The organism is Rhodococcus sp. NPDC060176 (assembly GCF_042728675.1).
Lineage (GTDB): Bacteria > Actinomycetota > Actinomycetes > Mycobacteriales > Mycobacteriaceae > Rhodococcus_F.
The window spans coordinates 1-56,041 of sequence record NZ_JBHWYS010000005.1; the positions used below are offsets into that span (position 1 = coordinate 1).

Below are 56,041 nucleotides of genomic sequence, written 5' to 3' on the forward strand. Positions count from 1 at the left end.
GCGTTTCCGGGGTGCGGGACACCGCCGGGGTGGTGCGATGCTCATCATATTGTTCACTGGAACGATGGTGGCCCAACGGATCTCGACAACCTGATCTTGTTGTGCGGTCACCATCATCGGACACTGCACCACACCGAATGGCGGGTGGAGATCGGTCCCGATCGGAAGACTGTGTTCTATCCGCCGATGTCGATCGATCCGTATCAGCATCCGATCGGTGGGAACAGTCCACCGACAGCGGCGTGAACCTCCACAACTGAAGACGCGAGCACCGGGGCACAATCATGCCCCGGTGCTCGGGCCTGCGTTCTGGAGTCTTGGTGGCTGGGCGTCAGCTCAGTGACTTCTTGAACCCGACATGGGAGGCGACAAATCCGAGTCGCTCGTAGAAGTCGTGAGCTTCCTTGCGAGTTTGATCCGAGGTGAGCTGCGCCAGGAAGGCGCCGCGCCGGGCACCTTCTTCGCAGGCCCAGCGGATCATCGAACTGCCGATACCCTTGCTGCGGAAGTCCTCGTGCACGCGAACGGCTTCGATCTGCAGTCGCGTCGCGCCCATCCGGCTCATACCCGGAATGAAGGTCAATTGCATTGTGCCGATGACAGCGTCGCCGACAAGAACGGTCACGAGGAGCTGCGCCGGATCCTCGTCGATTCGTTTGAACGCGTCCTCGTAGATCATTCGGGCCTCGGGGTTGGTCGTCTCCCGAGTGCTCCCGATCGGGTCGTCGGCGAGCAAGTCGATCAGTGCTTCAACGTGTCGAATCTCGGCCCGCGTGAGGGTGTACTCCACTCCGCCGGACTGAAATGACGTCGCAATCATCGATGCTCCCCTGAAGAAGAATGAATGTCTGAAATGTCAGACTCTCACGAGTCTCCTCCAGCGCACTCGATCACGTCCAGAAACGCATGAGGGCGTTACCGAGCATGGCGTAGTAGTCGGACACCCCGCTCAATTCGAAGATCCAGTAGATCGCGTCGAAGAAGACGACATTGATCTGCGGGACAAACAGGAGCGCAACCAACAGGAGCAGCCCGTACGGCTTGAACTGTTCGAGTTGGTGCCGTGTGTTGGGTGCGAGGTACGGCTCCAGCGCGTTGTAACCGTCCAGACCGGGGACGGGGAGCAGGTTCAAGACTGTTGCCATGACCTGCAAGAAGGCAAGAAAACTGAGGCCGGCCCAGAACGTCAGATGCTCGGCCCCTGAGCCGTACGTACGTATGACGACGAGGAGGATCACCGCGGCGACGGCGTTCGTGAACGGACCGGCGAGCGATATTCGGGCCTGCACCTTGGGCGGGAACATCCCGGTGCGCAGGTACACGGCGCCGCCGGGAAGCCCGATGCCGCCCAACGCGATGAACAGCACCGGCAGTCCGATCGAGAGCATCGGATGGCTGTACTTAAGCGGGTTGAGAGTCAGGTAGCCACGAGCCTCGACGTCGGTGTCTCCGTGACGCCACGCCAGATACGCATGGGCGAACTCGTGCAAGCACAGCGTGACCACCCAGCCGGCAACCACGAGGACAAAGACACCCGCGCGGCCCGCGATGGAACCCCACGTCGAGTTCCAAGCGACGACTCCGGCGATGACGGTGACGGCAACTACGCCGAGGAAGACGGGGCTTGGTCGAACCGCCGACCGTGCTGCTCCGGTTCTCACCTGACCAACAACCAAGTCTTGTCGTGCCGGTAGAAGGTCGAACGCTTGAGATCGCGCGGGTTGGGGACACCGTCGCGAACCAGGCGAGCTGCGGGCGATCCCAGCTGAATCGCTCGGCCTTCCAGCCAGCGTCGTCCGCTCCATCGACTCTTACGATCGACAGATGCCTTGATGCCGGGGAGCTTGGGGCTCGGCACTATCCGGATGCCAGGGACTGTGCCGGAGAACAGTTTGTTGTCGTCGATGTAGGCCTCGCCGATCAGTTCGTCGGCATCGGCTGGACCCGTGACGGTTGCTGCACCGACCAGCGCGATTGCGGCGTCGTCACGAATGAGCGGCACGGTGTGGACTGTGCCTTTCAACGCCGTGCGCGCAGCCCGTGCACCGGTCGCAAGTTTGTACGCGTCGGTTGCATCGGACCTGTTCTCGGTGACGTAGGCGAGTTCGACGTTGAGTCGCTCCAATCGCATCAACCGCGTCAATGCCGCGGCAAACGCGCCGTCGTTGCCCACGACGATCAAGCGCGGCTCCGTCACTACCTGCAGTTGGGACAGTGCCTCGTCGAAGTCTTGCTTCTCCGGAAGCTCGGGGACAGTGAACGACGTGAGTTCACCCAGGGGGAGTGGAACCGGCGAATCGCCACATTTGAGCACCACAGGGGTCAAAGCCACTCCTAGCTCGATCAGACTTCTTTTCGGGTAGTGGGACCTCGCCACCCTTCCCCGAAATGGCCGTCCGAATCACTGCCGACGATCTTAGTGCGAGTCTCTGTGTCGGCTCGCAATCGTGATGGTCACCGGCCAAATTCTGGACCGTCAGGTCTGCTCTGGTGCTCTGGGCTAGACTGCTCCTTCGGTCACTGCAACAGTTCGGCGCTGCATCATGTGCGCGGAAGCCAGGCAGTACCAATGCGGCGGGACAACTGCTGCACGTCGACCGTAGGAGACAACGTCATGCCGGCAATCGTCCTGATCGGCGCCCAGTGGGGCGACGAAGGTAAGGGCAAAGCTACAGATCTACTGGGCGAGCAGCTTCAGTGGGTCGTGCGATACCAGGGCGGTAACAACGCCGGACACACCGTGGTTCTGCCGAACGGTGACAAGTTCGCACTGCACCTCATCCCGTCCGGAATCCTCACCCCCGCCGTCAACAACGTCATCGGTAACGGTGTCGTCGTCGACCCGGGTGTGTTGTTGACCGAATTGGCAGGCCTGGAAGAGCGCGGCGTGGACACGTCCCGCCTGCTGCTTTCTGCTGATGCGCACCTGATCATGCCGTACCACGTGGCCATCGACAAGGTCACCGAACGCTTCCTGGGAGCGAAGAAGATCGGCACGACCGGCCGCGGTATCGGCCCGTGCTACCAGGACAAGATCGCCCGTGTCGGTGTCCGCGCCGCGGACGTCCTGGACGAGAAGATCCTGACCCAGAAGGTCGAGGCAGCACTCGAATTCAAGAACCAGGTGCTGGTCAAGATCTACAACCGCAAGGCACTCGACCCGCAGCAGGTCGTCGAAGAGGTACTGACGCAGGCCGAGGGCTTCAAGCACCGCATCTCGGACACGCGCCTGGAACTCAACCTCGCCCTCGAGCGCGGTGAGACCGTTCTGCTCGAAGGTTCGCAGGGCACTCTGCTGGACGTCGACCACGGCACGTACCCGTACGTGACCTCGTCCAACCCCACTTCGGGTGGCGCGGCAGTCGGTTCGGGAATCGGTCCCACCAAGATCACCACGGTCCTCGGAATTCTGAAGGCGTACACGACGCGTGTCGGTTCCGGTCCGTTCCCGACGGAGCTGTTCGACGATCACGGCGCATACCTGGCCAAGCAGGGCGGCGAGGTCGGCGTCACGACCGGACGCGCTCGTCGCACGGGATGGTTCGACGCTGTCATCGCGCGTTACGCGACGCGCGTCAACGGCATCACCGACTACTTCCTCACCAAGCTGGATGTGCTGAGTAGCCTCGACACCGTGCCGATTTGTGTCGCGTACGAGGTGGACGGTGTCCGTCACGACGAAATGCCGATGTCGCAGAGCGACATTCACCACGCCAAGCCCATCTACGAAGAGATGCCTGGCTGGTGGGAAGACATCTCGGAGGCCCGCACCTTCGAGGAACTGCCGCAGAATGCGCAGAACTACGTGCTTCGACTCGAAGAGCTTTCGGGTGCGTTCATCTCCTGCATCGGTGTCGGCCCCGGCCGCGACGAGACGATCGTCCGGCGCGAGATCGTCCGCTAGTTCGCTTCGTCGAAATCCCCGTTCCTGCAAGCAGGAGCGGGGATTTCGTGTTTCAAGCCAACTTCGACAGGTGTGCGGTAACGGTCTTCCACGGCGCTGTCGAGAGGATGTAGGTGTCGAACCGCTGCGCCAATTGGTGGTAGGCGTCGATGGCACCGTCGAGTGGGTCCATCCGAGAAAAGATATGCGGCGCCTCGCCGGAGACACTCTGGGTACGCAAAGAGTCCAGTTTTATGGAACTGGACTGAGATCAGTGAATTCTTCCCCTTGATCACAATCGCATAGAGGTCTGACAGGGATGTTCTCGCAGTCTGCAGTCGCGTCGTGGAAGATACCGCCGAGGGGTGCTGCCAGGCGAAACTGCTCGACGCGAATGTAGGTACCTTCACCTTCAGCGGGCGCGAAGAAGTAGACGAGTGCCACGAAGAGTCCGATGCCGATGAGGGTTGCGAAGGTAGTCATGGACATATGATCAACTCGACTGGTATTGAAATACATAGCCAAGTTGTCGATACTGGACTGCATGATGACCCGAGTTCTTGGTGCCCGTTCGCTCGTGCGTGATCTCGGGTCCTGGCAGGAGGAGTCCGGACGCAGGCCGGCGTACCGTGCGCTTGCCGACGGTATCCGCCTGCTCGTGCACGACGGTCGCGTTCCGCTCGGAGTCGCGCTGCCCAGTGAGCGCGAACTTGCGACGGTGCTCGAACTCAGCCGAACCACGATCACGTCGTCCTACTCGGTGTTGCGCGACGAGGGGTACCTGATCAGCCGGCAGGGTTCGCGGAGCACGGTGGCCTTACCGGCCGGTGCTCAGCCCAACGGGTTGATGTTCCGCTCCCATCAACCGGGGCCCAGTGGACCCGTCGTCGACCTCAGCTATGCCGCAATGGCAGCTCCCGCGGCTCAAGTCGAACTTGCGTATGCGTCTGCGCTGCGGGAACTTCCGAATTTCCTACCCACGCACGGGATGGAACCGGTCGGAATCGGCGACTTGCGTGACGTGATCGCGCAGCGTTACACAGCGCGAGGTCTGCCCACCACCGCCGAACAGATCATGGTGACCTCGGGCGCGCAGCACGCGCTTCGGTTGTTGCTCTCGGTGCTCACCTCGCCCGGCGAGCGAGTGCTGGTCGATCATCCGACGTATCCCAATGCGCTGGAAGCAATTCGGCGAAACGGTGCTCGACCGGTCCCGGTGCCGGTGCGGCCGGAATTCGCGGCAGCCGGAGCCTGGGACCTCGACGGGATTCGAAGTGCAGCAAGGCAAACCGCTGCCAGAATGGCGTACCTGATTCCCGATTTCCACAACCCGACCGGACTCTGCATGGATTCTGCCGGGCGCGCCGAACTTGCGAAGATCGCGCACGAAACGCGGATGACTCTGGTCGTCGACGAGACGATGGTGGACCTGTGGCTCGACGCACCACCGCCGGCGCCGGTCGCCTCGCACGGGCGAGGCTCCGCGAAAACCGAAGTGGTGACGCTCGGTTCGACGGCGAAGTCGCTGTGGGGTGGACTGCGTGTCGGCTGGATTCGCGCCGACGCCGCCCTCATCACACAGTTGGTCGGAGCGCGTGCCGCGATCGATCTCGGTACTCCCGTCATGGATCAGCTTGCGGCCGCCTACCTGCTCGCCGACGATCGCTCGCTCCTCGAACAGCGTCGCGAAGTTCTGCGTGAACAGCGCGCAGTACTCCTCGGTGCAGTGGCGGAGCGTCTGCCGGACTGGCTCCCCACCATCGGCTCCGGCGGAATGTCGGTCTGGATGCGTATGTCTGCGCCCGTCTCGACGGCGTTGGCGGCGGTGGCACCCAACTTCGGAGTGCTCCTCGCTGCCGGCCCCCGCTTCGGCGTCGAAGGCGCGTTCGAACGATTCATCCGCGTGCCGTACGCGCGTTCTCCTGAGGACCTCGTTCGCGGCGTTGCGTCCATCGTCGCTGCATACGACACTCTCGCGACGGATCGCGACGCGGCCGACCAACGAATGGTCGTCGTCTGAGAACTGGGTACACACACTGAAAGAGGTGTGTAACCAGGAGGTCAGGCATGACGGTCGTAGACGGCACAGGCGCAGCGGGAACCAGTGCGGCGGAGGCGCTGGCAGAGCGATTGTTCGCGGCCACACTCGGCGCGTCGGAACTGCAGGCTGTGTATCTGGGCGACCGGCTGGGCTGGTACCGCGCGCTGAGTGATTACGGTCCGCTCACGTCGACGGAGCTGGCGGACCGGACGGGGACCGTCGAAAGGTATGCGCGGGAGTGGCTCGAGCAGCAGGCCGTGGCCGGTTATGTGGACGTCAATTCGGATGCCAATCGCCGGTACAGCCTGTCGCCGGCCCACGCCGAAGTGTTGGTCGATGATGAAAACCTGCTGTTCCTGACACCGTTGGCGAGGCTGTTCGTCGCGACGACGGGGTCGATGCCACGTCTACTGGATGCCTATCGCCACGGCGGCGGAGTGACGTGGGAATCGATGGGACCCGACGCTCGCGAGGGTCAGGCACTGCTGAACCGGCCGATGTATCTGCAGCAGCTCTGTCAGCAATTCCTGCCGGTAGTCACCGACTTGCATGCCGTTCTTTCGGACGGCGGGCAGGTCGCCGATCTCGGAATGGGGGAGGGCTGGTCGTCGATCGCGCTCGCCCTCGGCTACCCGAAGATCGAGGTGCACGGCTTCGACGTCGACGCAGCCTCGGTGAACGCCGCCCGTCGTAACGCCCACGATCGCGGGGTGGAGGACCGCGTGCATTTCTCGTTGGTCGACGTTGCCGGCCAAGCTCCGGAGACCGGCCGAGTCGATGCCGGGACCTACGATGCCGTCTTTGCTTTCGAGTGCCTGCACGACGTACCGGATCCGGTGGGATTTCTGTCCACGGCTCGGGCGATCGCCCAGCCGGGCGCTCCGGTGATCGTGATGGACGAACGAACGGCGGATGCGTTCGATCCCGAGGCGGGTCCGATCGAGCAATTGCTGTATGGCTTTTCCCTGACCTGTTGCTTGCCGGACAGTCTTTCGCATCCGGGGAGCATTGGCACCGGGACGGTGATGAGGCACTCGACACTCGAAAGCTATGCCAAGGCAGCAGGTTTCGAGCGGGTGGACGTGCTGCCGATCGAGCACGAGATGTTCAGGTTCTACAGGTTGGGCTGACGCCCTGTGCGCGGTTAGGGAGCCTGGGGACTCCTCAACCACGCACGGGGCCGAAGGCCCTAGGTCCAGACCGTGTCGATATCAGTTGCTTCACGCGCCGGGGCGGCGGGCGTCGTGGTGGGCGTGCGCGAGAATCGCGGCGCCGGTGCATGCTGGGTGACGCCGTCGAGTTCGATGAGCGAACCGCGGGCCGCGATGTGTTCGTTCGACGGTGCCTCGGCGAACGTCAGGACCGGCGAGACGCAGGCGTCCGTGCCGAGGAAGATCTTGGCCCACTCGTCGCGAGTCTTGGACAGGAACTTTTCGGTGAAGAGCTTCTTCATGTCGTCCCACTTGGACGTGTCCATCTGGTGGGGGAGCGTCGCGGGATCGAGTTCGAGGCCCTCGAGCAGCAGTGCGTAGAACTGCGGTTCGATGGATCCGACGGCCATGTACTTGCCGTCGGAGGTCTCGTAGGTGTCGTAGAACGGGGCACCGGTGTCGAGGAGGTTGACACCGCGCTCGTCGGACCAGACGCCGCGACCGCGGAATGCCCACATCATGTGTGAGAGCGCCAGGGTGCCGTCGACCATCGCCGCGTCGACGACCTGGCCCTTACCGGACGTCGAGCGCTCGACGAGAGCCGACAGAATGCCGAAGATCAGGAACATGGAGCCGCCGCCGAAATCGCCGACCATGTTGAGCGGCGGAACGGGGCGTTCACCCTTGCGTCCGATGGCGTTGAGGACACCCGTCAGTGAGATGTAATTGATGTCGTGACCTGCTGCGTTGGCGAGCGGGCCTTCCTGGCCCCAGCCCGTCATGCGGCCGTAGACGAGACGCGGATTGCGCTCCGACACCACGTCGGGTCCGAGTCCCATACGTTCCATGACGCCGGGGCGGAAGCCTTCGATCAACACGTCGGCGCGGCCCAGGAGATCGAGCACCTTGGCGACGTCTGCCGGGTCCTTCAGGTTGGCCTCGACGATGCGGCGGCCGCGCTTGATCTGGTCGGTTGCGTTCGAGTCCTGCGGGATCTGCCCTGCGCGCTGCACGATGACGATGTCGGCGCCCATGTCCGCCAACAGCGTCGCGGCGTGCGGGCCCGGTCCCAGTCCAGCGAATTCAACGATCCGAATGCCCGCGAGCGGGCCCTTCTTCTCCACAGCTTCTGCAGACACACGCACTCCCAATTCAGACGGTGACAACACTTCTGACCCGACGGTAACCTGTCGGATCGATCAGGTGTGCTCCGGGGCACTGTGTCCGCCGAGGGAGGCGCCGATCACTAGACGGCGGCACCCTCGAACTGGGCGTTGTAGAGACGGAAGTACGCTCCCGCTGCTGCGATGAGTTCGTCGTGTGTGCCCTGCTCGACGATCTTGCCCGCCTCCATCACGACGATCAGATCGGCGTTGCGGATAGTGGACAGTCGGTGCGCGATGATGAAGCTGGTACGCCCGACGCGCAATGCAGACATTGCTTGCTGCACAAGTTGTTCCGTACGTGTGTCGACCGAGCTGGTCGCCTCGTCGAGGATCAGCAGCGACGGCTCCGACAGGAAGGCTCGGGCAATCGTGATGAGCTGCTTCTCACCGGAACTGATGTTCGACGCTTCCTCGTCCAGCACGGTGTCGTACCCGTCCGGGAGCGTGTGGATGAAGCGGTCGACGAAGGCAGCACGTGCAGCTTCGTGGATCTCGTACTCGCTGGCGTCGAGTCGGCCGTACGCGATGTTGTCTCGGATCGTGCCGCCGAAAAGCCACGTGTCCTGCAGAACCATGCCGACGTGCTTGCGTAGGTCTGCCCGACGCATGTGCGAGATGTCGACGTCGTCGAGAGTGATTCGGCCCGAGTCGACTTCGTAGAAGCGCATGAGCAGGTTGACCAGGGTGGTCTTGCCGGCGCCGGTAGGTCCGACGATGGCGACCATCTGCCCTGGCCGAGCCGTCAGGTACACGTTCTCGATCAGGGGCTTGTCCGGCTCGTAACGGAACGAGACGTTCTCGAACTCGATGTGACCGACGTTGCGATGGCGTCCGGCAGGCTCGGGAAGTAGCGGCACGTCGATGTCGGGTGACTGCTCGGGCTCGTCGAGCAGCTCGAAGACTCGCTCGGCCGAGGCTGCTCCGGACTGCAGACTCGTCGACATGGACGCGATCTGCGTGAGCGGCTGACTGAACTGACGTGAGTAGACGATGAACGCCTGAACGTCACCGAGCGACATGTTGCCGCTGGCGACCTTGAGCGCGCCGACCACCGCGAGCAGCACGTAAGTGATGTTTCCGACGAAGTTCATGACCGGCATGATCAGGCTGGAGAGGAACTGTGCGCCGAACGACGCGTCGAGCAGTTTCTTGTTCTGCTCGGCGAATTCACGCTCGGCTTCGGCCTGGTGTCCGTACACGCGAACCAGATCGCGACCGCTGTAGTTCTCCTCGATCTGTGCGTTGATCTTGCCCGTCTCGGTCCACTGAGCCTTGTACAAGACCTGTGCACGCTTGGCGACCCTGGCGACGAGAAGTACCGATATCGGCACGGCGATCAGCGCGATCAGGGCGAGCATCGGAGAAATGACGAACATCATCGTCAGGACACCGAGGACGGTGAGCACCGACGTCAGGAGCGAGGTCAACGTCGACGACAACGTCGACGAGATGTTGTCGATGTCATTGGTGACGCGGCTGAGGATCTCGCCGCGGGGCGTCTTGTCGAAGTACGGGAGGGGGAGACGGTGAAGCTTCGCCTCGACCGAGGCGCGCAGGTTGTAGATGGTCTTCTGGACGATGATGTTGAGGAGGAATGCTTCCAACCAGGCCAGCAGCGACGAGAGCAGGTACACGCCGATCGCGAGCATGACGACGTTGCCGATGGCGTCGAAGTTAAGACCTACACCGGGAACGACGTCGGTCGAGTTGGCGACGAGGTCGGCGAACGTCGAATTTCCCGATGCCCGGATCGCCTCTGCTGCCTGATCGCGGGTCAGTCCGGCGGGCAGGCTCTTGCCGATGAACCCGGCGAAGATGAGGTCCGTAGCGTGACCGAGGATCTTCGGCACTGCGACGGAAAGTGCGATGCTGGCGATCGTCGCAACGACGACACAGAAGACCGCAAACTTGTGCGGCTGCAGAAGTGAGAGAAGCCGCTTCATCGTCGCCTTGAAGTGGCGTGGCTTGGTGTCCGTCGCGGTCAGCGCGGGCTTCGGCTCTTTGTCGGGATTCTCAGGGTTGCTCGACTTCGCCTCGCCGTCTGCGGATTCCGGTTCGCTCGGGATCTTGGCGAACACCACCGTCGGCGCATCGTCGAAGTACTGGCTGTTGGGACTAGCCCATGTCGGGTCCTGCGGGCTGGTCATGCGCTCATCTCCGCGGGAATCTGGGAAGCCACGATCTCCTGGTACGTCGGACAGTTGGCCAAGAGGAACTGATGGTCGCCGAGCCCGACCGGAGCGCCGTCCTCTAGAACCATGATCTGGTCGGCATCGATGATGGACGCGACGCGTTGCGCGACGATGATGACCGTCGAATGAGTCGACACCGTGCGAAGTTCGCGCCGGACTGCAGCGTCGGTGTGCATGTCGAGTGCGGAGAACGAATCGTCGAACACGAAGATCCGGGGTCTGCGGACCACAGCTCTGGCGATGGCGAGACGTTGTCTTTGTCCGCCCGAGAGATTGCCGCCGCCCTGGGCGATGGGTGACTCGAGACCGTCGGACAGTTCCCGGACGAAGTCGTCCGCTTGAGCGATGGTGAGGGCTGCCCAGATGTCTTCGTCGGTGGCCGTCGGGTTTCCGTAGCGGATATTGCTCGCGATCGTCCCGGCGAACAGGTAGGCCTTCTGCGGCACGTATCCGAAGTTGGCGAAGAGTTCGTCCTGGTCCCAGCCGCGGACGTCCAAGCCGTCGACCAGGACAGCGCCGGCCGTGACGTCGAAGAGTCGGGGGATGAGTGAGACCAAGGTCGATTTGCCACTGCCGGTACTGCCCACGATCGCGGTGACCGTGCCTGGCATGCATCGCATCGAAACATTCGACAGGACCGGCGTTTCTGCTCCCGGATACGTGAATCCGGCTCCACCGAACTCGACGACACCATAGGGACTGGTGGGGCGCAGAGGCTGGGCGGGCGCAGGCACGGTCGGCTCGGTGTCGAGCACCTCCGTGATGCGGTCGGCGCACACGGCCGCGCGCGGAATCACGACGGCCAACATGGTTGCCATGATCACGGACATCAGGATCTGCATGACGTAGGCGAGGAAGGCGCTGATCTGCCCGATCTGCATGTCTCCGGTGTCGACCAGGTGCGCGCCGAACCACAGCACCGCGACGCTCGACAGGTTGGCGATCAACATGACGGTGGGCAGCAGAACCGCCTGGTATCGACCGATGAGGAGCGAGGTGTCGGTCAGTTCTTTGTTGGCTTTGTCGAAGCGGATCGTCTCGTCAGGTTCGCGTACGAAAGCGCGAATGACACGCATACCGGTGAGCTGTTCACGCAGTGATCGATTGATGTTGTCGATCCGCGTCTGCATCGTCCGGAAGTGCGGGATCAGCTTGGCGACCACGACCGAGACGGTGATGCCGAGCAGTGGGACCGAAATCGTCAGGAGCCAGGACATCTGCAGGTTCTCGCGCAGCGCCATGATGATGCCGCCGATACACATCAGTGGGGCACTGACGAGCATCGACGACGTCAGCATGACCAGGGCCTGGATCTGCAGGACGTCGTTGGTGTTTCGTGTGATCAGCGTCGGCGCACCGAAGCTGTTGAATTCGCGATCCGAGAAACTGCCGACGGCCTTGTAGAAGGCGCCTCGAACGTCGTGGCCGAAGCCCATCGACGATTTTGCGGCCAGATAGGTCGACGCGACCGACGCGATGATCGACGCAAGCGAGACCAGAAGCATGATCCCGCCGGTGGACATGATGAATCCGGTGTCGCCGCGGGCGACGCCGTCGTCGATGATCCGCGCGTTGAGCGTGGGGAGGACCAACGACGCGATGGCCCCGAAGAGTTGAAGTGCGAGGACTCCGGCAAGCAACCAGCGGTACGGCGGTAGGTACGCCTTGAGGAGTTTTGCTAACACGACGGTTCCCGGTGAGTTGCGTGGGTTGCCGCTCGTTCGCGATTGATCACACGCACACGGTATGACAGATCGCGGTCGAGGTCGGCACCGACTCTGACGATTGCATCCTTTTGTCCTAATTGACTGTGATCTCGAACACACTTGAGTTCGAGATTGGATTCAGGTCACATCGCCTGAACTGCGGATTTACATATTGGCCCAATGTGTCACGTTCTTGTTTGAACAGAAACAAACTGGACGTACGTATTTAGCTTCGCTAAAAAGGGGCGGAGCGAACAAAACGTGCGCCGCGTCATAGATATTCATGCAAGGAGTCACACATGGGATCCCTCGGAAACCTTCTCAAGGCCAACGGCATGGGTTGGGGCCTTCTCCAGCTTCTTCCCCTGGTCAACATGCTCAAGACCATCCAGGGTCTGGATTCGGCCAGTTCGAACTCCTGACGTTCGACTATCTGACGTTCGAACACCGGCATCTTCGAAACAAGCACAGGAGTAATCGCATGACCTCGATCCAGAATCTCGACGCCTTCCTCAAAAGCGTCCTCGCGTTCGTGACCAAGCTCAATGCGGGATCGGCAGATTCCTCAGGCTCGGCCGGTTCTGCCGCCGAGTAGTTCTCGGTCCCCAACCCTTTCAACTGCATCCCGAGAAAAGGAGACCCGACATGGGTTCACTCGAAGACTTCAGCGGCGTCGTCAAGACGTTCATTCCGGTACTCAAGGACCTGTTCACGGCTCTCGGTGGTGGCTCACTCACCCCCGGGACCGGATCGGCAGCTGACAAGTAAGTCCCGTTTGTCCGAAAGTGTGGCTCGTAGTTGTCTGCGAGCCACACTTTTTGCATAAACATTGTGAGCTAGATCACATTTCGAATCGATCTGATTTGCTGATTTGCCTGCTGAACTGCACTTATATCGAAAGGTGTTACGGAGAGTTTATGAGAGTAGCTATCTGATAGCTAGACAAGCGCGAGTAGGCCGTCTATAAATGCACACAGCGCCAAGGTAGTGCGCTACATCACAGCTCGGGATGTTGTTCGGGGGCGGTTCCGCTTTCCGTGCGGCAGGAGTTCCCGAATCATTCCGGTCACCGCCTGCGGCCGGTCTGGCGCTGGAACATCACACCACCTCACATACAGGAGAAACTCCTATGTTCGGATCACTCAGCACCCTCGGACCCCTGCTCACCGCGCTCGGAGCTTTCCTCAAGTCCGTTCCCACCGAATCGCTGTCCGGCGAGGGCAAGGGCTCGGGCTCGTCCACCGGTTCGCTTTCGGGTCTCTCCAGCGGATCCGCCGAATAGTCGTCCCTTTCCGGCAGGTCCAATCGGCTCTGCACTCCGGATTGCATAGCAGGTGCCCTCTGTCCACTCTCGTGGTCGGAGGGCACCCGTATTTGCGGGGGCTTTCGTAGTTGGTGTTTTCGGCGATTGAACGAAGGCCAGCGGGTGAGGGCACCTGCGTACGATGGTTCGACGACATACAGACATACCGTCGACGGCATGCAAACGTGTCGCGACGTCCAGTGCTCCTGTCTTTCGAGGTAGCCGACCGCGAGGTGACGCATGGCAAGGAAAAGTCGCTTTCTGCGCCTGCTCCTCGTGCTGTCCGTCGTGCTTGTGGCTTCGTTGATCGGCATCCTCACACGCCCACCGGGTTTGCTCGCGACGTTCTGGTGCGCGAACGCCATTCTGCTGGGGATGATGGTCAGATGGCCGGTTTTGATCGAGTGGCCGACGTGGATCGCCGCGGCGGTCGGATACGTCTGCGCTGACCTGGTAACCGGCAACTCCCTGTCGCTCGCACTGCAGTTGAACGGGGCGAATCTTGCCGGAGTCACGGTCGGAGTCCTTGTTCTGCATTACCTGAAACGCACTCCGTTCCGCTTGGTCGATTCGCAGTCGCTGGTGTGGATGGTTTTCGTCTCGTTCGCGGCGGCGACTACAACCGCAGCCACAGCGGGCGCCTTGGGCCAAGTGCTGGGTGGGCAGTCGTTCACCTACACCTTTGTGCACTGGGGCAGTACGGAGGTGATGGCGTACTTGCTCGTTCTTCCACTCATCCTCACTTTCACGATCCCCGCGAGCCTTGCCGAGTTCCGCCGCACACTGACTGTCGAAACCGTGGCCACGATGAGCGTTCCCCTGCTGGCCACCGCTGCCTGCGTGCCGATCGCACTCAACATCGAAGGACCGATCGCGCTGGTCCTGCCTATCCCAGCTCTACTTTGGTGCGCGACCCGTATCTCGGTTCCGAGCACGGCGTTCGTTTCCGTGGTCTGGTCGGTGTGGTCGCTGATGATGGCGGGTAGCGGTCGACTCGACATCGGCGACCAAGCCACCTCGAGCTGGAACGAGGACGTCATCACGTCCATTGCGGTCACCTTGATCGCGTTGGGGCCGATCGCGGTGGCCTGCGCGACCGAGGAACGTCGTGCTGCCGAGCGCGAACTATTTCTCGCGGTCGAATTCGACCATTTGACCGGGGTGCTCTCGCGGGGTGCCTTTCTCGGACATGCGGAATCGGAACTTGCCGATGCGGCCCGCACACAGTCTCCGGTCGGCCTGCTGATGCTCGACCTGGACCACTTCAAGAGCATCAACGACACTCACGGACATATGACCGGTGACGGCGTTCTCGCGAACTTCGCCGAACGGGCCGCTGCCCGATTGTCCGACGGAGATCTGATCGGAAGGCTCGGCGGCGAGGAGTTCGCTATTCTGCTTCCGAACTGCAGCTTCACGCGAGCAGTCGACGTCGCCGAGGCCGTCCGCGGCGCGCAAGTCGAGTACTCGGCTGAATCAGACGTGACGAGCACCGTCAGTGTCGGAGTCGCGTGGGTCGATCATGCGACGCCGACGTTGACCACCCTCATGAGCGTCGCGGACGAGGCTCTGTACGACGCCAAGCGTGGCGGGCGCAACCTCGTGAAAGTGCGCCAGGTCGGCAACGACGCGTTGCCGCAACAGAATTCCGAGCCGGACACGGTCACCCGCACCTATCGCAAACCTGCCGTACCACGAACGATCAGGCAAGGTTTTCACCGCGAAGGTGTGGTGGACGGCCGATAACTGCGCTGACCTGCATCGGGATTGGCATATAGTCGCACCCATGCAGCTTGATTCGACGCCTTCGCACCTGCCGACACTTCCACTCCGATTCGGGACTCCACTGACCGAGAACTCCATCCGCGTGATGATGTTGGGATCAGGCGAGTTGGGCAAGGAAGTTGTCATCGCGTTGCAGCGTCTGGGCGTCGAAGTGATTGCGGTGGATCGGTATCCCGACGCCCCTGGGCACCAGGTGGCTCATCGCGCTCATACCGTCGACATGACCGATCCGGAAGCGCTGCTTGCCGTCATCGAGTTGGAAAAGCCTCACTTCGTCGTTCCCGAGATCGAGGCCATCGCGACGGATGCGCTTGCACTTGTCGAACAGCGTGGAGGCGCAGTGGTCATTCCCACTGCGAGGGCCACTCAGCTCACGATGAATCGTGAGGGGATTCGCCGGCTCGCAGCCGAGGAGCTGGGCCTGCCCACTTCGCCGTACGCTTTCGCGGACTCGCTTGCCGAAGTAACGGCAGCGACAGACCGAATCGGTTTCCCGTGCGTCGTCAAGCCCGTCATGTCCTCGTCAGGGAAGGGGCAGTCGACTGTTCGATCCGCCGAAGATCTCAGCGCGGCCTGGGATTACGCGATGGCCGGAGGCCGTGTGAATCACGGCCGGGTGATCGTCGAGGGTTTTGTCGATTTCGATTACGAGATAACCCAATTGACGGTTCGTGCCGTCGGCGACAGCGGTGAGGTCGAGACGTCGTTCTGCGAGCCGATCGGGCACCTGCAGGAGGCCGGCGACTACATCGAATCGTGGCAGCCGCAGCAGATGTCCGCGGTTGCCCTTGCGTCGGCCCGAGACGTCGCCGAGAAGGTGACCACGGCTTTGGGCGGGCGAGGCATCTTCGGCGTCGAACTTTTCGTGAAGGGCGACGACGTCTTCTTCTCCGAAGTGAGCCCACGGCCGCATGACACCGGATTGGTGACTCTGGGGACGCAGCGACTTTCCGAGTTCGAACTGCATGCCCGCGCGATCCTGGGCTTGCCGGTCGACACGACACTCACGGCTCCAGGAGCGTCGGCGGTGATCTACGGCGGTGTGGAGGCAAAGGGGATCGGATTCGACGGTGTCGCAGACGCTCTCGCGGTTCCCGAGACGGACCTGCGGCTCTTCGGCAAGCCGGAGAGCTTCACGCGTCGTCGCATGGGTGTTGCGGTGTCGACGGCCGCTGATGTCCCGACCGCACGCGCCCGTGCCCGCGAAGCCGCGTCGAAAGTACGTCCCGTCGGATGAGTCCAGTGGCCGAGGTCCTCGTCGGGCTGGTCATCCTGGTCGGCCTGATCGGAGTCGTCGTTCCGATCCTCCCGGGGACACTCCTCGTTTTCGGCGCGATTCTGGTGTGGGCGATCATGACCGGTGGCGCGACGGCGTGGACGGTGTTCGCATTGGCCACGCTGGCGCTGGTGGTCACCGGGATCGTGAAGTACACGTGGCCCGGCAAGCGGATGAAGTCCGGGGGAGTTCCCAACCTGTCTGTGGTGGTCGGCGGCGTCGTCGGCATCATCGGGTTCTTCGTGATACCGGTGGTGGGGTTGTTCCTCGGATTCATCGTCGGAACGTATTTCGCGGAACTAGCGCGGCTGCGCCGCTACGACATCGCTTGGTCGTCGACGCTTCACGCGGTGAAGGCAGTCGGATTGTCCATGCTGGTGGAACTGTTCGGAGCACTGATCGCCGCGGGGCTGTGGCTGGGCGCCGTCGCGTTCACCTGACCGCAGCGGTACCAGGAGCGGGCGTTGTCGCACATGACCGCGGACAGGTCGTCGCCGACAGCGTCGGCGATCACGTCCAGGTCATGAACCTCGAACGCTCGACGTGCCCGTGTGCCGGGTAAGTCGGTGCCGAACATCAGCGCAGCGGGGTTGACCGCGTGGATCTGGCGCAGCACGTCGCTGACGTCCGAGATCGTGGTGCGGCCGAACCCGGTGGCTTTGACGCGTACGCCTCGGTCGACGAGGTTGAGGAGATACGGTAGTCCCCGGGTGGACATTCCCAAGTGGTCGATGCTCACCGCGGGCAATTTGGCGAAAACAGGTTCCAACGACAGCAACAGTGTGGCATCGACGTAGAACTCGGCGTGCCAGCCGACCAGATCGAATGCGCGGTTGGCGAGATCGGCGAGCAGACGCAGGTCGGTGGCGCCGCGGCGCAGGTTGAACCGGACGGCGCGTACTCCCAGCGCGTCCAGAGCGACGATGTCTTCGTCCGTTGCATCGAGTGGCAAAGCAGTGACGCCGACCCAGCCTTCGCCCAGTTCGGACAGCGCGGCTTTCAGGTATTCCTGGTCATTGCCCTGGTACGACGCCGTCACGACAGCCCCGCCGTCCACGCTCAGGCCCTTCAGCGAGGCAACACGTGCCCGGTAATCGGACACGGTGAAGGGCTCAGGCAGGTACCCGTGATTCTCGACCAGCGGGAAGCGCGGGTCGATGATATGCACATGGGCGTCAAACACGGAGTCTATTTTGCCCTGTTGTCTTGGGTCCCTGCACACACCACCGGCCCGATGTGACCTGGGTCGCGTCGGGCCGGTGGATGGCTTGTGTTCAGTTACTTCTGTGCACTCAGTTGGTGCGGTCGGGCTCGGAAGCCTTCAGCATGTCGTGACGCTCGACGACCTTGATGCGCTCACGGCCCTCGGGCTCACCCAGGCTGCGCTCATGGGCGTCGAGGCGGTACCAGCCCTGCCACGTCGTGTACGGCACCTGCTTGCCTTCGAGGAACTCGATGACGGCGTTCTCGTCGGGGTTCGCGGCGCCGGCGAAGTTGACGGAATCCTCGAGGAGGTTCGCGACGGTTTCGTTGGCGTCACCCTTGGTGTGGCCGATGAGGCCGACGGGGCCGCGCTTGATCCAGCCGGTGACGTACGTGGCCGGCATGAACCGGGCGGCGCCTTCGGCGTTGTCGTCGGCGACGACGCGGCCGGCGTCATTGGGAACAGTGCCTGCCTGGTCGTCGAACGGCAGCTGCGTGACGTTCTGCGAGAGGTAACCGACGGCGCGGTATACGGCCTGGACATCCCAGTCCTTGTACGTGCCGGTGCCCTTGACGTTGCCGGTGCCGTCGAGCTGAGTGCGCTCGGTGCGCAGACCGACGACCTTGCCGTCTTCGCCGAGGATCTCGGTGGGAGATTCGAAGAAGTGCAGGAACAGCTTGTGGGGGCGGGCTCCGACGTCGCGAATTGCCCAGTCCTGCAGGGTGTTCGCAACCATGTCGACCTGCTTGGAGTTGCGGCGAGCCTGCTCGGAACCCTCGTCGTAGTCGATGTCCTCGGGGTCGACGATGACCTCGATGGTCGGCGAGTGGTCGAGTTCGCGCAGTTCGAGAGGCGTGAACTTGGCCTGGGCCGGGCCGCGGCGTCCGAAGACGTGAACCTCGACGGCCTTGTTGTTCTTGAGGCCCTCGTAGACGTTCGCGGGGATCTCGGTGGGCAGAAGTTCGTCGCCGGTCTTGGCGAGGACGCGGGCGATGTCGAGTGCAACGTTGCCCACGCCCAGGACGGCGACCTTCTCGGCTTCGAGCGGCCACGTACGCGGTACGTCGGGGTGGCCGTCGTACCAGGAGACGAAGTCGGCCGCGCCGTAGCTGCCGTCGAGTTCGATACCCGGGATGCCGAGTGCGCGGTCGGCGTTGGCGCCGGTGGAGAAGATGACTGCGTCGTAGAACGACTGCAGGTCGTCGAGGGTGATGTCGGTGCCGTAGTCGATGTTGCCGAGCAGGCGTACCTGAGGCTTGTCGAGCACCTTGTGCAGGGCGGTGATGATGCCCTTGATGCGCGGATGATCGGGCGCAACGCCGTAACGAATCAGGCCGAAGGGCGCGGGCATGCGCTCGAAGAGGTCGATGCTGACGCCGCGGCCGGAGACTGCGGTGTCGGATTTCATGAGGGCGTCGGCGGCGTAGATGCCGGCGGGGCCGGCGCCGACGATCGCGACCCGGAGTGGGCGGTTGGAGTCAGTCATCGTGAGGACAGCTACCTTCTTCGAAGTTCGGACAACATATCGACAAGTATCCAATTTAGCCGAACCTAAGCACAGTGCCTCGGTTGCGGCCGAACGGATCCACACTCTCACTCGATCGGTTGTGGGTAAACCTATTCTTTCTTCCCATTCTCCCGTTGTCTCGGGTATTCGGGGTAGGGGCCTGATCCTTGGCGGGTCACAATTTAAAGTTGTGGGGGAGTATTGGCACTATGAGTGACGAGCTTCGCGAATCCGACAACATCGATGGCAAGAAGGCGTCTGCGGGGCCATTTCTCTTGGCTGTCGCCATCGTCGCCTTGATTCTGGGTGGCATCTTTGTCGCGTCGTGGATTTCGCCGGCGGAGGAGAACGTCACCGAGTCCGACCGTGTCAGCCGTTCCGTCACCGACTACGTCGATGCCGAGAACCGAGATGATGCGGAAACGATCAAGACCCTGACCTGCGCGAGCTTCAATTCGAGCACTGGTCCGCTGGCCGGCGTGGACGGGACCGTCGAACTCAAAGGTGTGGACAAGGTCGAGGTCAACGGCGATCGCGGCAGGGCCGACGTGACAATCACCGGTGGCGGAGCGGGCGATCGAGTCTCGACTTGGGCACTGACCCGTGACGGCAACCGCTGGGTCGTCTGTAACTGACGGCCCACTCAGGCGCTCACGGCAGTCTTGTGAAAACATGGACTACGTGAGTTACGCAGGCGATCTGACGCCGGAGCAAGCCTGGGAGCTGCTCCGCGAAAACCCCGACGCCGTGCTGGTCGACGTGCGGACCGATGCGGAGTGGAAGTACGTCGGTGTCCCCGATGTTTCCTCCCTCGGCAAGCAGGCCGCACTGATCGAATGGGTGAGCCACCCGACCGGCGCGCGCAATGACAACTTCGTCGACCAGTTGAAGGAAGCCGGCATCACTGCCGACTCCTCCGGGTCGGAGCGTCCGGTGATCTTCCTGTGTCGATCCGGACAGCGTTCCATCGGTGCGGCGGAAGCTGCGACTGCGGCGGGTATCGGCCCGTCGTTCAACGTGCTCGACGGGTTCGAAGGCGCATTGGGTGCCGACGGACATCGCGGACTTGTAGGTTGGCGGGCCATCGGTCTGCCATGGAGGCAGCAGTGAGCGGAATTCCCCAGGGTGGCGCATTTCAACGAGCGCTGCCGGACGACGTCGGTCTCGGCACTCTCGGTGTTCGCGGCGGACTGATGCGTACCGGGTTCGAGGAGACGTCCGAAGCGCTGTTCCTCAACTCCGGATTCGTTTACGAGAGTGCAGAAGCCGCCGAACAAGCCTTCACCGGCGAGGTGGATCACTTTGTCTACTCCCGCTACGGCAACCCGACCGTCAAGATGTTCGAAGAACGTCTGCGTCTGATCGAAGGCGCGGAAGCCTGCTTTGCGACGGCCAGCGGAATGTCGGCCGTCTTCACGGCGTTGGGTGCGCTGTTGGGCAACGGCGACCGACTGGTTGCCGCGCGCAGCCTTTTCGGATCCTGCTTCGTGGTGTGCAACGAGATCCTCCCGCGCTGGGGCGTCGAGGTCGTTTTTGTCGACGGCGAGGACAACGCGCAGTGGGAAGAGGCGCTGTCCGTGCCCACCACGGCGGTGTTCTTCGAGACGCCGTCCAACCCGATGCAGTCCCTCGTCGACGTTCGGCGGGTGTCGGAGCTTGCTCATGCAGCCGGGGCAAAGGTAGTGCTGGACAACGTCTTCGCCACACCGCTCCTGCAACGCAGTCTCGATCTGGGTGCTGACGTCGTTGTGTACTCCGGCACCAAGCACATCGACGGTCAGGGCCGCGTGCTCGGTGGCGCGATCCTCGGAACCGAGGAGTACATCAGCGGTCCCGTTCGAGAACTGATGCGGCACACCGGACCTGCGCTCAGCCCGTTCAACGCCTGGACGCTACTCAAGGGTCTCGAGACGATGCCGGTCCGCATTCGGCACTCCGTGGCTTCGGCCCTCGAGATCGCAGAATTCCTCGAAGGGCACTCCGGCGTCAAGTGGGTCAAGTATCCGTACCTGACTTCGCACCCGCAGCACGAGCTCGCGAAGTCTCAAATGAGCGGCGGTGGAACCGTTGTCACGTTCGAGCTCAATGCCCCCGACGGTGAGGGCAAGAAGCGGGCATTCGAGGTTCTCAACGGCCTGCGCGTCATCGACATCTCCAACAACCTCGGTGACTCCAAGTCCTTGATCACCCATCCAGCCACGACGACGCACCGGGCGATGGGTCCGGAAGGGCGTGCAGCAGTCGGTATTACGGATGGCGTCGTGCGTCTGTCCGTGGGGCTCGAGGACACTGCCGATCTGTTGGCTGATCTGAAGCGGGCCCTCGGCTGAAGCCGTAGAACGCAACCCGTGGAACGCCTTCCTCGATCTTAGTTGGGCGAGGCGTTCTACGGCGCGGGCGTGAGTCCCAATTGTTTGACGTCGATTGTCAACGCCGTCGTATTCAGTGTGAGTCCTGAGCTCGTGGTATCGCTCGGGTAGATCGTGAACAGCACCTGCGCCGTCAGGTTGGTGTTGTTCAATGCCGACGTGACTGGGATGAGGTTCGGCGTCGGCGCTGTGCTGTCGTACAGCAGATTGTTGCTCTGATCGGTGACGTAGGTGCGGAGATCGACACTGGCGGTCGCGAGCCCGCCACTCAACTTGGTCTTGTCGACCGTCACATTGGCTCTCAACCGGGGACCGGTGGCCAAGACCTTCGAATCGCAGAAATACGTGTAGTTGAATCCGGGTTTGAGCCGGTAGGTAGTGATGTTCGGGATAGGCACGAGTGGATTCGGGTTAGTGGGCGCGTTGACGTAGATCTGTGAATACCAGCCACCGCCGCTCGTGGTCACGCATGCACCTAGATCGAGAGTCCCGGACTGCACAGCGGCGCTGGTCAGCGTTGCACTGTCCGTCCATTTCGCCAATGTCCCCGAACCACCGAGCAGTACAGCACCGGCCGCGGCGACTGCCATGGCAGCTTTCGTCGTCTTTTTCATCAGGGCACCAGCGCCTTGATCTCGTCCGGAAGTTCGCTCGGGGCAGGAGATTCGGCCCAGACTCCCGTTGAACTGTCGATGACGGAGACTCCGGACGTGGTGATCACGTACAACTGATCGGTACCGGTGAGCCAATGCAGGACAGCGTCGCTGTCGACGGTACCTCGATAGACTTCAGTGCCTGATGAATTCGACACGGACACAACGGTTCCACTGGTAGTCGAGAGCTTCTGTGCGCTGAGACCGGGAGTAGTCACCGGGGCGCCGACGGGGACCTCGCTCGGAGTGGTCGTGATTGGTGGCGCGGTCGTTGTCGATGTCGGTGTCGTTGACGTTGACGTGGCGGTTGTCGCGGGCGTTGTCGGGGACGCCGTAGTTGTAGTCGGTGACGAGGTGGTCGTCGAGACCACCGTAGTGCTGGAGGTTGCCGTAGTCTGCGCCGAAGTCGTGGTGGGCGTTAAGGATGCGGAGGCCGTGGAACTTGCGGCAGTAGCGGTCGTAGTCGGAGCGCTCGAAGCTTGCGCAGCCAGTGCGGAACGCGGGGCCGAGGCTGCCGTGGTTCCGCTCGTGGGTCCGGACACACAAGCCATGTCATTGAGGATTATGAGAGCTGTTGAACTGCTGACGCGGTACCCCGTGTACTCCGGTGACACATAAGCGCCCACGAGTCCGTGTAATTCGACGTCGTAGTTCGTGTTCGACAAGAGAATCCCGCCGCTCGGCAGATCGGACAACGTCAGGGTCGTGGACAGACCGGTCACGTCTCTGATCAGCGGAGGCTGGGTGGTGTTGGTCGCGTTTCGGACGATGATTCGAAATGTTTCTGTGGCTACGCCTGGCCAATCGAGCACGACGGAAGTTCCCTTATCCGTGCAGGTCATTGCCGAGGGAGGTTTCGGAAAGCTTGCGGCAGTGCTGAACGAAATGCTCCCCGCTGTCGCCGTGCCAGTGAAGGCTGCCTGTGTTCCGCCTATGTTGGCAATGCCTGCCACACTCAGACCGACGGTTGCCAATGCCACGACTGTTTTGAGGGCATGAGAATCGCCGCGTCCTGCGTTCAGATTTTTCGGTTGTGACTCATCGAGAACAACTTGCGGGTCATCGGCGCCGGGTCCCGAGATGCTTCGCTTCTTCTGCGGACGGAACGCAATGTAGGACAACCCGCATACGGCGATCGCGCCGAGCACGAAACCATTTGGGCCGGAAAGCCAGACAGCAACGTAGCCAAGTCGGTTGATACTGAAGAAGACTCGATCGGCCTCGGTGATGACATAAGGATCTGGGTCGGTGACGGGATTCGCGTCGCCGCGCAGTTGTGCAATTGCAAGGTTGTTGCCCTGCTGATCGATCGTTTCGACACGGTGTGTGATGCGCGTGCCTTGACTGTCGTACACGCTGACGATGTCGCCGACCTGAACTTCCGAAGCAGGCACAGTACGCGCAAATGCCAATGCGCCGGTATCGATCGTGGGAGACATCGATCCGCTCTTGAAGATCAGCGGCGTGATGCCGAAAGCGAAGCCGGCAACGAACAAGGCGATGGATGCCAGACCAACGAGCGCTCCGAGCGTGAGCAGGATTTCCTGAATCCGCCGCGGCATAGATGCTTTCGGTCTGATCTTGGTGTGTCGTGACACGGCGCTCACACCTTTGCCGAGAAGCTCAGGACGACGCTCGACGAGTTGCTCGTCGGTGGGGTCGGACTTGTCGGAAGCGTCACCGAGACACAGAGATTATGGGTTGCCCCGATAGCCAGAGAACGATCGGGCGCACCAACCGCCTGATCTGTGGTGAGGGTCAAGGGTAAGGACGACACCACGTTGATGCCGTCGGCGCATTTGTTGGCCACAGTTCCGTTCAACGACACAGTCATCCGCAAGTAGGTCGTCAGTGCGCCGGTGCTGGTGGAAGTTACCGTGTATTTCAGAGGAAGATTCACGCCTGCCCCCACGTTGTTGACTTTAACGACAGCGGAGTTCGAGTCGCCGGGAAGCATCCCTGATTTGCCGAGTTGGCTGAAGTTCAGTGTTGTGGTCAGCGCGGGTTGCGTTGTGGTATTCAACTGCAAATTGATCGACCCGGTCGTGATGTTTCCCGAAGTCGCAGTCGCGGAAGACGTCCAGGCCGCGAGCGTGGTCACACCGCCGACGCCCAGCACCATCCCCAGCGCGAGCAGCGCGCGAAAGCGCGTGCTGGTCAACAAGTGACGAATCCGATGGGCCGGACGGTCAGGGCGCGAGGGCATCGTGCTGGCCTTTCTCGATCTGGTCGGAGTCTGTGGGCTCGAGTGGTGCAGGGGCAGGAGCCAATCGGGCGCGAGCGCGCTCCTTGCGGCCGTCACGGATACCACTGATCATCATGTACGACGCGTACAGCAGTAGAGCGGTCACTACGATCACCACGATCACGGTGCGCTGCTCTCCCGTCAGCCAAGTGTTCACGTAACCGAGATAAGGCAGGCTGTACCAGACCTTTCCCCGGATCTGTACTGGCCGCACTTCTTTCTCGTCACGCTCACCGTTCGCGTCCCCCTGGGTGATGAAAGTTCTTTCACCCTTCTGGTTTTCGCTGGTGGCGATGATCCGGTGTGTGACGACGGTCGGCTGACCGGATTCGAGCTGGTAGGTAATGGGTGTACCGATCCCCAGTTCGGACGGATCGACAGGTTTGACGACTACCAGTGATCCAGGGTTGTACGTCGGACGCATCGAACCGGTCAGAATCGTGAAGCGCTGCGCTCCCGCGAAGAAGGGGACGACGATGGTTGCGACGATGACTGCCGAAATTGCCAGCAGCAGTGTCCAACTGACGATCGAGGTGATCCACCAGAGCGGGCCGGTATGTTCGCGCTTCGTGGAGTGCTTTGTCATACCGGACCTGCCTGGAACGTCAAGGTAGCGGTGTTTGTTGCACCTGAGACCGCCTTGGCACCTACCGTGAGCCGTAAACACAGGACGTAAGTTGCGTTCGAGGCCAGCGGACTCGGCATGTACGCCGGCGAAACCGGGTATTGCAGCGATGCATTCATCGAACCCGACATCAGCGAGGCGACTGCCGGAGCCGCTGTGTTCACTCCCGTCGGGCAGGCGCCTTCGTTGTCGACTTTGTATGTGGTCAGAGTGAATTCGGTCAGAGGGGTCGTCGCCTGCATTCGCCATTGCAAGGGGTCGGTTCCCGAGTTCTTGACGGTGAGCGGTGCTTGCACTGTATTTTCAGGAAGTACCAGAGTCGTTCCGGTCGTCAGCGTCGACAACGGGTACGACGCGCTGGTTCCAGTAGATGTACCGACCGTGAGATTGACGCTGGCGGCAGTCGCCGTACCGCCGTTCGCGCTCGCCGAATCGGACCACAGCGCGAGCGACTGCTGCGACGATGCGAACACCGCTACAGCAGCCACCGCGACTGCGATCGCTCCCCAGACCTTTTTCCTCATGAAATTACGGGGCCGGTGTCAGTGCTGTCTGAGTGACGACCAGCTTCATTGCCGACAAGTTCAGCGACTGGTTCTGCGCGACCTGGTTGGCCACCTCGGTGAAGTTCAGCCGGACCCCGACGTGGACGATCGTTCCGTTCTGCACCTTGGTGATCTGCGAAATCGGGTTGCCACCCGCGTCCTTGATGGTCGTAACCGGCTGCACTGCCGCGGCAAGTTCGGAGCTGTTGGCACCCGGAACGATTCCGGCCGTGTCGGCGGTCAGAACTGCGGCGAGACGATCGCCGACCGCGGTCACGGTTACGTCGCAGGTGTATTCGATGCTTTCGGTTGTGACGATGCGGTAGGCCGAGATGTTGGTGATCGCGGTCTTCGTCGGGTTGAGGGAGTTCCAACCGCCGCCGACCGGTGCGCAAGCGCTCAGGTCGAGGGCGCCGGACGTGACGGGCCCGCCGCCACTGACGTCGGCCGAATCGCTCCAGACTGCGAGCGAGCCCGCACCGCCGAGGAGGAGGGCGCCGGCCGCCGCAGCAGCGATCGCGCCCTTGGTCTGCTTCTTCATGAAAATCTCATTTCATGTCTGGGACCCGAAATGGGTCGTTCAGACATGAGTATCAGCCACGGCAAACGATTCGTTACTACTTTTTCGAAATTTCTTTTTCGACTCTGATTCACATTGTCCGGGGAATTGAAAGTGGCTCTGAGCTGCGGATAACTATCAGTATGTAATTTTGGTGCGAAGAAAACCGTTTGTTTGTCCAGTTGGACAAACGGGACGAGTCGGATCCTGGCAAACTCGCTGTTTTTTACCAGTTAATTACCAAATTTCCATTCTTTTGACAATTCCTTCAATTGTTTGCGTTGCTACGGAATGGATCGGTTGTCATTCCGACCAAATCCGCGACCGACTCGAGGACGATGGTCGGGCGGTACGGGTAGAGCTCCACCGACGCGCGGGTCGAGATTCCGGTCATCACCAGAATCGTCTGCAGTCCGGCTTCGAGGCCGCAGACGATGTCGGTGTCCATGCGGTCGCCGATCATCAACGTGTTGGCTGAATGAGCGCCGATGGACCGCAGGGCGGACCGCATCATCAAGGCGTTGGGCTTGCCGACGTAGTAGGGATCGCGTCCGGTTGCCTTGGTGATGAGAGCGGCGACCGAGCCGGTGGCCGGGAGAGAGCCGTCGCGCGACGGTCCGGTGGCGTCGGGGTTGGTGGCGATGAACCGCGATCCACGCTCGACCAGGCGAATGGCCGTGGTGATCGCCTCGAAGGAGTACGTACGCGTCTCGCCGAGGACGACGTAGTCGGGGTCGCTGTCCGTCAGGACGTAGCCGATGTCGTGCAGTGCAGTGGTCAGGCCCGATTCACCGACCACGTAGGCGCTGCCGCCCGGACGCTGGTTGGCCAGGAAGGTCGCGGTAGCGAGCGCTGACGTCCAGATCGACTTCTCCGGGATGTCGAGTCCCGAATTGAGGAGGCGTGCTCGCAGGTCACGCGGGGTGCGGATGGAGTTGTTGGTGAGCACCATGTACGGAATGTCGTTCGACGCCAGTTCTGCCAGGAACGTGTCTGCTCCGGGTATCAAGTGCTCCTCGTGGACGAGAACCCCGTCCATGTCCATGAGGTAGGTCCAACCGGTCTGATCGTCTGTTCTGGTCATATCTCCAGTATGTGCGGGTGCCGCCAGATGTGGGCGGTCAAGCGAGAAGACGCCACAAGCCGATCAGGCCGACGACGACAATCGTGTATCGCAGTGCAGTGGGGGACAGGCGTCGTCCGTAGCGGGCGCCCAAAACGCCGCCACCGAGTGAGCCGACAGCGATCAACCCCGCTGCTGCCCAATTGATCTGGTCGAAGGCCAGAGTGATGTACATTCCGGCCGCGACGATGTTGACGAGCAGTGAGAGCAGGTTCTTCGCGCCGTTCATGCGCTGGAGGGTTTCCGGGAGGATGGCACCCATCACACCGATGAGGAGGATGCCCTGCGCGGCGGTGAAGTAGCCGCCGTAGATGCCGACGGCAAAGGTGCCCGCGGTCAGGAGCATCAGCCTCTTGGTGGACAGCGTCGTCTCTTCGGTGGAACGCTTCTTCGCCCACGCCTGGATACGTGGCTGGAGGAGGACAAGTGCGAGAGCCAGGATCAGCAGCACCGGAACGATGGTCTCGAACAGTTTCTCGGGTAGGTGCATGAGCAACCACGAACCAAGGAGTGCGCCGGCGAGCGACGCGGGAATCTGCCACTTCAAACGATCCCACTGCCCGGACAACTCACGCCGGTATCCCCACGTGCCCGAAACCCCGCCGGCGACGAGCCCGACCGCGTTGGACATGGTCGCGGTCACCGGCGGCATCCCGAAGGCGACCAGGGTGGGAAACGTGATCAGCGTTCCACTGCCGACGACGGCATTGATCGCGCCCGCACCGATGCCGGCCAACAAGATGAAGAAAGCGTCGATTCCACTCACTCCGCAGACGGTACGGCAGAGGAAAAGTCAGTCCGGACGGCGGTCCCGGTCTCGATTCGAACACTCCATTGAACACGGCGACCAAGGTTTCGGACACCGTTGAAATCAGTGCGATTTCAACATGAAGCGACCTTCATTTCCCTTGCAGTGCAGGGAAATACAACATTTGACGACTCGGGATTTCGCGTCTAGTCTTTGCTCACCATCCAGAGCGACCGAGAGACCTGGCTCGTCGACGTCGCAGCAACCCCCCGAGTGATCGGGAGCGGGTGCTACCGCCAGGACCGATGGAAGGCATCACATGGGTTCCACTTCGCACGCTGCGCACAGGCGTCGTCACATCGATCTGTGCCGCACCGCTTCGTGTCACTGTCTCTGACCTCACTGTCACCGACCGAACTGTCGTCGTCTTCGCAACTCGAGTACGCCACCTCGAGAACACAGCTGCGTTCCCATTTCCCGAAAGGTCTATTCGTGATGTCCACTCCGTCAGGTAGTGCGCCGTGAGCGCGCCCACCGATGTCCGCCCCGAAAAGTCGGTGGCCGAGCCGCAGCTTCCCGACTCGGAACTTGTCGTTGCTCGTACCTGGCACCCGTTGCGCTGGGTGATCAGCGCGGTCGTGCTGGTTTTGCTTGCTCAATTCATTCACGGCCTCGTCGTCAACCCCGGCTGGGACTGGCCGACGTTCGCGCAGTACTTCACCGCGAAATCGGTGCTTGCCGCGTTGTGGATGACGATCAAACTGACCCTGTGGGGGACGATCCTCGGATTCGGCCTCGGTGTTTTCCTGGCACTCGGCCGGTTGTCGAAGAACCCGGTCCTGCAGGTGATCGCCTGGACCTACATCTGGGCCTTCCGCTCGATTCCGCTCATCGTGCAGCTGCTCTTCTGGTTCAACATCACGTACCTGTACCAGACCCTTTCTCTTGGAATACCTTTCGGACCGGAGTTCTTCACCTTCCAGGTCAGCGGTGTGATCGGCGGATTCACTGCAGCAGTCATCGGTTTGGCACTGCACCAGGCCGCGTACTCGGCCGAGATCATCCGCTCCGGAATTATCTCGGTGGATCACGGTCAGATCGAAGCAGCTCACTCGCTAGGTATTCCGCGCAGTCGCCAGTTCTTCAAGATCATTCTCCCGCAGGCGATGCGGGCGATCCTCCCCAATGCCGCCAACGAGGTCATCGGACTCTTCAAGGGAACGTCCATCGTCTCCACCATGGCGATCGCCGAACTGTTCTACCAGGTGCAGGTCATCTTCGGCCGCAACGGACGAGTTGTGCCCCTGCTGATGGTCGCCACAATCTGGTACATCATCCTCACGACGTTGCTCTCGATCGGTCAGTACTACGTTGAGCGCCACTACGCACGTGGATCCGCCCGAGCCCTTCCGTTGACTCCGATCCAGAAGGCGCGCAAGAAGTTCGAAGAGATTCGTGACGCGCGTCTCGATATTCCGAGAGGTGCGACCCGATGACCGCAGAATTGGCCGAAGAGACGGTGTACGCCGTCGAAGCGCGCGGAATCCACAAGTCGTTCGGCACGCTGGAAGTACTTGCCGGCGTTGATCTCCTGGTTCGCAAGGGCGAAGTGACCGTCATTCTCGGACCGTCCGGTTCCGGTAAGTCCACCTTGCTGCGCACCCTCAATCACCTCGAGAAGGTCGACCGCGGGACCGTACGGATCGACGGAGAACTGATCGGATACCGGCGCAAGGGAAATCGACTTCACGAACTGCGTGACCGCGAGATCCTGAAGCAGCGTTCACATATCGGATTCGTGTTCCAGAACTTCAACCTGTTTCCGCACCTGACTGCGCTGGAGAACGTGGTGGAAGCACCGCTCTCGGCCCAGAAACGAGACCGTGATGAGGTCTACCGCGAAGCCCGCGCTCTGCTCGAGCGAGTGGGAGTGGGAGACAAGGCCGACGAGTATCCCCGCCAACTCTCCGGTGGCCAGCAACAGCGCGTAGCGATAGCGCGAGCGCTGGCACTGCGTCCGGCTGTGATTCTCTTCGACGAACCGACCTCGGCGCTCGATCCCGAGTTGGTCGGCGAAGTCCTCGAAGTTCTTGCCCAGCTTGCCCGCGACGGCGCCACCTTGGTGATCGTCACGCACGAGGTCGGATTTGCTCGGGAGGTGGCGGACACCGCGGTCTTCATGGACGGCGGCGTCATCGTCGAACAGGGCCCGCCGTCGCAGGTGATCGACAATCCGGTCCACGAACGGACCAAAGCGTTTCTCTCCCGCGTCCTCTGACGCGACCCAGACTCATTCCCGGAAGGAAAAATTGATGTTCTCCCCATCCCGTCGCGCGACTTTTCTGATCTCGGCTCTTGCCACCGTCGGACTGCTCAGCGCTGCGTGCAGCAGTGCTGACGCCGAGTCCGACGGCGCCCAGGTCACCGCGGCCGCGGGTTACAACCTCACCGCCGACCAGAATCGCATCACCACCGACAAGGTGGATGCCATCGCCGCCGAGGTTCCTCAGGACATTCGTGATCGCGGCACGCTGCGAGTCACCGGTAGCGCGGGTTCCGCTCCGCCGCTTCGCTTCTACGCCGACGACGACACCACCCTCATCGGCTCCGAGACCGACTTCGCTTACCTGATCGGTGACGTTCTCGGTTTGAAGGTCGACCTGCAGACAGCGGACTGGGCACAGAACTTCGTCCGCATCGACTCCGGCGAGGCCGACGCCTTCCTCTCCAATGTGACTGTCACAGAGGAACGTAAGGAGAAGTACGACTTCGCCACCTACCGACTCGACACCCTCGCCTTCGAAGCCAAGAAGGGCGCCGGAATTTCCATCAAGGAACCCAAGGACGTCGCCGGCAAGAAGATCGCGGTAGGTTCCGGCACCAATCAGGAAGCGTTGCTGGTCAAGTGGAGTGAGCAGAACGTCGCGGCCGGCCTGGCGCCCACCGACATCTCCTACTACCAGAACACCACCGACTACTACCTCCCCTTGCAGTCCGGCCGAATCGACGCCTACTTCGGCCCGAACCCGTCGTCGCAGTTCCACGCCAAGCAGTCGGGTGAAACCGAGGTTGTCGGTGAGTTCTCCGGTGCCGGCGACACTTTGCAAGGACAGATCGCGGTGCTGGTGAAGAAGGACAACGGGTTGATCAAGGCCGTCAACGACGCGATCAACCACACGATCGAGAACGGTACGTACCAGCAGATCCTCGAGCGTTGGAACATCACCAGCGAAGCCGTCGACAAGTCTCTGATCAACCCGCCCGGCCTTCCCAAGACCAAGTGAGCTCTCGTCCATGAGTGAGATTCTCGATGTGATCGTCATCGGCGGAGGACTCGTCGGGTCCTCCGCCGCATGGCGGCTCGCGGCGCGCGGACACAGCGTCGTACAGCTGGAACAGTTCGGGCCGGGGCACAAGCACGGTGCATCGCACGGTACTTCGCGCATCTACCGTCAGGCCTACGACAATCACCTGTACACAGGATTGGCGGCCGACGCGCTGCCACTGTGGCGGGAGTTGGAGTCCACCACGGACATCGGGTTCCTGGAACTGACCGGTGCCGTCGATCACGGTCTGCCGCAGGCAGTGCAGTCCAAGGCGCAGATATTGGTCGAGGCCGGCATCAAGGGTGAGATCCTCACTCCTGCCGAGGCGTCCGCCCGCTGGCCGGGGTTGCGATTCGACACCACCGTGCTCCATCACCCCGATGCAGGCCGGTTGCACGCGGACCGCGCCGTGACCGCGCTGAAAGCGGGAGCGGTGTTCGCCGGTGCCGAGGTCCGTCACGACGTTCGGGTATTGGCACTCGCGCGAGCGTCGTACGGCGTGGACGTGGTGACGGACGGCGGAACGCTCGCGGCTCGTCAGGTCGTGATCGCGGCTGGGGCGTGGACTGCGGACCTGATCGCAGACAGCGGACTCGGTTCCGAGATCGTGCTCCCGACGCTGCGCACGACGCAGGAACAACCGGCCCACTTTGCACCGCTGGACCCGGGAGTCGAGTGGCCGAGTTTCGTTCACCACACGGGTGCGCAGTTGGAGACCGCGGGGATCTACGGACTCGGTTCCGAGGACGGCATCAAGATCGGCGAACACGCGACCGGGCCGGTCGTGACTCCACAGACCCGCGACTACACCCCTGATGTCGACGGAGAGCAACGATTGGTCGAGTACGCCGAGTCGTGGTTGCCCGGCGTTGATTCCACCCAGGTCGAGTCGATCACGTGCCTGTACACGAGCTCGCCGGACAGTAACTTCGTCATCGACCGAGTCGGCGCCGTCACGGTCGCGGCGGGATTCTCGGGTCATGGATTCAAATTCGGTCCGGCCCTGGGGGAACTTGTATCGAACCTCGTCGAGGGAACCGCTCTCGCTCCGGAAGTTTTTCGGCTGGGGGAGCGTTGACCAGATTCATGGAGGAAAGTGTTGTGGCACTGGAGCTCGGGACCCGTCAGGTCGAGGGCATCGGCGCGGTAGAGGTCTACTCGGTATCGCAGGACGATCCCTTGGCGGCTCCACTGATCGCGGAATTGGCGCTCGAATACAGCTCGCGATACGGCGGAACTCGCGAAGCGATGCTCGCGGATCTCACCACGTACCCGGCAGAAGAATTTGCGTACCCGCAGGGGGCGCTCCTGGTGCTCACCCACGAGGATGTGCCTATTGCCGGTGGTGCATTTCGCCAATTTGATTCCACCACTGCCGAATTGAAGAGAATCTGGACATCGGTCGACTATCGGAAGCGTGGTCTCGGCAAGGTCGTCGTTCGCGAGTTGGAACGAGAGATCGAGCTTCGCGGATACCACCGGGTGTTCCTGACGACGGGCCCTCGGCAACCGGAGGCTGTCGCGCTGTACCTGTCCAGTGGATACACACCGCTCTACGACGCTTCACTCTCGCCCGAAGAAGTGGGCGTCCACCCGTTCGAGAAACAACTTCGGGTGCTCGAAAATGTGACCCGAGCAGCAATTCCTACCGACCGGGTTGACAACACCCGGGTTTGACCTCGTACACTTGCGAACGACCATCCAGAGCGACCGAGAGACCTGGCTCATTGAAGTCGCAGCAACCCCCCGAGTGATCGGGTGCGGGTGCTACCGCCAGGACCGATGGAGGAACACGAAATGAAGGCAGTCGAAGGCGGTTTCGATACCGCCTGGTCGCGTCGTCACGTAGACCTGTGCCGCACCGCGGGATCTTTCTGTACCAACTGACCTCGGTCAGTCATTCACACTCAGGCGAGTCGTCGACAAGTCTGTTTTCTCTTCTCTGCACAAGTGATTCGCGCTCGATCGCCTTCTCGGAGCTTCTTGCTTCACGGCGACGGGTGCGCTCTTCGGCATGCCTCTTTAGGAGTTCTTGGTGTCTTCGCCCTCATTCGGTGCCCGCAAACGCGCGACCGTCATTGCCGGTATCGGTGCTGCCTCGGTTCTCGGAACCGTCCTCGCCGGCTGCAGCAGCGACGGAAGCGGCAGCGGTGCCGACGCGGGTCCCGCGCAGTCCGGCGGAACCCTTCGTTACGGCCTCTCGCAGGCGCCGACGTGCGCCGATCCGGCCCAGGCCGGCAGCAACCAGACCGTGTATGTCACTCGCACCGTGGTGGATTCGCTGACCGATCAAAATCCCGACTCCGGCGAGATCACCCCGTGGCTCGCCAAGAGTTGGGAGATCAGCCCCGATGCCGCGAGCTTCACGTTCGTTCTTCGCGATGATGTCACTTTCAGTGACGGCACACCGGTGACGGCGGATTCGGTCAAGAAGACCTTCGACTCGGTCAAGAACCTCGGGCCGAACGCGTCGTTGGCGAAGAGCTACCTGTCCTCGTACACGGGTACTGACGTCGTCGACGCCCACACGGCGAAGATCAATTTCTCCGGGCCCAATGTTCAGTTCCTGCAAGCAACTTCGACGCCGCAGCTCGGAATCCTCGCCGATTCCACCACCGCACTGGCATCCGAGCAGCGCTGCCCCGGTGCAGCGGTGATCGCTTCCGGTCCATTCGTGTACACCGACTGGCAGCAGGACAAGAGCGTCAAGATCGCCAAGCGTGCGGGATACAACTGGGCGTCGGACGCAGTCGCGCATCAGGGCGAGGCCTACCTCGACGGCGTCGATTTCACCGTGGTCCCCGAATCCGGTGTGCGCGCGGGCAGTGTGGCTTCCGGCCAGCTCGATGCGGTCAGCGACGCGCTTCCACAGGACGCACCGCAGATCGAGGGCGCCGGTGGACGCATCCTCACCCGGCCCAACCCGGGCGTGAGCTTCTTCTTCCAGCCCAATGTCAGTCGTGGAGTACTCGCTGATCAGGCCGTCCGCCAGGCCATCATTCCGGCGATCAACCGCCAAGAACTCGTCGACACCGTTCTTGATCCGTCGTTCTTCCCGGCAACGAGCCCGTTGGCTCACACCACTCCGCTCTACAGCGACGAATCCAGTGTCGTGACCTACGACGCGGACAAGTCGGCGAAGCTTCTCGACGCAGCCGGTTGGAAGGCCGGAAGCGACGGTATCCGCGAGAAGGACGGGCAGAAGCTCACGTTCAGCGTCACGTTCAGCCCGGTGTTCTCGGGTAATCAGGCCATTCTCGAGCTCGTGCAGCAGCAGCTCAAGAAGGTCGGCGTCGACCTGCAGCTCAATCTGGTCTCGAACGGTGAATGGACCGAGAAGGGGGTGTCGGGTGACTACGATTCGCTGTACTACAACAGCACTCGGGCCGACGCCGACATCCTGCGGGCGTCGTTCAGCACCGAGGGCCGCAACCTCAATCGTCGCGGCGCAGATCCGGAGCTCGACAAGGTTCTCACCGACCAGCTCGCAGCCACGGACAACGGTCAGCGCGGCGAACTGGTCTCCACCGCTCAGGAATTGATCCTCGACCGTGGGCTCTCCATCCCCACGATCGAGCTCTCGCAGGCCATCGGCGCCGGATCGAGTGTTCAGGATCTGAACTTCGAAGCCTCGTCACGCCTGCAGTTCTACGACGCATGGTTGTCGGGTAAGTAATCATGACTCGATACGTACTCACCCGACTGGGCCAGGCCGCGGTTGTCCTGTGGGCCGCCTTCACCATCTCGTTCGTGATTCTGTTCCTCCTGCCGAGCGATCCGGTCAGCATGGCTGCGGACTCGTCCGGGCAGGGTGTTGCAGTGGATCAGGCTGCGCTCGATCAGCTTCGGGCACGATACGGCTTGGACCAGTCGGTGTGGGTGCAGTACTGGACGTCGCTGACCAATGCTCTTCGCGGCGATTTCGGTACGTCGATCTCCACCGGTCAGTCGGTAACGGATGCCATCTTCTCGGCATTGCCGAGCACCCTGGTGCTGGCAACCACGGCTTTGGTTCTCGCCGTGCTGTTCGGAGTGGCGATCGCGTTCTTCGCTACCTACACCCGCAAGCGGTGGCTGGCGAACCTGTTGTTCTCGCTGCCGCCTCTGGGAGTGGCTGTGCCCACCTTCTGGGTGGGTCTGATCCTCCTGCAACTCTTCTCGTTCCGTCTGCACATCTTCCCGGCATTCGGGGACAAGGGATTCGCAACGGTAGTTCTCCCGGCGTTCACGCTGGCGATCCCGACCGGCGCGGTGATCGCGCAGGTCCTCACGACCAGCCTGCAGTCGACGCTGCGTTCGCCGCACGTGGAGACCGCCTATGCCAAGGGAGCCAGCCGTTGGCGCGTGCAGACCCGTCACGCGTTGCGACTGGCGAGCATTCCGGCATTCACCATTGCCGGAGTGCTGGTCGGAACTTTGCTGGCTGGTTCGGTGGTCGTGGAAACGGTGTTCTCCCGCGCGGGCGTTGGCCGTCTGACCCAGACGTCGGTGATGGCGCAGGACATCCCGGTGGTGCAGGGCGTCGTTGTGTTCGCCTCCCTGGTCTTCGTGCTCGTCAACCTCGCGGTCGACCTCTTCTACCCCCTGATCGATCCACGAATCGTTCAGGCGAAGAAGGCACATGCCGAAAACTCGAATACCGAAAGCTCGACCGATCTGGAGCCGGCCCATGTCTGACACATTGATCGAACCCTTACTCCTCGATCCACGCGTCGAGGCCAAGGCACCAGTCGTTTCGCGCCGAAGGTCGACTGCCATCGGTTTGATCCGTAAGCCCGGTCTGGTCATTCCGGTGCTGATCGTGCTGCTTGCCATCGGCTTTGCCGTCGCGCCTGGGTTTTTCGCCAGCGGTGATCCGTTGTCCGGCGTCCCGGCGGACAAACTGCAGGGACCGAGCTTGGCTCACTGGTTCGGAACCGACAACCTCGGGCGTGACCTGTACACACGCTTCGTACACGGCGCCGCGCTGTCCCTGACCGCGACTTTGGTAGCGGTGGGAATCGCGTTGGTGGCAGGATCGATCATCGGTTTGCTCGCGGGATTTGTCGGCGGAGTCGTCGACGCAGTTCTGATGCGCATCGTCGATGTCCTGCTGTCCATTCCGGCGCTACTGCTCTCGTTGGCATTGGTGACCGCGCTCGGCTTCGGCACCATCAACGTCGCCATCGCTGTCGGCGTCAGTATGGTCGCCAATTTTGCGCGAGTGATGCGTGCCGAAGTGATGCGGGTGCGCGGCGCTCAGTACGTCGAGGCCGCGTTCAGTTCGGGCGTGCAGTGGCTCGGTGTCCTGCGTCGGCACGTGCTGCCCAACTCGTACGCGCCCGTGGTCGCGCTTTCCGCAGTCGAGTTCGGGCAGGCAGTTCTTGCAGTGTCGGCACTGAGCTTCTTGGGATTCGGCGCGGTTCCGCCTACCCCGGAATGGGGATCGCTGGTGTCCGAGGGGCGCAACTTCCTCGCCAATGCCTGGTGGATGACAACACTTCCCGGTCTCGCGATTGTCGCCGTGGTCATCTCGGCGCACCGTATCGGCCACGAGATCGAAAGGAGCAACCGGCGATGAGCACGACCGAGGAACAGTTGCTTTCCGTCACCGACCTGCAGATCTCCTACGGCAACGAGCCCGCGGTATCCGGTGTGAGTTTCACCGTCGGCCGCGGCGAAGTGGTTGCGGTGGTGGGGGAGTCGGGTTCGGGAAAGTCGACGACGGCCCACGCGATACTGGGCCTGCTCGCCGGTAGCGGCCACGTCACGGGCGGAAGCGTCGAGTTCGAAGGCGACAGAATCGATTCGTACTCCGACCGCGCGTGGCAGAGAATCCGCGGCGCTCGTATCGGTCTGGTGCCGCAGGATCCGACGACCTCGCTCAACCCGGTGACTCGGATCGGCGACCAGGTTGCAGAAGTCCTGCGGATCCACGGCCTCGCCGACCGGCGCACAGCGCGGTTGGACGCCGTCGCCGTGCTCGAGCGCGCGGGTATCGATCGCCCGGAGATCCGGGCACGCCAGTATCCACACGAGCTGTCCGGCGGTATGCGGCAACGAGTTCTGATCGGTATCGCTCTTGTAGCGAACCCGGCCCTCATCATCGCCGACGAGCCGACCAGTGCTCTGGACGTCACGGTTCAACGACGCATTCTCGACCATCTCGACGAGCGAATCGCCGAATCCGGTGCCGCCGTGCTTCTGATCACGCATGACCTGGGTGTGGCCGCAGACCGCGCGGACCGGATCCTGGTGATGCAGGGGGGCAGAATCGTCGAATCCGGCCGCACCGCAGATATTCTGGGAGACCCGCGAGACGAGTACACGAAGAAGCTGCTGAACTCTGCGCCGAGCCTGTCCTCGGGACCGGTCGATCGCCCGGTCCGTCAGGACACGAGCCCGCTGCTGACGCTGACCGGAATCACCAAGCGTTTCAACGTCGGCCGCGGGAGTTCGATCACCGCGGTGAACGAAGTATCGCTGACTGTTCCGAGGGGCCAGACGGTGTCACTGGTGGGGGAGTCAGGTTCCGGCAAGTCGACCACCGCCCGCATTGCCGTGCGATTGGAGCAGGCGGACGCCGGCACCATCACCTTCGACGGACAGGACATCACGAAGGTCAAGGGCAGCGGCCTGCGCGAGCTGCGTCGAAAGATTCAGCTCGTGTACCAGAACCCCTATGCATCACTCGACCCGAAACTGTCCGTCCAAGACATCGTGGCAGAGCCGCTGCGGGCCTTCAAGGTTGGTGGACGTACCCAGCAGCAGAGCCGTGCCGCCGAGCTGCTCGATCAGGTTGCGCTGCCCGAGCAGTTCCTGAGCCGCAAGCCGGCAGAACTCTCGGGCGGCCAGCGTCAGCGGGTGGCGATCGCTCGCGCGCTCGCTCTGAAGCCGGATCTACTCGTTCTCGACGAGCCGGTATCCGCTCTCGACGTCTCGGTTCAAGCGCAGATCCTGGCGCTACTCGACGATTTGCAGCGAGAACTGGGCCTGACCTATCTCTTCATCTCCCACGATCTGGCGGTAGTTCGCCAGATCAGCGACGTAGTCGGCGTCATGCAAGCTGGGCGATTGCTCGAAATCGGCACTACCGCCGAGATTTTCGACAATCCCCGAAACGAGTACACACGCACACTTCTCGACGCGATCCCCGGGCGGGATCATTCGACAGGAAAGGCCGAACATGTCCGAGCGTAGTTCCGGAGCATTCCTGGTCGGCCTCGAATTCGAGGGCACCGGAGCTCATCCGTACTCCTGGCGACGCGAGGATTCGCGCGCCGAAGATCTGTTCACGCCGTCGTACTGGGTGGACCTGGTGACCGCCGCGGATCGGGGTGGGGTGGATCTGGCGTTCCTCCCCGATTCTTTCGGGCTCCAATCCGAAGGCCAGCACGCTGTGCGGGGGAGGTTGGAGGCCGTGGCAACTGCGGCGAGGCTGAGTGCTGTCACCTCGCGCATCGGCCTGATCCCCACTGCGACGGTCACGCACACCGAACCGTTCCACATTTCCAAGGCCATTGCGAGCATCGACTACTCGTCTGCTGGGCGGGCCGGTTGCCAGGTCGCGGTGTCCGACACCACCGAGCAGGCAGCGTTGTTCGGCCGAAAGGCAGTGCAGGGTCCGGAGTCCGCGTGGGAGGAAGCGTCCGAGGCGGTCGAGGTGATCAGTCGGCTGTGGGACAGCTGGGAGGACGACGCCGAGATACGTGATGCTGCGAGCGGACGATTCATCGATCGGGACAAGCTGCACTACATCGATTTCGAGGGAAAGAACTTTTCCGTCAAGGGCCCGTCCATCACCCCGCGCTCGCCTCAGGGGCAGCCGCTGATCTCCGTCGACGCGAGTCGACCGGAGGCCCGCGAACTCGCCGTTGCGCGCGGAGATCTGATTCGGATTTCGGCAACCGACCTCGGCGAGGCCAAAGCTACGGCCAAGCTGGTCCACACGAGTGCAGCTGCCCTCGGGCGCAGCGTCAGAGTGCTCCTCGATGTCGACGTGCTTCTCGGAGCCGATCGCGGTGCCGCCGACGACGCTTTGGCGGAACTCGAGGAATGGGCGGGAGCGCCGTATGCCCCGCACTCGCTGTTCTATCGCGGCGACAGCGCGGGTTTGACTGCGCTGCTGCGTGAGATCGGTGGGCTCGCCGGGATCGACGGTGTGGTTCTGCGTCCACTGGCGCTGGCCGCCGCCGTGGACAAGATCGCGACGGACGTAGTGCCAACTCTCAATCCGCGACCGAGTACCGCCCCGACTCTGCGCGAGCGGTTGGGCTTCGAGTTGCCCGTCAATCAGTTCGCGTAGCGCGAGTAAAGAACAGGAACACCGATGACACAGAACAGGATTCGCAAGCAAGTTCATCTGGGCGCTCACTTTCCCGGCGTGAACAACACCACGGTGTGGACTGATCCGGCGTCCAAGAGCCAGATCGAGTTCAGCTCGTTCGAGCACCTCGCACGCAGTGCCGAACGCGGATTGTTCGACTTCTTCTTCCTCGCAGAGGGTTTGCGCCTACGCGAGCATCAGGGCAAGATTCACGACCTCGACGTGGTCGGTCGCCCGGACACCTTCAGTATTCTCAATGCGGTTGCCGGTGTGACAACGCATCTCGGCCTGGCCGGGACGATCAACACCACGTTCAACGAACCGTACGAGTTGGCCAAGCAGTTCTCGACGCTCGATCATCTCTCCGACGGCCGCGCCGCCTGGAACCTGGTCACCTCCTCGGACGCCTTCACCGGCGAGAACTTCCGCCGCGGTGGCTACCTGGAGCATTCCGAGCGGTATGCACGCGCCAACGAGTTGGTCGACGCAGTTCGGACGCTGTGGGACAGTTGGAGTATCGACCGTCCGATCGTCGACCGTGAGCGCGGTGTTTTTGCCACCGACCAGCAGGTCGGCCAGTTCCAACACTCCGGTAAGCAGTTCGACATCGCCGGACGCTTCGAAGTGCCGCGGAGTCCGCAGGGGCACCCAGTTCTGTTGCAGGCCGGTGACTCCGACGAAGGACGCGAGTTCGGCGCCGCCAAGGCCGATGCCATCTTCACCGGGCACGGAACCCTCGAAGCGGGCAAGGCCTTCTACGCAGACGTGAAGGGGCGCCTGGCCAAGTACGGACGCACGCACGCAGACCTCAAGATTCTCCCCGCCGCCACCTTTGTCCTCGGTGACAACGCAGCGGATGCACAGGAGAAGGCGTATCACATCCGGCGGCAGCAGGTCGGACCTCAGACTGCCATCGCTTTTCTCGAACAGGTTTGGGGCAGAGACCTTTCGCAGTACGACGCCGACGGCCCGTTGCCGAAGGAAGATCCGTCGGACGACGTCAACATCACTCGCGGACGCGTCCGTCACGTCAAGGATCCGCGAGCGGTCGCCGATCAGTGGCGAGCGAAGGCAGAGGCCGAAAACCTCAGCATCCGTGAACTCATCATCGAAATGACTGCCCGCCAACAGTTCGTGGGCAGTGCCGCCGAGGTGGCTGCCGAGATCGACAGCTACGTCCAGGGCGACGCGAGCGACGGCTTCATCCTCGTTCCCCACCTCACCCCCGCGGGACTGGACGAGTTCATCGACACCGTCGTACCGGAACTGCAGGACCGCGGCAGTTTCCGGACCGAATACTCAGGAACCACCCTGCGCAGCCATCTCGGACTGCGCCACCCGCACGAGCAGGCTGAAGGAGTCCGCGCATCATGACCGTTACCGACACGTCCACCAGCACCTTCACCGGCGATTGGAATGCCTGGCACGCCTCGCGCGACGCGACCTTCAGCGAACCACTCGGCTGGCTGAGCCTGACTGCGTTGCATTGGCTGGTGGACACCGATTCCACGTTCGCAGACCTTCCGGGTGCATGGCGCGCCGACGCGAATGCCGTGGTCGTCACCGCAACGGCGGCAGACGATCTCTCGATCGACGGTGTCGCAGTGGACGGTTCGTCCACCCTGAATCCGATCGAGGGGGCGCCGGGCCTGATCGTCAAGCAGGGCGAACGTCTGGTCGAGGTCATCCGCCGCACCGGCGAGGTAGCCCTGCGGATCCACGATTCGGCAGCCCCGGCATTGGCGCAGTTCAGTGGTATCCCGACCTTCGAGCCGAACCCGCAGTGGCGCATCGACGGTGTCTTCACAGCTTTCGAGGAGGCTCGCACGGTGACGACCGGTGCGGTCGTCGAGCGCCTCGAGCATCATCACGACGCTCGCGGAACCATCAGCTTCGAACACGACGGTGCAACGCATACGCTGATTGCGTTCGCGGGCAAGGACAACGGCTTTCACATCCTGTTCACCGACGCGACCAGCGGGGTGTCCACCTACCCGGCCGCACGCTCGTTGCACGTGAGCGCACCGGAACCCGGTGGCGCGGTAGTCCTCGATTTCAATCGGGCGTCGAACCTGCCCTGCGCCTTCACCGATTACGCGACGTGCCCCGTGGCCCCCGCCGAGAACCGCCTGGCGTTCGCGGTGGAAGCCGGCGAAAAGACACCTGACAGCCGCTCCGAAAGCGCACCGAGGTGAGCGCGCCGCTGTCCGTACTCGACCTCTCGCCGATCAGTGAGGGCGGAACGGCCCGCCAGGCTTTGCGGAACTCGCTGGACCTCGCTCGTTCTGCCGAAGCATGGGGATACAAGAGATACTGGGTCGCCGAACACCACTTCGTCGGTGTTGCCTCGTCGTCACCAGCAGTGCTTGTCGGGCTGATCGCGGCCGCCACCAACACCATTCGTGTCGGTTCGGCCGCCGTGCTGCTGGGCAACAACACGGCAGCTCAGGTGGTGGAAGCCTTCGGCACCGTCGAAGCTTTGTATCCGGGTCGAATCGATCTGGGTATCGGGCGCAGTGGTCAGCGCCGGGTGGAGGCACTTCGTGCCGTCGCTGCCGGGACGACTGCCCCCGCAGAATCGAAGCGGGAGAACGTCGTACGTGAGGGTGTGGTGATCCCGGCGCCCTTCGATCCGACCGGGCTCCTCACGTCACCGAGATTGCAGGCGTCGTTCGATGCCTTGGCGTTTCCGGGAGCGCAGGCGCCCGATTTCGAGCAGCAGGTCGACGACATACGCTCGCTTCTGAACGGAACCAACCGCACCCGCGACGGTATCGAATTGCACGCCAGTCCCGGCGAGAATGCCGACGTCGAGCTGTGGGTGTTCGGAAGCAGCGCGGGCCCCAGTGCCGAACTCGCCGGACGACTCGGATTGCCGTTCGGTGCGAATTACCATGTGGCGCCGTCGAGTACGCTCGACGCGGTCGAGGCTTACCGTGCGGCATTCCGGCCGTCGGCAGTTCTCTCCGAGCCGTACGTCGTCGTGTCCGCGGATGTTGTTGCCGCGGAGGACGATGCGACGGCCAGGGAGTTGGCGTCGACGTTCGGGCACTGGACGCACAGCATCCGCAGCGGGCACGGAGCAATCCCGTATCCCGATCCGGAGACGGCGCTCCCACTTTCCGACGCCGACAAAGCAGTGGTGGAGGATCGGCTGATCACGCAGTTCGTCGGTTCGCCCACCACCGTCGCCGACAGGCTCGACAGTCTGCAGAAGCTCACCGGGGCGGACGAATTGGTGATCACCGGAGTGACCTATCGACACGAGGATCGTCTGCGCTCGTACGAACTGCTCGCCAAGGAATGGGGACTACCCGCACTACTGGCAGCGTGAGGTTGCCTTGTCCATTAGTGTCGAGTGATGTTTGCACCTCGAGATGCGCTTGCGGTTGCTCTTGACGTAGCGCGTGAGGGCATGGAGCTCGGGGAGATGCCGATCGGCGCAGTCGTGTTCGACGACGACCGTGTGCTCGGGCGGGCGTATACACAAGAACGGGCACTCGGCCGACGGGTAGTCCATGCGGACCTTCAAGCGCTCTTGCAGGCCGACGAGGCTCTCGGGTTCGCTCGAGCGTCGGGTGAATTGACATTGGCGGTCAATCTCGAACCATGTCTCATGTGTATGGGTGCCGCGATCACGCTCGGTGTGACTCGGGTGTGGTTCGCTCTCGAATCCCCGAACGACGGTGCGGCGGAACTCGTGCAGCTGTGGGCGCCGCCTGTGGAGCTTCCGTTTTTCTGTAAGCCGCGTGAAGTCCTCGGCGGCATCCGCCGTGACGAAGCGCGAAATCTGTTCGCTGAATACGCCACTGGCACTGGCCCCGCCGGGATGCGGGACTGGGCGCGCAGTCTCACCTGACGCCATGGCATTAGGAGGGCCGTGAGGCTCACGCCCCGATAGCGCCCGCGATCATCGGCCACGATGCACGCATGTCAGCTTCGAAGAGTCCCCAGGTGTGGGTGCCCTCGGGGCGGAAGCTGAACGTCGCGGGAATGCCGAGTTGATTGAATCGACCCTGCAATGCGGCAGTGCACACGTTGGTGATGCCTTCGAGCACAGCGCCGGGAACGACCCCGGCAGCCATCGCCAGTGAGTTGATTCCGTCCACCGGGCCGGGAAGTCCGTTGCCGGTCGAGACGAACAGTGCTGTGCCGCGCAGTTTCTCGGCGTTGATCAGCGGGTCGTGCGCAGCCCACTGCGGGCTACCCCACGGCCCCCACATGTTGCCTGCGTTTCCGCCGCCGAGTATCTCGACCATCGAACGCACCGCTGCCTGACCGAGCGGGTCGCCGGCGCGCGGGCAGCCGCTGTACGAGCCGACGGCGCGGTAGGTGCCGGGCGACTGGATCGCGAGGTCCAGGACCGGCCCACCAGCCATCGACACACCACCGAGCGCGTTGACGCCGGTCGTGTTGTACCGAGCGTTGACTGCAGCCGGTAGTTCCTTGGTGAGGTATGTCTGCCATTTGTTGCGCCCGAGTACCGGATCGTCGGCGTTCCAGTCGGTGTACATGCTGAACTTGCCGCCGACCGGCATGACCACGTTGACGTGCTTGTCGTTGAAGAAGTCACGGACTCCGGTGTTGTTGAACCACGAGATTCCGTCCTCACCGCCGCCGACGCCGGTCAACAGATAGAACGTCGGGGCAGCGCCGCCGCCGGCCGGGGAGATCACGTCGTTGGCGATCCAACGGTCCATCGAGGGTGAGTAGACGTCGATGCGACTGACCACGGAATCCGCGCTCGCAGTCGGCGCACTGAGGCCGAGAATGCCGGCAGCCATTGCCACCGCCATCGTCAGCCGAACCGTGAAACGACGTGTCTTCATATTTCCCCCCCAGGCGCAAGCCGGACAGCGTATTTGTGCCTTCCAACAGTGGCACAATGCGAAGAAGAGTGACGAATGTCCGGGTAACAGTCCGATAAGAAGATGGAGACAATTGCGTGGGATCGCAGTCGCACCACCCCGAATCCGACGTGATTCGGCTGGCCTTCGGGCTGGCTGCGATCACGGCCGGTGCGGCGCGCAGAACCGCTGGTCTCGCCCTTGATTCGGTGCAGCGGATCCCCGTAGTCGGTGGCACTCTCGACGATGCGATCACCCAGGTCACCACCCGCGGCACGGACGCGATTCGCTCGACCGCGGAGTTCGCCGATTCCACCTTGCGGACGGTGATCAAAGCTGTCGTCGACGCTGCTCTGGCCGAAGTCGACATCACGAAGATCGTCGTCGACCACGTGGACATCGACAGGATCGCCGAGAACATCGACGTGGACAAGATTGCCGAGCGGGTCTCGCTCGAACCGATCATCGACCGCGTCGACGTGGACGAGATCGCAAGTCGCCTCGACGTCAAGGCGGTGATCGATCGCCTCGACCTCGACGGGATAGTCGACACCGTCGACCTCGAACGCCAGGTCAACCGCATCGACCTCGTCAAGATCGCCGACCAGGTCATCGAGGGCGTCGACCTCCCCCAGATGATCCGTGAATCGACCGGCTCACTCTCCACGGAAGCGGTGCACGGAGCGCGGGTACAGGGCATGCAGGCGGACGACGCCGTCGCGGGATTCGTCGGGCGACTGTTCGGCCGCGATAACGCACCGTCACCAGAAAAGCCGTCACCAGAAAAGCCGACACCAGAAAAACCGTCACCCGAGGCCGATCCGAATACGAACGCAGGCGAACGCTAGTGGCCCAGGAGAGTTCCGGCCCGGCCGGCATCGTCACCCGTGGACTCGCCGGACTGATCGACCTGGGCGTCGTCCTGCTCCTGATGGGTTCCGTGTACGTAGGTTTCGCCTTCGTCCGACTGCTCTTCTCGCCGCAGAGTTTCACGTTCTCGGAACCGGGAATCTTTCTGTCCACGACGGCATTTCTCGGTGTCTCGGTGGCGTATCTGACTGCCTGCTGGGCGACCACCGGCCGAACCGTCGGCTCCCTCGTGATGGGGCTCCGCGTGATCACGTCCGGGCATCGCCTCGTGCGCTGGCCGTTGGCGTTCGTCCGCGCCGTGCTCTGCGTACTCTTCGCCTTCGGATTGTTGTGGTCGGCGGTCGATCGACGACGACGATCGCTGCAGGACATCGTTCTACGCACCGAGGTCGTCTACGACTGGCGTCAGGACCCGGATCTGGTTGCACCGCACGGAGGCGAGCACGCATGAGCGAACCCAATCGCCCGGACGAACGCTTCACTCTCGCCAGTGAGCGCACCTTTCTCGCCTGGATGCGTAGCTCACTCGCCTTGCTGGCGGGCGGCATCGCCGTCGTCCAGTTGGTGCCGGAGTGGAGCACAGGGTGGGTCCGCACGGCGCTCGGTCTGATCTTGATCGCACTCTCGGCGGCAGCAGCCTTGGTAGGTATGCGACGCTGGCTACAGGTGAAGAAGGCGCTCGAGGACGGAGCCGCGATGCCGGAACCGCACGCATTGTGGCTGTTTGCCCTGGCGTTGGCGGGGGTTGCCGTCGCTGCCGGTATCGCGACAGTGGTCACCAGCCTTGCTCGCTGAGATACGCAGAGAAGTCCTTGCGGTGTCTGGATAGTCTGCAAAGAACGAGAAGCAAGTCAGAGAAGTACACGAAACAGACGACAAGGGAGTGCACGGTGGCGCAGGAACTCAAGCTCGGATACAAGGCTTCGGCTGAGCAATTCGGCCCTCGCGAACTGGTAGAGCTGGCAGTTCTGGCCGAGCAGCACGGCATGGATTCCGTTGCGGTGAGCGATCATTTCCAGCCATGGCGCCACAACGGTGGACACGCACCGTTCTCGCTCGCCTGGATGACGGCCGTCGGTGAGCGCACCGAGCGTGTGCAGATCGGCACGTCCGTGATGACGCCGACGTTCCGCTACAACCCGGCGGTCATCGCTCAGGCGTTCGCGACGATGGGATGTCTCTACCCGGGCCGCATCATGCTCGGCGTCGGCAGCGGCGAGGCTCTCAACGAGATCGCGACCGGCTTCCAGGGCGAGTGGCCCGAGTTCAAGGAACGCTTCGCGCGGCTGCGTGAGTCCGTGCGGTTGATGCGTGAGCTGTGGCTGGGCGATCGTGTCGACTTCGAAGGCGAGTACTTCACCACTCGCGGCGCGTCGATCTACGACGTTCCCGAGGGCGGCATTCCCGTTTACATCGCGGCCGGCGGACCCGTTGTCGCCCGGTACGCGGGACGTGCCGGTGACGGCTTCATCTGCACTTCCGGAAAGGGCATGGAGCTCTACACCGAGAAGCTGCTTCCAGCCGTTGCCGAGGGCGCAGCCAAGGCCGAGCGCGACGTCGCAGACATCGACAAGATGATCGAGATCAAGATCAGCTACGACACCGATCCGGAGGCTGCACTCGAGAACACCCGCTTCTGGGCTCCGCTGTCCCTGACACCGGAGCAGAAGCACAGCATCGAGGATCCGATCGAAATGGAAGCCGCTGCCGACGCTCTGCCCATCGAGCAGGTGGCCAAGCGCTGGATCGTCGCTTCTGATCCGGACGACGCCGTCGAGCAGGTCAAGGCCTACGTCGATGCCGGTCTCAATCACCTGGTGTTCCACGCACCGGGCCATGATCAGCGCCGATTCCTCGAACTGTTCGAGCGTGACCTTGCGCCCCGCTTGCGTGCTCTGGGCTGATCCTCGAGATCAACTGGACGGTGTCTGCCACTCGACGTGTGGCGGGCACCGTTCGTCCTTCTCGTAGCTGCCGGTTGTCGGCACGAGCGTGAGCGTGGCCACGATCAGTGGCAGGGTGGGCGGAGGCCCACACTAGGCTGTTGGGCATGCCAGAAGCGCCCGCTGCCGTGTCGAGTGTCTACGTCGCCTCTCCTGAAGGTGACACCGGAAAATCCACCATCGCGCTCGGCGTGCTGCAGATGCTGTGCGCGACCGTCGCCCGGGTCGGTGTCTTCCGCCCGATCGCCCGCTCGACCGAGGAAACCGACTACATCCTCGAACTCCTGCTCGAGCACACCACCGCCGATCTCTCCTACGCCGACGCACTCGGCGTCACCTACGAGCAGGTTCACGCCGATCCTGAAGCCGCACTGGCCGACATCGTCGCGAAGTACCACACCGTGGCCGAGCAGTGCGACGCCGTCGTGATCATCGGAAGTGACTACACCGACGTCGCCAGCCCCAGCGAACTGAGCTTCAATGCCCGCATCGCCGTGAACCTGGGGGCGCCGGTCCTGCTCGCGGTACGCGGCGCTCGGCGCAGCGTCGAGGAGGTCGCCCAGCTCGCGCACCTGTGCGCTGCCGAGTTGGCCGCCAACCACGCTCATCTGCTCGCCGTCGTCGCCAACCGTTGCGATCCCGACAAGCTCGACGAGGTGACCGCAGCGCTGTCCGACATCGGTGTTCCGACGTGGAGCCTGCCGGAGATTCCGCTACTCGTCTCACCCACGATGGCCGAGTTGATGGAGGCCACCGGCGGCGAGTTGTATTCGGGTGACCCGGAACTGCTGCACCGCGAGGCACTGAAGGTGATGGTGGGCGGCATGACCGCCGAGCACATCCTCGAGCGTCTCGTCGAGGGCATGGTCGTGATCGCACCGGGCGACCGCTCGGACGTCCTGCTCGCGTTGCTCAATGCTCATGAGGCGGAGGGATTTCCGTCGCTCGCGGGCATCATCATGAACGGCGGGATCACACCGCACCCGGCCATCGCGGCGTTGATGGCCGGCCTCAAACAGCGCCTTCCGATCCTCACCACAACTCTCGGTACTTTCGACACCGCAAGCGCCGCGGCCCAAACCCGCGGACGCGTGGCAGTCGGTTCGCAGCGAAAGGTCGACACCGCCCTGAGCTTGATGGAACAGCGCGTCGACGCAGACGTCCTGATGGACCGACTGGCACTGCCGATCCCGTCCGTTGTGACCCCACAGATGTTCGAGTACAAGCTGATCGACCGCGCTCGACGCGACCGCAAGCACATCGTCCTGCCGGAAGGTGACGACGACCGGATCCTGCGCGCTGCCGGTCGACTACTGCAACGTCAGGTTGCCGACCTGACGATCCTCGGTGACGAACCGAGTGTGCGTCGACGCGCGGCGGAACTCGGCGTGGACATCAGTGGCGCACAGGTACTCTCACCGGCGCAGTCCGAGTACACCGAGCGCTTCGCACAGGAATACACCGCGCTGCGTGCACACAAGGGCATGACCATCGAGCGAGCCCGCGAGGTGATCGCCGACATCTCGTACTTCGGAACGATGATGGTGCACTTGGGTATTGCCGACGGCATGGTCTCCGGCGCCGCCCACACCACCGCACACACGATCCGGCCCTCCTTCGAGATCATCAAGACCGCCCCCGGCGTCTCGACGGTCTCGAGCATCTTTCTGATGTGCCTGGCCGACCGCGTTCTCTCCTACGGCGACTGCGCCGTGGTTCCAGATCCGACGTCGGAGCAGTTGGCGGACATCGCGATCTCGTCGGCGCAGACGGCGTCGCAGTTCGGGATCGATCCGCGTATCGCGATGCTCTCGTACTCCACCGGCGATTCGGGTAGCGGAGCCGACGTCGACAAGGTTCGTAGCGCGACCGCGCTGGTACGCGAGCGTCGCCCGGATCTGTTGGTGGAAGGGCCCATTCAGTACGACGCCGCTGTCGAGCAGAGTGTGGCCGACAAGAAGATGCCGGATTCGTTGGTGGCGGGCAAAGCCACGGTGTTCGTGTTCCCGGATCTGAACACCGGCAACAACACGTACAAAGCAGTGCAGCGTAGCGCCGGCGCAATCGCCGTCGGCCCGGTTCTGCAGGGACTGAACAAGCCGGTCAACGACCTCTCGCGTGGTGCGTTGGTCCAGGATATCGTCAACACCGTGGCTATCACGGCAATTCAGGCACAGGGAGCGTAAGAGTGAGCGACGGCACCGTACTGGTCATCAATTCCGGCTCGTCATCCATCAAATTTCAACTCGTGCATCCGGATACGGCGGAATCGGTGGCGCACGGTCTCATCGAACGCATCGGCGAACCCGACGGACACATCGTCTACAACCACCGCACCGGAGTCGAAGACCGGAGCCTTCCGATCGCCGATCACCGCGCGGGCCTGAAGATGGTGCTCGACATCGTCGCCGAGGTCGGGCGGCCGCTGAGCGAGGCCGGAATCATCGCAGTCGGTCACCGAGTCGTGCACGGTGGTGACATCTTCTATTCGCCGACGCTCATCGACGACGGCGTCGTGAAAGCCATCGCGGATCTGTCGAACCTTGCGCCGCTGCACAATCCGGCCAACGTGATCGGTATCGAGGTGGCACGCGAAGAACTGCCCGACGTTCCGCACGTAGCCGTCTTCGACACCGCGTTCTTCCATACGCTGCCCGCGGCAGCATCGACCTACGCGATCGATCGGGACGTGGCCAAGGCCAACCAGATTCGCCGGTACGGCTTCCACGGGACCTCCCACGAATACGTGTCGGGCCGCGTCGCGGACTTCCTCGGCAAGGATCCGGCCGAACTGAATCAGATAGTTCTGCACCTCGGAAACGGCGCTTCGGCCTCGGCGATCAAGGGCGGCAAGGCGATCGACACCACGATGGGCCTCACCCCGCTCGAGGGTCTTGTCATGGGTACGCGCAGCGGCGACATCGATCCAGGCATCATCTTGCACCTCAACCGCAACTCGGGAATGAAGGTCGACGAGATCGACGACCTCCTCAACCGTCGTTCCGGTTTGAAGGGACTCTCCGGAGTCAACGATTTCCGCGCTCTGCTCGCACTGATCGAGGGCGGCGACGAAGACGCAAAACTCGCGTATGACGTCTACGTGCATATGCTGCGTAAGTACATCGGTGCCTTCATCGTTCAACTCGGCGGCGTCGACGTCATCACCTTCACCGGCGGCGTCGGGGAGAACAACATCGACGTGCGACGCGACAGCCTGGCCGGGCTTTCCCGTCTCGGTATCGAGGTTGATCCGGCTCTCAACGAGGCGAAGAGTCGCGACGAGCGTCGTATCTCCGCATCCTCGTCGGCCGTCGAGGTACTCGTGGTCCCCACGAACGAGGAATTGGCGATCGCCCGTGCGGCAGAGGCTTTGGTGGCCGCGCTGTAGTTCCGGCAACACTGTAGTTCCGGCAACACTGTAGTTCCGGCGACACTGTAGTTCCGGCAACACTGTAGTTCTCGGGGCGTCCGTCAGAAATTGCTGCGGGGACGCACCGCATTCGCCCGGTCGACGAGGGCGTAGCGGTGCGTACGGGAAGTCGTGGCGCGGGCAAGGGCGCGTAGGCAGGCCTCGGCTCCCGAACGCAGACCCTGCTCGGTGAAGGGCAGGTCGAGGATGGGTTCGAGTTCGGTGTGCGAGCGATTGCCGTAGCGAATCCAATCGAGTGCCGTGCCCAACACCAGGGTTCGCATCTGCAGGCTTCGGCTCTCTTCAGCAGGTAGCGCCCGAACACGACGGGCGGCTTCCCGCAGAGTCGATTCGTCGAGTTCGGCGATCGGAACGCCGGACAGCATCGTCAGAGCGCTGGACATCCGTGCGACGTTGTAGTGCCGGGAAGACGTGGGTACTTCGTCGAGGGCGGCGATGGCTGCCTTCTTGTTGCCGTGATCGGCGAGTTGTCGGGCGAGCCCGAATGCTGCGCTCACGTAGTTTCGTTCGGTCCGCCAGACGGTGCGGTAGTACTTCTCGGAGAAGCGGCACCATTGGTCCGGGTCGTCGCTCTCCCAGTGCTGGAGAATCAGTTCTGCCGTCGCTGCCAACGCCAGCTTTGGTGCAGCCTCGCCGGGCAGTGCGGTGAGAACTGCCTCGAAGTGACTGAAAGCGGGCTCGAATCGGTCCAGTTGTAACGCCGCAAGTCCTCGATACCACTCGATCTTCCAGTGGTCCCCGATGTTCTGCTGGAGTTCGCCCAGAACTGTCAGTGCGGTTTCCGGATCACCGAGATCGAGATGAGCCTTGGCCTCGGCCAGTCGAACTTCGCCCGAGACGGCGGCCGCGGGTGTGCCCGACGTTCGGTCGATTCCGTTCTCGCGGGCATGCTTGAGAGCATCGAGAGTCTGAGACGGTTCGCTGTGCACCGCCGCTGCCAGCAACGGCGCGCTGGGATCGGTGGGGTCGACCAACGGAATGGGAAGTGCGTGCGCAACTTCGCGCGGATCGAGAGCGGCGTCGTGGCTGACACCGTCCACGTACACATCGGTTTGCCCGACCAATTCATCGGTGCCGAAAGACGTTCGCTGCCTGCTGAACACGAGCGAGAGTCCGGGATTCTCCTGCCCGGTCTGCTCGGCGAGGATTTCTCGCAGAACGCCGGTGAGTTGTCCCGCGATTTCCTCGGCGGACTGAAATCGCTTCTTCGGATCCGGGTCGGTGGCGCGTAGCAGTAGACGGTGGAAGAACTCGTGGTCGCGCAGTAGTGGCTCGTCCTCGGGTTCGGGAAGGCCGTCGAGGTACCGTCCGTGCTTCGAAGGCATGTCGAGGGTGAGAACCGCGAGTGTTCTTCCGACGGTGAAGATGTCGGAGGCGATGGTCGGACCGGTCTCGATGATCTCGGGTGCTTGATAGCCGGCGGTACCGTACAGGTACCCGTAGTCTTCGATTCCGGACACGGCGCCGAGATCGATCAGCTTCAACTGATCCTCGGTGACCATCACGTTCTCGGGTTTGAGGTCGTTGTAGGCCAGGCCGGTGGAATGCAGATAGCTCAGCGCCGGAAGGATTTCCAGTACATAGCCGATTGCCTGCTCGATCGGCATGTGCTTGCCGTCCGGGAATTCGGCCAGCACCTCGCGCAATGATCGCCCACCCACGTACTCCATGACGATGTACCCCATGGGTGTGCCGTCCGGGCGCGGATGCTCGACGAAGTTGAAGATCTTGACGATGCTGGGGTTGGCGACCTCGGCGAGGAACTGACGCTCGGCCACCGCAACGGCTTGCGCTTCGGAATCACCGAAATGCAAGAGCCCCTTGAGAACTACCCACCTGTCGCTGACATTGCGATCGATCGCGAGGTAGATCCATCCCAGGCCGCCGTGCGCGATGGGCCCTTGAACCTCGTACTGACCGGACACCAATTCGCCCTCTTCGAGAAGTGGGCGGAAGTCGAAAGTGGAACCGCACTTGGGGCAGGTGCCGTGCTGAGTTGCCTTGGTGCTTGCGCTCTTACGACCGACTGGTTCGTTGCATTTCCAACAGAAGCGTTTCCGCTCGGGGACGGTCGGGTCACTCATCACCGCAGATGCGGGGTCGATCTGCGGGACGGGGGGAACCTCGACCAGGCCGCCGCCGAGGCGCAGCTTTCGCCCCGACCGGCTGCGGCGGGATCGAGTGGAGCGGCCGGTCGGGGAGGAGGACGCGGACGGCGTGGTTGCTCGTATCTGGGCCGAGGTCGGTTCGAGACGCTCGTAGGCGCCCGTGGCTTCGGGCTCGGGCCGCTCGTAGGCGCCGGTGGCTTCGGGTTCGGGACGCATGGAAGCCTGCGTGGCGTCGGGCTCGGGGCCGGTTTCTTCGGTCATGTCAGCCTCAATCCCGGTAGACGGCCGGCGGGGGACCGGGCGAAGGACCGAGGACGCTGAGCCAGCGGTCGTAGATACGGTTCCAGGTCCCGTCGCTCCGGATCCGATCCAGTGTTCCGTTGACGAATCGGACCAAGTCGGGGTTGTCCTTGTTCACTCCGATTCCGTACGGTTCGACGCCCAGTGAGCCACCGACCATCATCAGATACGGGTCTTGCGAGGCGAGGCCCGCGAGGATCGTGTCGTCGGTGCTGATCGCGTCCACCTGCCCCTGCTGGAGGACGACGAGGCAGTCGGACCACATCGGGACGGTGACGACGGTGGCTTCGGGTTGGAGTTGCTGGATTCGAGTGGCCGAGGTCGTTCCCCGGGCAGCGCAGACCCGCTTGCCTGCGAGGTCGTCGATGCCGCGGACGGATGACCCCTGCAAGACCTGAATTCGTTGTTCAGCGGAGAAGTACTGCGTCGAGAAGTCGACCTTCTCGCGCCGCTCGCACGTGATGGTCATGGTCTTGACGACCACGTCGACCATCGATTCCTGGAGTGCGGCGATCCGATCGTCCGACGTCAGGATTCGGTACTCGATCTTCTCCGGGTCACCGAGCAGATCTCGGGCGATTTCGCGGGCGATGTCCACGTCGAAACCCTCGAGGCGTCCGGTGGCCGGATCGCGAAAGCTCATGAGGTTGGAACCGGTGTCCAGGCCCACGATCAGCCGCCCGCGGGCGCGGATGGCGTCGAGGCTCGGCGTGGGTGGCTGCGGAGATGCGTCTGCGGGGGTGGGCCGCAGGCTCGCGGTGAGGTTGGTGCACGACGCGGTAGTCGTCGGTGTCGGGCTGGGAGCGATGGTGGCCTCGGCCGGCAGCGGCGGTTCCGTGTACGACGTGGCGCCTGCGTTGTCCAAGTCTTCGGCTCGATCCGCACCGCAACCGGCGAGCACCAGCATGGCCGCTGCCAGAACCGCGACACATACGGCCGGGCTCTTCCTCCGCATCACCGGTACTCCCGTCACTGATACTCCCGCAGTCGAGGCCAGAATCCGATGAAGATTCCGGCAACTCCGAGAACTGCCAATACAGACATGCCCGGTGCAGAGGCAGCCAACACCCGGGAGGCGTACGAGACGTCGGACCGAAGATTCGTGCGCGAATCCACGATTCCCTGCCAGAGTTCGTGATCGAGCTTTCCGTACTCCGCGGCCGAATCCTGTTCTCCGGCGCCGATGGTGATGGCTGCGGCGGACGTGAAGTCGCCGTTTCCGAGACGGTCGTACATGCGCGTGTGCGCAGCCACCCACTGCTGGCGCGAGTCGAGTGCGGCGGTCAGCACTTCGCTGTTCACTCGGGCGCGTTCGTCGCTTTGCAGGCCCTCGAGGATGTCCCGCAGAGCATCGACCTTGCGGGTGAACGTCACGTTGTCCTCGGCGGTCGAATCCCGCCTCGCCAGCGTGAGGGTTTCCACGGTGCGTGCTTGCTGCGCCATGATTCGTGCCTCGGTCAGTTCGTGCAGTGGCTCGGCCCCGGCGTCGAGCGCGCGCCCGGTGGCCAGTGCGGAGACCAGTCCGACCGTGAGCAGCCACAGCAGAGCTGCAGCGACCGCGAGCGAGGCAAGGATCAACCCGAGATTGAAGCGTCGGCGACTCTTGCGGGAGAAGTACATCTGTGTCGCCACCAGCGCGCACAGCACGAAGACGAACGCCACGATCGGCCACCACGGTGGAGTCTCGAAATCGCGCTGTACTTGGGAGACCAGCGTCTCCTGCGAGGCGTGCAGTTGCTGGGCCATCGGCAGCAGCGAGGTCTGCATCAACTGCGAGGCCTCGCTCAAATATGCTGCCCCGACCGGGTTTCCGACGCGATTGTTCGCCCGTGCAGTTTCGACCAGGCCGGTGTAGACGGAGAGGTCGGTCGAGATGGTGGTCAACGCGCTGTGACCGGCAAGATCGGTCGAGTCGAGACCGGCCGACGCCTGGACGATCTCCGCAGAGGCCTCACCGATCGACTGCGTGTATCGGTCGCGGACTTCGGCGGGTTCGAGGCCGCCGGAGATGAAGGCGGTGGCCGCGGCGGCGTCTGCCAAGGACAACGCACTGTAGAGATTCTGGGCCGAGTTGGCGAGAGGCTCGGTTTCGACGAGGAGGAGGTCGAGGTTCGCCTGGCGGTTCTCGATCGCTGCGGTGGCGAGGAGTCCGGCGATCAAAGTGATCGCGATCAGGATCAGTCCGACGACGGTCAACCGGCCAGGCGTCGAGGACATGAAGGCCTGCAGTTCGCGCCGCAGAAGTGCCTGCTCGTCCTCCGCCGACACTGTCGTGGCCTCGGAGGGCGGCAGCGACCGGGGTTCGATGGACGGGACGACACGGTCGACCATCGAGCACCTCACTTCGCTGCTGTACGCGGGCTACCGAGAAATGATGTCGCCGAGAAATGATTCAGGGCATCTTCGCGAGCATATAAGCATCACCTACACCTGGAGCAGATTGAAACGGTTAGTGTGGGACAACGGCGAGAGCAGGCGGAGCGAGGTAGTCGATGCGTGGTGACGGTGACGGTTGGTCCATCGGGTCGGACGGTACGCGGCATTGGGGTAAACACGGTGCCGCCGGGCTGCTCTTGCGCGCCCCCGATTCGGACGGATCGCCCATGGTCCTGCTGCAGCATCGTGCGGCGTGGAGCCATCAGGGCGGAACGTGGGCACTGCCCGGCGGAGCGCGGGACTCACACGAGAGCACGACGCACGCCGCGGTCCGGGAGGCTCACGAAGAAGCAGGTATCGCCGAGGACGCCGTCCGCGTTCGCGGAGAGGTAGTCACCATGCGCGCCGAGAGCGGGTGGACTTACACCACCGTCGTAGCTGACGCGGCGCATCCT

At 62.8% G+C, this 56,041-nt stretch carries 57 protein-coding genes and 2 riboswitches (1 of these 59 cut by a window edge); of the genes, 36 read left to right on the plus strand and 21 right to left on the minus strand.

Annotation, left to right across the window (positions count from 1 at the left end):
* Window positions 1–246 (plus strand): HNH endonuclease signature motif containing protein (locus ACFWEM_RS22435; RefSeq protein ID WP_378537198.1); only part of this gene is annotated, 246 nt, incomplete at its 5' end.
* A gap of 85 nt (window positions 247–331) precedes the next feature.
* On the opposite strand, the gene ACFWEM_RS22440 is transcribed toward ACFWEM_RS22435, so the two are convergent.
* The 3 genes from ACFWEM_RS22440 to ACFWEM_RS22450 form a co-directional block, all read right to left on the minus strand.
* Window positions 332–820, minus strand: a complete 489-nt coding sequence (locus ACFWEM_RS22440; RefSeq protein WP_317828127.1) for a GNAT family N-acetyltransferase — start codon at window positions 818–820, stop codon at window positions 332–334.
* A gap of 70 nt (window positions 821–890) precedes the next feature.
* Entirely contained in the window at window positions 891–1,661 is a 771-nt protein-coding gene (locus tag ACFWEM_RS22445; RefSeq protein ID WP_378446987.1) for a site-2 protease family protein, read from the minus strand.
* Complete coding sequence (locus ACFWEM_RS22450) at window positions 1,658–2,332, minus strand: hypothetical protein (RefSeq protein ID WP_378537203.1); 675 nt, start codon at window positions 2,330–2,332, stop codon at window positions 1,658–1,660. Before ACFWEM_RS22450 ends, ACFWEM_RS22445 begins: the two co-directional genes overlap by 4 nt.
* A 282-nt stretch (window positions 2,333–2,614) precedes the next feature.
* Here ACFWEM_RS22450 and ACFWEM_RS22455 point away from each other — a divergent pair, with 282 nt between their 5' ends.
* Window positions 2,615–3,904: an adenylosuccinate synthase gene (locus ACFWEM_RS22455; protein ID WP_003944351.1), complete on the plus strand. Its 1,290-nt coding sequence runs from the start codon at window positions 2,615–2,617 to the stop codon at window positions 3,902–3,904.
* 231 nt (window positions 3,905–4,135) lie between these two features.
* On the opposite strand, the gene ACFWEM_RS22460 is transcribed toward ACFWEM_RS22455, so the two are convergent.
* Complete coding sequence (locus tag ACFWEM_RS22460; protein WP_378537205.1) at window positions 4,136–4,366, minus strand: hypothetical protein; 231 nt, start codon at window positions 4,364–4,366, stop codon at window positions 4,136–4,138.
* Window positions 4,367–4,427: 61 nt separating this feature from the next.
* On the opposite strand from ACFWEM_RS22460, the gene ACFWEM_RS22465 reads away from it, so the two are divergent.
* Entirely contained in the window at window positions 4,428–5,903 is a 1,476-nt protein-coding gene (locus ACFWEM_RS22465; RefSeq protein WP_378537208.1) for a PLP-dependent aminotransferase family protein, read from the plus strand.
* 47 nt (window positions 5,904–5,950) lie between these two features.
* Window positions 5,951–7,054: a class I SAM-dependent methyltransferase gene (locus tag ACFWEM_RS22470; RefSeq protein WP_378537210.1), complete on the plus strand. Its 1,104-nt coding sequence runs from the start codon at window positions 5,951–5,953 to the stop codon at window positions 7,052–7,054.
* A gap of 59 nt (window positions 7,055–7,113) precedes the next feature.
* On the opposite strand, the gene ACFWEM_RS22475 is transcribed toward ACFWEM_RS22470, so the two are convergent.
* The 3 genes from ACFWEM_RS22475 to ACFWEM_RS22485 all read right to left on the minus strand — a co-directional run bounded on the left by ACFWEM_RS22475 (window position 7,114) and on the right by ACFWEM_RS22485 (window position 12,118).
* Window positions 7,114–8,214, minus strand: coding sequence for a CaiB/BaiF CoA transferase family protein (locus tag ACFWEM_RS22475; protein WP_378537213.1), 1,101 nt, complete (start codon window positions 8,212–8,214; stop codon window positions 7,114–7,116).
* Between the two features lie 107 nt (window positions 8,215–8,321).
* Entirely contained in the window at window positions 8,322–10,388 is a 2,067-nt protein-coding gene (locus ACFWEM_RS22480; RefSeq protein ID WP_378537216.1) for an ABC transporter ATP-binding protein, read from the minus strand.
* Entirely contained in the window at window positions 10,385–12,118 is a 1,734-nt protein-coding gene (locus ACFWEM_RS22485) for an ABC transporter ATP-binding protein (RefSeq protein ID WP_050655053.1), read from the minus strand. The genes ACFWEM_RS22480 and ACFWEM_RS22485 overlap by 4 nt, the downstream gene beginning before the upstream one ends.
* 320 nt (window positions 12,119–12,438) lie before the next feature.
* On the opposite strand from ACFWEM_RS22485, the gene ACFWEM_RS22490 reads away from it, so the two are divergent.
* The 6 genes from ACFWEM_RS22490 to ACFWEM_RS22515 all read left to right on the plus strand — a co-directional run bounded on the left by ACFWEM_RS22490 (window position 12,439) and on the right by ACFWEM_RS22515 (window position 16,943).
* The gene (locus ACFWEM_RS22490; protein ID WP_378537223.1) at window positions 12,439–12,561 is read left to right on the plus strand and encodes a hypothetical protein; all 123 of its coding nucleotides are present in this window, start codon (window positions 12,439–12,441) and stop codon (window positions 12,559–12,561) included.
* Between the two features lie 223 nt (window positions 12,562–12,784).
* Window positions 12,785–12,907: a hypothetical protein gene (locus ACFWEM_RS22495; RefSeq protein WP_378537226.1), complete on the plus strand. Its 123-nt coding sequence runs from the start codon at window positions 12,785–12,787 to the stop codon at window positions 12,905–12,907.
* Between the two features lie 361 nt (window positions 12,908–13,268).
* A complete protein-coding gene (locus tag ACFWEM_RS22500) occupies window positions 13,269–13,421 on the plus strand; it encodes a hypothetical protein (protein ID WP_378537228.1) in 153 nt (50 codons plus the stop codon).
* A 261-nt stretch (window positions 13,422–13,682) separates the two neighbouring features.
* Window positions 13,683–15,188 (plus strand): diguanylate cyclase, encoded by a 1,506-nt coding sequence (locus ACFWEM_RS22505; RefSeq protein WP_378537231.1) that lies wholly within the window; start codon window positions 13,683–13,685, stop codon window positions 15,186–15,188.
* A 40-nt stretch (window positions 15,189–15,228) separates the two neighbouring features.
* Entirely contained in the window at window positions 15,229–16,464 is a 1,236-nt protein-coding gene (purT, locus tag ACFWEM_RS22510) for a formate-dependent phosphoribosylglycinamide formyltransferase (RefSeq protein WP_378537234.1), read from the plus strand.
* Complete coding sequence (locus ACFWEM_RS22515) at window positions 16,461–16,943, plus strand: DUF456 domain-containing protein (protein ID WP_378537237.1); 483 nt, start codon at window positions 16,461–16,463, stop codon at window positions 16,941–16,943. The genes purT and ACFWEM_RS22515 overlap by 4 nt, the downstream gene beginning before the upstream one ends.
* Here the strand turns inward: ACFWEM_RS22515 and ACFWEM_RS22520 are convergent.
* Window positions 16,847–17,686, minus strand: coding sequence for an amidohydrolase family protein (locus ACFWEM_RS22520; RefSeq protein ID WP_378537240.1), 840 nt, complete (start codon window positions 17,684–17,686; stop codon window positions 16,847–16,849). The two genes, ACFWEM_RS22515 and ACFWEM_RS22520, sit on opposite strands and share 97 nt — an antisense overlap.
* A 109-nt stretch (window positions 17,687–17,795) precedes the next feature.
* Window positions 17,796–19,193: an FAD-dependent oxidoreductase gene (locus tag ACFWEM_RS22525; protein WP_230816290.1), complete on the minus strand. Its 1,398-nt coding sequence runs from the start codon at window positions 19,191–19,193 to the stop codon at window positions 17,796–17,798.
* A gap of 230 nt (window positions 19,194–19,423) precedes the next feature.
* On the opposite strand from ACFWEM_RS22525, the gene ACFWEM_RS22530 reads away from it, so the two are divergent.
* From ACFWEM_RS22530 to ACFWEM_RS22540, 3 genes are read left to right on the plus strand one after another with little or no spacing between them, the layout of a single operon-like run.
* Window positions 19,424–19,849 (plus strand): hypothetical protein, encoded by a 426-nt coding sequence (locus tag ACFWEM_RS22530; RefSeq protein ID WP_378537244.1) that lies wholly within the window; start codon window positions 19,424–19,426, stop codon window positions 19,847–19,849.
* 46 nt (window positions 19,850–19,895) lie between these two features.
* The gene (locus ACFWEM_RS22535; RefSeq protein ID WP_230816478.1) at window positions 19,896–20,324 is read left to right on the plus strand and encodes a rhodanese-like domain-containing protein; all 429 of its coding nucleotides are present in this window, start codon (window positions 19,896–19,898) and stop codon (window positions 20,322–20,324) included.
* The gene (locus tag ACFWEM_RS22540) at window positions 20,321–21,544 is read left to right on the plus strand and encodes an O-succinylhomoserine sulfhydrylase (protein WP_029254764.1); all 1,224 of its coding nucleotides are present in this window, start codon (window positions 20,321–20,323) and stop codon (window positions 21,542–21,544) included. The genes ACFWEM_RS22535 and ACFWEM_RS22540 overlap by 4 nt, the downstream gene beginning before the upstream one ends.
* A 56-nt stretch (window positions 21,545–21,600) precedes the next feature.
* Here ACFWEM_RS22540 and ACFWEM_RS22545 read toward each other — a convergent pair whose 3' ends face one another.
* The 8 genes from ACFWEM_RS22545 to ACFWEM_RS22580 form a co-directional block, all read right to left on the minus strand.
* Entirely contained in the window at window positions 21,601–22,197 is a 597-nt protein-coding gene (locus ACFWEM_RS22545) for an alternate-type signal peptide domain-containing protein (protein WP_378537248.1), read from the minus strand.
* Window positions 22,197–23,834, minus strand: a complete 1,638-nt coding sequence (locus tag ACFWEM_RS22550) for a signal peptidase I (protein ID WP_378537251.1) — start codon at window positions 23,832–23,834, stop codon at window positions 22,197–22,199. The genes ACFWEM_RS22545 and ACFWEM_RS22550 overlap by 1 nt, the downstream gene beginning before the upstream one ends.
* 5 nt (window positions 23,835–23,839) lie before the next feature.
* The gene (locus tag ACFWEM_RS22555; protein WP_378537254.1) at window positions 23,840–24,442 is read right to left on the minus strand and encodes a SipW-dependent-type signal peptide-containing protein; all 603 of its coding nucleotides are present in this window, start codon (window positions 24,440–24,442) and stop codon (window positions 23,840–23,842) included.
* A complete protein-coding gene (locus ACFWEM_RS22560; protein ID WP_378537257.1) occupies window positions 24,426–25,067 on the minus strand; it encodes a signal peptidase I in 642 nt (213 codons plus the stop codon). Before ACFWEM_RS22560 ends, ACFWEM_RS22555 begins: the two co-directional genes overlap by 17 nt.
* Complete coding sequence (locus ACFWEM_RS22565) at window positions 25,064–25,630, minus strand: hypothetical protein (protein WP_378537260.1); 567 nt, start codon at window positions 25,628–25,630, stop codon at window positions 25,064–25,066. The genes ACFWEM_RS22560 and ACFWEM_RS22565 overlap by 4 nt, the downstream gene beginning before the upstream one ends.
* A 4-nt stretch (window positions 25,631–25,634) precedes the next feature.
* Window positions 25,635–26,192 carry an alternate-type signal peptide domain-containing protein gene (locus tag ACFWEM_RS22570; RefSeq protein WP_235171573.1) on the minus strand — a complete coding sequence of 186 codons (558 nt, stop codon included), beginning with the start codon at window positions 26,190–26,192 and terminating at the stop codon, window positions 25,635–25,637.
* 286 nt (window positions 26,193–26,478) lie between these two features.
* Window positions 26,479–27,294 (minus strand): HAD-IIA family hydrolase, encoded by an 816-nt coding sequence (locus tag ACFWEM_RS22575; RefSeq protein ID WP_378537262.1) that lies wholly within the window; start codon window positions 27,292–27,294, stop codon window positions 26,479–26,481.
* Window positions 27,295–27,331: 37 nt separating this feature from the next.
* The gene (locus tag ACFWEM_RS22580; protein ID WP_317552607.1) at window positions 27,332–28,099 is read right to left on the minus strand and encodes a sulfite exporter TauE/SafE family protein; all 768 of its coding nucleotides are present in this window, start codon (window positions 28,097–28,099) and stop codon (window positions 27,332–27,334) included.
* 199 nt (window positions 28,100–28,298) lie between these two features.
* Window positions 28,299–28,393, plus strand: a riboswitch (SAM riboswitch).
* Between the two features lie 7 nt (window positions 28,394–28,400).
* On the opposite strand from ACFWEM_RS22580, the gene ACFWEM_RS22585 reads away from it, so the two are divergent.
* From ACFWEM_RS22585 to ACFWEM_RS22660, 16 genes are all read left to right on the plus strand, one after another.
* Window positions 28,401–28,478 (plus strand): putative leader peptide, encoded by a 78-nt coding sequence (locus tag ACFWEM_RS22585; RefSeq protein WP_378537806.1) that lies wholly within the window; start codon window positions 28,401–28,403, stop codon window positions 28,476–28,478.
* 124 nt (window positions 28,479–28,602) lie between these two features.
* Complete coding sequence (locus ACFWEM_RS22590) at window positions 28,603–29,577, plus strand: amino acid ABC transporter permease (RefSeq protein ID WP_378537264.1); 975 nt, start codon at window positions 28,603–28,605, stop codon at window positions 29,575–29,577.
* Window positions 29,574–30,359, plus strand: coding sequence for an amino acid ABC transporter ATP-binding protein (locus ACFWEM_RS22595; RefSeq protein ID WP_020968833.1), 786 nt, complete (start codon window positions 29,574–29,576; stop codon window positions 30,357–30,359). The genes ACFWEM_RS22590 and ACFWEM_RS22595 overlap by 4 nt, the downstream gene beginning before the upstream one ends.
* Before the next feature lie 34 nt (window positions 30,360–30,393).
* Window positions 30,394–31,365 carry an ABC transporter substrate-binding protein gene (locus ACFWEM_RS22600; RefSeq protein ID WP_378537266.1) on the plus strand — a complete coding sequence of 324 codons (972 nt, stop codon included), beginning with the start codon at window positions 30,394–30,396 and terminating at the stop codon, window positions 31,363–31,365.
* A 10-nt stretch (window positions 31,366–31,375) separates the two neighbouring features.
* Window positions 31,376–32,485 carry an FAD-dependent oxidoreductase gene (locus tag ACFWEM_RS22605; RefSeq protein WP_378537268.1) on the plus strand — a complete coding sequence of 370 codons (1,110 nt, stop codon included), beginning with the start codon at window positions 31,376–31,378 and terminating at the stop codon, window positions 32,483–32,485.
* An 8-nt stretch (window positions 32,486–32,493) separates the two neighbouring features.
* On the plus strand, window positions 32,494–33,084 hold the full coding sequence (locus tag ACFWEM_RS22610) for a GNAT family N-acetyltransferase (RefSeq protein WP_378537808.1): 591 nt from the start codon (window positions 32,494–32,496) through the stop codon (window positions 33,082–33,084).
* Window positions 33,085–33,101: 17 nt separating this feature from the next.
* Window positions 33,102–33,196, plus strand: a riboswitch (SAM riboswitch).
* A gap of 8 nt (window positions 33,197–33,204) precedes the next feature.
* Window positions 33,205–33,294 carry a putative leader peptide gene (locus ACFWEM_RS22615; RefSeq protein WP_310504006.1) on the plus strand — a complete coding sequence of 30 codons (90 nt, stop codon included), beginning with the start codon at window positions 33,205–33,207 and terminating at the stop codon, window positions 33,292–33,294.
* A 148-nt stretch (window positions 33,295–33,442) separates the two neighbouring features.
* A complete protein-coding gene (locus ACFWEM_RS22620; RefSeq protein ID WP_378537270.1) occupies window positions 33,443–35,083 on the plus strand; it encodes an ABC transporter substrate-binding protein in 1,641 nt (546 codons plus the stop codon).
* Window positions 35,084–35,085: 2 nt separating this feature from the next.
* Window positions 35,086–36,084, plus strand: a complete 999-nt coding sequence (locus tag ACFWEM_RS22625; RefSeq protein ID WP_378537273.1) for an ABC transporter permease — start codon at window positions 35,086–35,088, stop codon at window positions 36,082–36,084.
* Entirely contained in the window at window positions 36,077–36,967 is an 891-nt protein-coding gene (locus tag ACFWEM_RS22630) for an ABC transporter permease (RefSeq protein ID WP_378537276.1), read from the plus strand. The genes ACFWEM_RS22625 and ACFWEM_RS22630 overlap by 8 nt, the downstream gene beginning before the upstream one ends.
* The gene (locus ACFWEM_RS22635; protein WP_378537279.1) at window positions 36,964–38,586 is read left to right on the plus strand and encodes a dipeptide ABC transporter ATP-binding protein; all 1,623 of its coding nucleotides are present in this window, start codon (window positions 36,964–36,966) and stop codon (window positions 38,584–38,586) included. Before ACFWEM_RS22630 ends, ACFWEM_RS22635 begins: the two co-directional genes overlap by 4 nt.
* Window positions 38,573–39,691 (plus strand): LLM class flavin-dependent oxidoreductase, encoded by a 1,119-nt coding sequence (locus tag ACFWEM_RS22640; protein ID WP_378537281.1) that lies wholly within the window; start codon window positions 38,573–38,575, stop codon window positions 39,689–39,691. The genes ACFWEM_RS22635 and ACFWEM_RS22640 overlap by 14 nt, the downstream gene beginning before the upstream one ends.
* A 24-nt stretch (window positions 39,692–39,715) precedes the next feature.
* On the plus strand, window positions 39,716–41,086 hold the full coding sequence (locus ACFWEM_RS22645; RefSeq protein WP_378537284.1) for an NtaA/DmoA family FMN-dependent monooxygenase: 1,371 nt from the start codon (window positions 39,716–39,718) through the stop codon (window positions 41,084–41,086).
* Complete coding sequence (locus ACFWEM_RS22650) at window positions 41,083–41,907, plus strand: DUF1684 domain-containing protein (protein ID WP_378537286.1); 825 nt, start codon at window positions 41,083–41,085, stop codon at window positions 41,905–41,907. Before ACFWEM_RS22645 ends, ACFWEM_RS22650 begins: the two co-directional genes overlap by 4 nt.
* Entirely contained in the window at window positions 41,904–43,046 is a 1,143-nt protein-coding gene (locus ACFWEM_RS22655) for an LLM class flavin-dependent oxidoreductase (protein WP_378537289.1), read from the plus strand. The genes ACFWEM_RS22650 and ACFWEM_RS22655 overlap by 4 nt, the downstream gene beginning before the upstream one ends.
* Before the next feature lie 27 nt (window positions 43,047–43,073).
* Window positions 43,074–43,571, plus strand: coding sequence for a nucleoside deaminase (locus ACFWEM_RS22660; RefSeq protein WP_378537292.1), 498 nt, complete (start codon window positions 43,074–43,076; stop codon window positions 43,569–43,571).
* 28 nt (window positions 43,572–43,599) lie between these two features.
* Here the strand turns inward: ACFWEM_RS22660 and ACFWEM_RS22665 are convergent, their stop codons facing one another.
* Complete coding sequence (locus tag ACFWEM_RS22665; RefSeq protein WP_378537294.1) at window positions 43,600–44,541, minus strand: alpha/beta hydrolase; 942 nt, start codon at window positions 44,539–44,541, stop codon at window positions 43,600–43,602.
* Window positions 44,542–44,657: 116 nt separating this feature from the next.
* Here ACFWEM_RS22665 and ACFWEM_RS22670 point away from each other — a divergent pair, with 116 nt between their 5' ends.
* The 6 genes from ACFWEM_RS22670 (at window position 44,658) to ACFWEM_RS22695 (ending at window position 50,760) form a co-directional block, all read left to right on the plus strand.
* Window positions 44,658–45,407 carry a hypothetical protein gene (locus tag ACFWEM_RS22670; protein WP_378537297.1) on the plus strand — a complete coding sequence of 250 codons (750 nt, stop codon included), beginning with the start codon at window positions 44,658–44,660 and terminating at the stop codon, window positions 45,405–45,407.
* A complete protein-coding gene (locus tag ACFWEM_RS22675; RefSeq protein WP_283305840.1) occupies window positions 45,407–45,880 on the plus strand; it encodes an RDD family protein in 474 nt (157 codons plus the stop codon). The genes ACFWEM_RS22670 and ACFWEM_RS22675 overlap by 1 nt, the downstream gene beginning before the upstream one ends.
* Window positions 45,877–46,224, plus strand: a complete 348-nt coding sequence (locus tag ACFWEM_RS22680) for a YidH family protein (RefSeq protein WP_230816265.1) — start codon at window positions 45,877–45,879, stop codon at window positions 46,222–46,224. Before ACFWEM_RS22675 ends, ACFWEM_RS22680 begins: the two co-directional genes overlap by 4 nt.
* Window positions 46,225–46,319: 95 nt before the next feature.
* Window positions 46,320–47,333 (plus strand): glucose-6-phosphate dehydrogenase (coenzyme-F420), encoded by a 1,014-nt coding sequence (fgd, locus tag ACFWEM_RS22685; protein WP_003944371.1) that lies wholly within the window; start codon window positions 46,320–46,322, stop codon window positions 47,331–47,333.
* 146 nt (window positions 47,334–47,479) lie between these two features.
* A complete protein-coding gene (gene pta / locus ACFWEM_RS22690; protein WP_378537301.1) occupies window positions 47,480–49,558 on the plus strand; it encodes a phosphate acetyltransferase in 2,079 nt (692 codons plus the stop codon).
* A gap of 2 nt (window positions 49,559–49,560) precedes the next feature.
* Window positions 49,561–50,760 (plus strand): acetate kinase, encoded by a 1,200-nt coding sequence (locus tag ACFWEM_RS22695; RefSeq protein WP_378537304.1) that lies wholly within the window; start codon window positions 49,561–49,563, stop codon window positions 50,758–50,760.
* Between the two features lie 83 nt (window positions 50,761–50,843).
* Here ACFWEM_RS22695 and ACFWEM_RS22700 read toward each other — a convergent pair whose 3' ends face one another.
* Genes ACFWEM_RS22700 through ACFWEM_RS22710 form a run of 3 tightly spaced genes read right to left on the minus strand, consistent with a single transcriptional unit; the run spans window position 50,844 to window position 55,541 of the window.
* Entirely contained in the window at window positions 50,844–53,171 is a 2,328-nt protein-coding gene (locus ACFWEM_RS22700; protein ID WP_378537307.1) for a tetratricopeptide repeat protein, read from the minus strand.
* A gap of 7 nt (window positions 53,172–53,178) precedes the next feature.
* Window positions 53,179–54,165, minus strand: coding sequence for a glutamate ABC transporter substrate-binding protein (locus tag ACFWEM_RS22705; protein WP_003944406.1), 987 nt, complete (start codon window positions 54,163–54,165; stop codon window positions 53,179–53,181).
* Window positions 54,166–54,179: 14 nt separating this feature from the next.
* A complete protein-coding gene (locus tag ACFWEM_RS22710; protein ID WP_378537312.1) occupies window positions 54,180–55,541 on the minus strand; it encodes a hypothetical protein in 1,362 nt (453 codons plus the stop codon).
* A gap of 161 nt (window positions 55,542–55,702) precedes the next feature.
* Between ACFWEM_RS22710 and ACFWEM_RS22715 the strand changes: the two genes are divergently transcribed.
* Window positions 55,703–56,041 carry the 5' portion of an NUDIX domain-containing protein gene (locus ACFWEM_RS22715; RefSeq protein WP_378537315.1) on the plus strand. It continues 273 nt past the right edge of the window, so only the first 339 of its 612 coding nucleotides appear in the window; the start codon lies at window positions 55,703–55,705; its stop codon lies off the right edge, out of view.

Bases quoted from the DNA above. Each gene is read 5' to 3' on its own strand.
- ACFWEM_RS22660 (WP_378537292.1), top strand. From the start codon at position 43,074: ATGTTTGCACCTCGAGATGCGCTTGCGGTTGCTCTTGACGTAGCGCGT.
- ACFWEM_RS22570 (WP_235171573.1), bottom strand. From the start codon at position 26,192: ATGAAGAAGCAGACCAAGGGCGCGATCGCTGCTGCGGCGGCCGGCGCC.
- ACFWEM_RS22680 (WP_230816265.1), top strand. From the start codon at position 45,877: ATGAGCGAACCCAATCGCCCGGACGAACGCTTCACTCTCGCCAGTGAG.
- ACFWEM_RS22455 (WP_003944351.1), top strand. From the start codon at position 2,615: ATGCCGGCAATCGTCCTGATCGGCGCCCAGTGGGGCGACGAAGGTAAG.
- ACFWEM_RS22470 (WP_378537210.1), top strand. From the start codon at position 5,951: ATGACGGTCGTAGACGGCACAGGCGCAGCGGGAACCAGTGCGGCGGAG.
- ACFWEM_RS22705 (WP_003944406.1), bottom strand. From the start codon at position 54,165: ATGCGGAGGAAGAGCCCGGCCGTATGTGTCGCGGTTCTGGCAGCGGCC.
- ACFWEM_RS22710 (WP_378537312.1), bottom strand. From the start codon at position 55,541: ATGGTCGACCGTGTCGTCCCGTCCATCGAACCCCGGTCGCTGCCGCCC.
- ACFWEM_RS22640 (WP_378537281.1), top strand. From the start codon at position 38,573: ATGTCCGAGCGTAGTTCCGGAGCATTCCTGGTCGGCCTCGAATTCGAG.
- ACFWEM_RS22560 (WP_378537257.1), bottom strand. From the start codon at position 25,067: ATGACAAAGCACTCCACGAAGCGCGAACATACCGGCCCGCTCTGGTGG.
- ACFWEM_RS22585 (WP_378537806.1), top strand. From the start codon at position 28,401: ATGGGTTCCACTTCGCACGCTGCGCACAGGCGTCGTCACATCGATCTG.
- ACFWEM_RS22465 (WP_378537208.1), top strand. From the start codon at position 4,428: ATGATGACCCGAGTTCTTGGTGCCCGTTCGCTCGTGCGTGATCTCGGG.
- purT (WP_378537234.1), top strand. From the start codon at position 15,229: ATGCAGCTTGATTCGACGCCTTCGCACCTGCCGACACTTCCACTCCGA.
- ACFWEM_RS22440 (WP_317828127.1), bottom strand. From the start codon at position 820: ATGATTGCGACGTCATTTCAGTCCGGCGGAGTGGAGTACACCCTCACG.
- ACFWEM_RS22490 (WP_378537223.1), top strand. From the start codon at position 12,439: ATGGGATCCCTCGGAAACCTTCTCAAGGCCAACGGCATGGGTTGGGGC.
- ACFWEM_RS22555 (WP_378537254.1), bottom strand. From the start codon at position 24,442: ATGCCCTCGCGCCCTGACCGTCCGGCCCATCGGATTCGTCACTTGTTG.
- pta (WP_378537301.1), top strand. From the start codon at position 47,480: ATGCCAGAAGCGCCCGCTGCCGTGTCGAGTGTCTACGTCGCCTCTCCT.
- ACFWEM_RS22545 (WP_378537248.1), bottom strand. From the start codon at position 22,197: ATGAAAAAGACGACGAAAGCTGCCATGGCAGTCGCCGCGGCCGGTGCT.
- ACFWEM_RS22530 (WP_378537244.1), top strand. From the start codon at position 19,424: ATGAGTGACGAGCTTCGCGAATCCGACAACATCGATGGCAAGAAGGCG.
- ACFWEM_RS22600 (WP_378537266.1), top strand. From the start codon at position 30,394: ATGTTCTCCCCATCCCGTCGCGCGACTTTTCTGATCTCGGCTCTTGCC.
- ACFWEM_RS22630 (WP_378537276.1), top strand. From the start codon at position 36,077: ATGTCTGACACATTGATCGAACCCTTACTCCTCGATCCACGCGTCGAG.
- ACFWEM_RS22460 (WP_378537205.1), bottom strand. From the start codon at position 4,366: ATGACTACCTTCGCAACCCTCATCGGCATCGGACTCTTCGTGGCACTC.
- ACFWEM_RS22565 (WP_378537260.1), bottom strand. From the start codon at position 25,630: ATGAGGAAAAAGGTCTGGGGAGCGATCGCAGTCGCGGTGGCTGCTGTA.
- ACFWEM_RS22575 (WP_378537262.1), bottom strand. From the start codon at position 27,294: ATGACCAGAACAGACGATCAGACCGGTTGGACCTACCTCATGGACATG.
- ACFWEM_RS22505 (WP_378537231.1), top strand. From the start codon at position 13,683: ATGGCAAGGAAAAGTCGCTTTCTGCGCCTGCTCCTCGTGCTGTCCGTC.
- ACFWEM_RS22500 (WP_378537228.1), top strand. From the start codon at position 13,269: ATGTTCGGATCACTCAGCACCCTCGGACCCCTGCTCACCGCGCTCGGA.
- ACFWEM_RS22595 (WP_020968833.1), top strand. From the start codon at position 29,574: ATGACCGCAGAATTGGCCGAAGAGACGGTGTACGCCGTCGAAGCGCGC.
- ACFWEM_RS22610 (WP_378537808.1), top strand. From the start codon at position 32,494: ATGGAGGAAAGTGTTGTGGCACTGGAGCTCGGGACCCGTCAGGTCGAG.
- ACFWEM_RS22605 (WP_378537268.1), top strand. From the start codon at position 31,376: ATGAGTGAGATTCTCGATGTGATCGTCATCGGCGGAGGACTCGTCGGG.
- ACFWEM_RS22515 (WP_378537237.1), top strand. From the start codon at position 16,461: ATGAGTCCAGTGGCCGAGGTCCTCGTCGGGCTGGTCATCCTGGTCGGC.
- ACFWEM_RS22495 (WP_378537226.1), top strand. From the start codon at position 12,785: ATGGGTTCACTCGAAGACTTCAGCGGCGTCGTCAAGACGTTCATTCCG.
- ACFWEM_RS22525 (WP_230816290.1), bottom strand. From the start codon at position 19,193: ATGACTGACTCCAACCGCCCACTCCGGGTCGCGATCGTCGGCGCCGGC.
- ACFWEM_RS22615 (WP_310504006.1), top strand. From the start codon at position 33,205: ATGAAGGCAGTCGAAGGCGGTTTCGATACCGCCTGGTCGCGTCGTCAC.
- ACFWEM_RS22665 (WP_378537294.1), bottom strand. From the start codon at position 44,541: ATGAAGACACGTCGTTTCACGGTTCGGCTGACGATGGCGGTGGCAATG.
- ACFWEM_RS22480 (WP_378537216.1), bottom strand. From the start codon at position 10,388: ATGACCAGCCCGCAGGACCCGACATGGGCTAGTCCCAACAGCCAGTAC.
- ACFWEM_RS22645 (WP_378537284.1), top strand. From the start codon at position 39,716: ATGACACAGAACAGGATTCGCAAGCAAGTTCATCTGGGCGCTCACTTT.
- ACFWEM_RS22700 (WP_378537307.1), bottom strand. From the start codon at position 53,171: ATGACCGAAGAAACCGGCCCCGAGCCCGACGCCACGCAGGCTTCCATG.
- ACFWEM_RS22650 (WP_378537286.1), top strand. From the start codon at position 41,083: ATGACCGTTACCGACACGTCCACCAGCACCTTCACCGGCGATTGGAAT.
- ACFWEM_RS22625 (WP_378537273.1), top strand. From the start codon at position 35,086: ATGACTCGATACGTACTCACCCGACTGGGCCAGGCCGCGGTTGTCCTG.
- ACFWEM_RS22635 (WP_378537279.1), top strand. From the start codon at position 36,964: ATGAGCACGACCGAGGAACAGTTGCTTTCCGTCACCGACCTGCAGATC.